Here is a 56323-nt window from a genome sequence, read left to right as displayed (position 1 = left end):
GTCCCCCAACGCCCGGCCCGCCTCGGTCCCGGCCCCTGCCGCGATGGCCGTCAGTACTTGTACGGCCGATAACGCCATGCTTCCCGCCGCGTCCACACGCGCCCCCCTACCTCTGCGGACCCCGAGACAACCACGGCGGCCGCCGGCCACGCCAGGAGTCGGGGGCAAGTCGCGCAGGCCCCGCACGTACTTCGCTCGGTCAGCGACGAGGGCCCGCGAAAAGCCGTTGGCGGGCCCCGGCGGCCGTTGCTACCTTTCCGGCAGGCCGTGCGTAAGGACGAGGAGGTGGTACCCGTGAGCGATGTATCGACATGGGTGCTCCCCTCCGGGGTCACGGTCGGGCGGTAGGTCGTCCGGGAGCGCCGTTCACGAGCACTCCCGAAAGGCACGACCATGCGCTTCACTTCCGAACAGCGCCTTGACGACGGCACCGTCGAACGCGAGTTCACCCTCGGCGAGACCCCCGGCACCCTGTGGACCCCCGCCTCCCCGGAACCGGCCCCGCTGATCCTGATGGCCCACAACAACGGCCTGCCCAAGGGGGACCCCCGGCTGGTGGCCCGTGCCCGGCGGTCCGCCGCGTACGGCTACGCCGTGGCCACCATCGACGCCCCCGGATGCGGCGACCGGCCCCGTACCGCCGCCGACGAACAGGCCCGCGCCGAGCTGCGCCGGGCGATGCGGGCCGGTGAGCCGGTCGACGAGATCCTCGAGTCCTTCATCGGCCCGCTGGTAGAAATGGCGGCCCCGGAGTGGCGGGCCACCCTGGACGCACTCCTGGCGCTGCCCGGGATCGGCGGCCCGGTCGGCTACTCGGGCTGGACCGCCCTCGGCATCCGGCTCGCGGTGTCCGAGCCGCGTATCGCCGCCGCCGGCTTCTTCGCCGGGGGCTACGTGCCCCGTGCCCAGCGGGCGCAGGCCCGGCAGGTCACCGTCCCGCTGCTGTTCCTGCTGCAGTGGGACGACGAGGGCAACCCCCGGCAGCCGGCACTGGACCTGTTCGACGCCTTCGGCACCAAGGAGAAGACGCTCCACGCCAACCTGGGCGGACACACCGGTACCCCGTGGTTCGAGGTGGAGGACGGGAACCGGTTCTTCGACCGGCACCTGAAGTGAGGCCCGTCCACCAGACCGCCGCCAGGCGGTAGGCGGTAGGCGGTGCCCGCGGCGGCGGACCGCGGGCACCCACGCCCGGCAACCCGGCCACCCGGCAGCCCGGCTCACCCGCTACTTGGTGGCCCCCTGGGCGAAGCCGTTGTAGATGTAACGCTGCAGGAAGAGGAAGACGAGCAGCGTCGGCACGATGACGAGGATCGCTCCCGCCGAGATGTTCTCCCAGTGCGCGCCGAAAGGGCCCTTGAAGCGGAACAGCGCCGTGGAGATGGTCCCCTTGTCCTCGGAGGGCATGTAGAGGAACGGGATGTAGAAGTCGTTGTACGTCGTGATGCCCTTGACGATGACGACCGTGGCGATGGCCGGCTTGAGCAACGGCAGAATGATCTTGCGGTAGATGGTGAAGGTGTTCGCGCCGTCGAGCCGGGCCGCCTCGTCCAGCGAGGTCGGGATGCCGCGGATGAACTGCACGAAGATGTAGATCGACACGATGTCGGTGCCCATGTAGAGCAGGATCGGCGCCCACCGGGTGTCCACCAGGCCGAAGCTGTTGACCACTTGGAAGGTGGCCACCTGCGTCGTCACACCGGGGACCAGGGTGGCGATCAGGAACAGCGCCAGCACGGTCTTCTTCAGGCGGAACTCGAAGCGGTCGATCGCGTACGCCGTCATCGAGCCGATGAGTACGGTGCCGGTGATCGAGAACACCAGGATGAACGCGGTGTTCCCGAAGGCGGCGAGCATGTGCCCGTCGCGGAACGCGGTCGCGTAGTTGGAGAAGTTCAGCCAGTCGCGCGGCAGGGCGAGGGCCCCGCCGTCGCTCACCTCGCGGGAGGACTTCAGCGAGGTGAGGAAGACGACGACGAGCGGGATCAGGACCACCAGCGCGGCGACGACCAACGACAGGTAGGTCAGCGCTGTTCCGATACGGGGCCGCCTGTTCCGGGGCGAGGTCCGCTCGGCGGAGGTGAGCGTGGTCATACGAGGTCCACCTTGTCGTCGGGCACGAGCCGCCGCTGTATCCAGGTGATCACCAGGATGATCAGGAGCAGCACGACGGCGCAGGCCGATGCCAGCCCCGTCTTGTTGAACTGGAAGGCGAGCTTCACCGTCTGGATGACGAACGTCGAGGTGCCGGTGGCCCCGCCGGTCATGATGTACGGGATCTCGAAGACGGCCAGCGAGCCGGAGATGGCCAGGATGACGCTGAGGCTCAGCACGGGACGGATGCTCGGCGCGATGATGTGCCGGAACTGCTGCCAGCGGCTCGCGCCGTCCAGCTGCGCCGCCTCGTACAGCTCGCCCGGGACGGACTGGATCGCGCCGAGGAAGAGGACGAAGTTCAACCCGGTGAAGCGCCAGACCGAGACACCGGCGAGCGAGGTGTTGGCGGACTCGGGATCGCCGAGCCAGGCGTGGTCGCCACCGGCCCCGAACCAGGCCAGGAGCGCGTCGAGGGTGCCGCCGTCCTGGAAGAAGTAGAGGAAGACGAAGCCGATGGCGACGCCGTTGACCAGGTAGGGGAAGAAGAGGATCCCCTTGAACAGATTGCGGAAGCGCAGGTCGAAGCTGAGGACCGTGGCGAAGTACAGGGCGATGACGATCTGCACGGCCGAGGCGGCCAGATAGTAGAAGCTGACGAAGAACACCCGGAACAGTTCGGGCCGGGTGAACAACTGCCGGTAGTTGTCCAGGCCGGTGTAGTTCCGTTCGGGGCTGACGCCGTCCCAGTCCGTGAAGCTGTAATAGATCATGTTGCCCACGGGGACGTAGGTGAACGTGATCAGCAGCGCCAGCGGCGTGAGCAGGAACAGCCACGGGGTGATCCTGCGCAACGGGTGCTCGCGCCAGGAGCGGGCGGGCGCCACCGCGCGCGGGGAGCGGCGGACGGCCGGCGCGGCCCGCCGGGTGGGCGGCGGCGCTTTGGTGGTGTCGGTGTCGGTCATGTCGAGGGGGCCTTTCGTGATCCGCGGCGAGCGTGGTGCGGACGCGGGGCCCCGCGCCGTGAACGGTGCGAGGCCCCGGCCCGGGTCCGGGTCAGCCGCCGGCGGTCGCGGACGCTTCGGCCCAGCGCTTGTCGAGATCGTCGAAGTAGCCCCGCAGGGTCCCCTGCTGGGCGCCCCGGGCGATGTCGATCAGCTTCTGGCGGTAGTCGGGCTTGGCCAGACCGATCTCGGAGGCGTTGTCGATGGCGTTGACCCGCTCCGTCTTCGCCTCGGACCGTTCGATCAGCTTGACATCGTTGTCCTGGTACGGCTTGAGGACGTCGGGGAAGCTCATCGAGGTCAGGGCCGGGACCCCGCCCTCCTTCGCGGCGAAGCCGGACTCCTCGGTGAACCAGTCGATCCAGGCGCGGGCGGCGCTCTTGTTGTCCGAGTGCGCGTTCACCGCCAGCTGGTAGTCGGAGAGCATCGTGGCGCAGAACTTCCCGTCCTTCTGGGCCGGGAAGGGCATGAAGCCGATGTCGTCGGGGTTCCGGCCGGCCTTGGTCGCCGCGTCACGCATCTGGTGCACGGCCCAGGAGCCCAGCAGCATGCTGCCGATCTTCCCCTTGGCGAGGTCCGTCTTGGACGTCTCCCAGTTGGTCGTGGAGGGGTCCTTCTCGGACAACCCGTCGTGCACGATGTCGTGGAGCAGGGTGTCGATGACGTTCAGCTCACTGCCCTTGGCCCACGGCTTGTCGGACGTGGCGAGCGCGTCGGACGCCTTCGCGTCACAGCTGACCGAGCCGACGCTGTTGGTCCATGGGCTGCTCAGCGGCCAACCGTCCTTGAAGTTGGTGTAGTACGGCGTCGCACCGGTCTTTTCCTTGATCCGCTTCAGGTCGGCGAGGAACTCGTCGGGGGTGGTGGGCCAGTCGGTGACGCCGGCCCGCTTCCACACCGCCTTGTTGTAGACGAGCCCGTTCACGGTGCCGAGGTTGGCGATGCCGTACGTCTTTCCGCGCACGTCGCTCTTGCCGGTGAAGCGGTAGCGGCGGGCCATGTCCTTCGTGTCGCCCAGCGGGGCGAAGAACTTCGGGTAGTTGCCCTTGGCGATCACCGCGGGGATCAGCAGCACGTCACCGTAGTTCTCGGTGTTCATGCGGATCTTCACCTCCCCCTCGTAGTCGGTGATGCCCTGGAACTTCACCGAGACCTCGGGGTAGGTCTTCTTGAACTCGGCGGCGTACTTCTTCATCGTGCCGTCCTGCACGAGGTCGGTGCGGTGGGTCAGCACCGTGATCGTGCCCTCCACCTTCGCGGGATCGGACGGCTTGGTGGCCGCTTCCCCCGTGGCCGACCCCCCTCCGCCACACCCCGCGACGGTCAGCAGCGCGGTGGCAAGCAGCGCGGCGCTCAGCGGCTTCCTTCTCATGTGCCCAACTCCTTTCAAGGGTTACGGCTCGGGCCCCAGCGGCTGACCCGCACTATGTCAGCCCGTCGTGAACCGGTAAAGCTCCGATTTCCGCCGTGATACCCAATCGTTACCCGTGTCGGAGCCGGACCTCCGCCCGAGCTTCTCGGGCAAGGGGCGAACGGCGCCGCCCTGATCGACTCCGGCTACTGGACCGGTTAACCACCGGCGGGCTAGGTTGAGGCGCGTTGCACACGATCAGGGCGTGAGCCCGTCCGATGGGAGCCGCTGATGAAGGACGTCGTCCAGCTGACAGAAGGCTGGAGCCTCAGCCACGAGGGAGCACTCCTCAAAGCCCGGGTCCCGGGCTGTGTCCACACCGATCTCCTCGCCGCGGGCCTCATCCCCGACCCCTTCCTCGGCACGAACGAACTGGACGTGGCCTGGGTGGGCCGGCGCTCCTGGACCTACACGCGCTCCCTGGCCGCCCTCCAAGAGGGCCCGGCACCGCACGAACGCGCCGACCTGGTCTTCGACGGCCTGGACACCGCCGCCCACATCACCCTGGACGGTACGGAGCTGGGGCGCACGCGCAACATGCACCGCTCCCACCGGTTCGACGTCACCGGCCGCGCCGGCGAGCTGCGCGTCACGTTCGCCTCCGCCTACGAGGAGGCCGCCGCCGTCCGCGAAACGACCGGGAAGCGGCCGAACGTCTACCCGGAGCCGTTCCAGTACATCCGCAAGATGGCCTGCTCCTTCGGCTGGGACTGGGGGCCGACCGTGGTGACGGCCGGCATGTGGCGCCCAGTGCGGATCGAGCGGTGGTCGACGGCGCGCATCGCCCGGGTACGGCCGCTGGTCACCGTGGCGGGAACCCGCGGACGCGTGGAGTTGCGCGTCGACCTCGAACGCACCGCCACGGGCACGGGGCGGCCGCTCGTCGCGCACGCCGCGGTCGCCGGGGTCCAGGCGCGCGCCGAGACCACCGGCGATCACCTCACGCTGGTGCTCGACGTACCGGACGTCCGGCTCTGGTGGCCCCGCGGGCACGGCGAACAACCGCTCTACGACGTCGAGTTGACGCTGGAGGACGAGGGCGCCGCCTTGGACGCCTGGCGGCGGCGGATCGGCTTTCGCACCGTCGAGATCGACCGGAGCCCCGACGAGCACGGCACCGGCTTCACGTTCGTCGTCAACGGCGAGCGGATCTTCGTACGCGGTGTGAACTGGATCCCCGACGACGTACTGCCCTCCCGCATCACCCCCGAGCGCTACCGCACCCGCCTGCGGCAGACCGCCGACGCCAATGCCGACCTCGTACGCGTCTGGGGCGGCGGCATCTACGAGGACGACGCCTTCTACGACGCCTGCGACGAACTCGGCCTCATGGTCTGGCAGGACTTCCTGTTCGCCTGCGCCGCCTACCCGGAGGAGCAGCCGCTGCGCGGCGAGGTCGAGGCCGAGGCCCGCGAGAACGTCGTACGCCTCATGCCGCACCCCTCCCTGGTCCTCTGGAACGGCAACAACGAGAACCTGTGGGGCTTTCGCGACTGGCAGTGGGAGGAACCCCTCGCGGGAGACTCCTGGGGGGAGGGCTACTACCTGGGCCTCCTGCCGCGCGTGGTCGCGGAGCTGGACCCCACCCGGGCCTACAGCGCGGGCAGCCCCTGGTCCGGCTCCTGGGAGCACCACCCCAACGACCCCGACCACGGCACGTACCACTCCTGGGAGGTGTGGAACAGACAGGACTACACCGAGTACCTGGCGAACGTGCCGCGCTTTGTCTCCGAGTTCGGCTGGCAGGCACCCCCCGCGCTGGCCACGCTGCGCCGCGCCCTGCCCGGCGAAAGCCTCGCCCCCGATTCCCCGGGGATGCTCCACCACCAAAAGGCCGAGGACGGCAACGCCAAACTGCGGCGCGGCCTCGAACGCCATTTCGCCCCGCCCGAGGGCGACTTCGACCGCTGGCACTACCTGACCCAGGTCGTCCAGGCCCGCGCCGTCGCCACCGGCATCGAACACTGGCGCGCGAACTGGCCGCGCTGCGCCGGCACGATCGTCTGGCAGATCAACGACTGCTGGCCGGTCAGCTCCTGGTCCGCGATCGACGGCGACGGCCGCCTCAAACCCCTCCACCACGAACTGCGCCGCGTCTACGCCGACCGGCTCCTCACCCTCCAGCCGGGCACCGACGGCCCCGACGTCGTCCTCGCCAACCAGAGCGCCGAACCGTGGACGACCGAGGTCACCCTGCGGCTGATGCGGGCCGACGGCACCCTCACCGCCCGCACCTCGCTGCGAGTCACCGCGCCCGCCCGGACCGTGCTGCGGCTGCCCGCCCCGTCCGAGGTGACGCCCGCGCCCGGCAGCACCAAGGAGTACCTGGTCGCCGACGCCGACGGCCTGCGCGCCCTCCATCTGCCCGTACGCGACAAGGAGTTCGACTACCCGACGCCGCGACTCGACATCGCCGTGGAGACCGTCGGCCAGGACCAGAACACCGTCGACGTGGTGGTGAGCGCCCACACCCTCGTCCGCGACCTGCTGCTCCAGCCCGACCGCGTCGCCCCCCACGCGAGCGCCGACCGCGGCCTGATCACCCTCCTGCCGGGGGAGCGCACGCGCATCCGCGTCCATGGCGCGGACGGCGCGGGCGCCAACACCTTCCGCAAGGCACTCTTCTGCGTGGAACCGGCGTGAGTGCCCCCACCCAACGCGTCACCATCAAGGACGTCGCGGCCGCCGCCGGCGTGTCCAAAGGGGCGGTGTCGATCGCCTTCAACCACCGACCTGGCCTTGCCGAAAGCACCCGGGAACGCATCTTCGCCGCCGCCCGGGAGTTGGGCTGGGCGCCCAACTCCTCCGCCCGCAGCCTGTCGACCCAGCGCATCGACACGATCGGCCTCGCCCTGTGCCGGCCGGCCAGGCTGCTCGGCCTCGAACCCTTCTACATGGAGTTCATCTCCGGCATCGAGAGCGTCCTCGCCGAACGGTCCTGCTCCCTGCTGCTCCGACTGGTCAGCGGCCTGAACGAGGAGATCGCCCTCCAGGAGGCCTGGTGGCGCGAACGGCAGATCGGCGGGTCCGTCCTGGTGGACTTCCACCGGGACGACCCGCGGGTCGAACCGCTCCGGCGGCTCGGCATCCCCGCGGTGGCGGTCGGACACCCGGACCTGACCGGCGGCATTCCGTCGCTGTGGACGGACGACGCCACCGCGATGGCCGAGGCGGTGCGCTACCTCGCCGCCCTCGGCCACCGGCACATCGCCCGCGTCGGCGGCCCGCCCGGCCTGGGACACAGCGCCATCCGGGAACGGGCCTTCCAGGACACCCTGCACCAGCTCGGCCTGGGCCCCGGCACACAGATGACGACGGGCTTCGCCGGCGAGGACGGAGCCCGTGCGACACGCTCGCTGCTGCTGCGGCCCGAGCGGCCCACCGCCATCGTCTACGACAACGACATCATGGCGGTGGCCGGGCTCGGCGTCGCCGCCGAGATGGGCGTCGCGGTTCCGGCCGACCTGTCCCTGCTCGCCTGGGACGACTCCCAACTGTGCCGCCTGACCCACCCGACGCTGTCGGCGATGAGCCACGACGTGCACGGCTTCGGCGCCGAGGTCGCCCGCGAACTGTTCGCGGTCATCGCCGGCCGCGAGGTGCGGCCGCACCCCGTGCGGACCCCGTCCCTCACCCCCCGGGCGTCGACGAGCGCGCCCCGCGCCCCGCGGAGCTGAACCCTCGGCCCACCACCGGCGCGCCTCAGCGGGAGCGGGGCGGGCCGGTGCTCGCGCGGGGCACCAGCCGGGCGGCGGGCACCTGTTGGTCCCGGACCGGCTCCTGGGCGACGGCGGCGAGCAAGGTCCGCGCGGCGCAGGCCCCGTACTCCGCGATGTCCCGGGTCAGCGCGGTGAGCTGCGGGCGAACCGCCCGGGTGAACGGCGAGTCGTCCCACGCCACCAGGGACAGGTCGCCCGGCACGTCCAGACTCAGCTCCTGCGCCACGGACAGACCGGCGACCGCCATGATGTCGTTGTCGTAGACGATCGCGGTGGGCCGCTCCCGGCCGATGAGCAGCCCGCGGGTCGCCCGCGCCCCGCCCTCGCCGGAGTAGTCGGTGTGCACCACGACGGGCTCGGGCAAGCCCGCCTCGCGGCAGCTCGCCGCGAACGCGGCGTCCCGCACGGCGGTGTGCGCGAGCCCGGCGGACCCCGCCACCCGCGCGATGCCGCGGTGCCCCAGCGCCGCCAGATACGCGACCGTCTCCCGGACGCTGGCTCCGTCGTCGGACCAAACGACGGGCACGCCCCCGGCCGCCCCCGGCGGGCCCAGCGCCACCGCGGGCAGGTCCATCGCCGTGAGAGCGGGGCCGCGGGCGTCGTCGCCGTACAGGTCCACCAGGAGCGCGCCGTCCACGCGGCCCTCGCCCCACCAGCGCCGGTACAGCTCGATCTCGTCGTCGTGGCTGGTGACGGTCTGGAGCATCAACGCGATGGAGCGGGGCGCGAGTTCGGCCTCGATGCCGCCGATCAGCTCCATGAAGAACGGTTCGACGCTGAGGGTGCGAGGGGGTCGGCACAGGGCCAGGCCCACGGCGCGGGCCCGGGCGCCGTTCAGGGCGCGGGCGGCGCTGCTGGGCCGCCAGCCGACCTCCTGGGCGATCGCCTTGATGCGGGCGCGGGTCTGCGCGGAGACGCCCGGCTGGTCGTTGAGCGCGTAGGAGACCGCGACTTTGGAGACTCCCGCCCGGCGCGCGATGTCCGTGATCGTCGGCCGTTTCATGCGCCCTCCCGCTGTACCGGTTCCGTGCCTCGGCGGCCGACCTTACCGGTCCGCCGCCGAGGTGCGCTCATCCGGCCGGGGGGCCGGTTCAGGCCGTGGTGCAGGCCTTGCCGTCGAGGGTGAAGGCCTTCGGCGGCGTGTTCGCGCCCGTGGAGGAGCCGTTGAACCCGAAGCTCACCGTGCCGTTCGCGGGGATGGAGTGCGTCCAGGGCTCGGGGGTGGCCCGGACGTCGGCGCCGCTCTGGACGGCCTTCGCGTTCCACACGGAGTTGATCTTCTGCTGTCCGGAGAAGGCGAAGGCGAGCTGCCAGCCGTCGATCCTCTGGCCGGAGGTGTTGCGGATGGTGATGTCGGCGTTGAACGTGCTGCCCCAGTCGCTCAGCCGGTAGGAGACCGCGCAGGAGCCCTGCCCGGGGCCCGTCCCGCCGAAGACGCCGGCCTCCTTGGCGGTGGCCCTGATGCCGTCGGCCCCCTCGAACAGGCGCCTGCCCCAGGCCGTCGGCCGGCTCGGGTCGAAGTCCTGCACCAAGTCGAGGTACTCCACCCCGCTGCCGTTGCCGCTCCAGGACCATCCCAGGTAGCCGATGCCGAGGGACTGGGCGCTCGCCATGATGGCGTCCTCGTCGGGGTTCCCGTCGGAGTGCATGTCGCCGAACTCGCCGACCACGAGGGGCAGTTTGGCGGCGGCGAACCGGTTGAGGTAGGAGCTGACCTCGGCCGGGGTGTCGAAGACGCCGTACATGTGGATGTCGAACAGGATGTTGTGGTCGGGATCGGCTGCCAGCACGCCGGCGGCGTTGTCACGCATGGTGAAGGCCCAGTCCTGGCCCCAGTTGGGGGCGTCGACCATCAGGGTGTGGTCCAGACCCGCGGCCCGCAGCCGGCCGACGGCCTTCTTGGTGTCGTCGGTCCAGGCGGCGTAGCCGGTGTTGCCGTACGGCTCGTTGCCTATGTTGACCAGGACGTACTTCTCCTGGCCCACGAGGGCGTCCTTGACGCCGAGCCAGTAGTCGACGGCCCTGGACAGGGGCACCGCGGCACCCGCCTCGCCGTACCCGGTCGTGTCATGGGCCTCCAGGACGCAGATCAGCCGGTTCTTCTTGCACTCGGACACGACCCGGGCGACGTCGGCGGTGTCGTTCCTGGCCCACTGGTCCCCGGTGCCGAGCACCACACGCACCGTGTTGGCACCCTTGGCCTTGATGTCCTTCAGCGCCTTGTCGGTCGTGTCCGGATACCAGGTGTGCGCGTGGTTGACGCCGCGCATCACGAAGTCCCGGCCGGTGGCGTCGAGGAGCCGCCCGTCCCGGATCCGGAAGCCCGGCGAGTCGGCGGCCGGCGCCGGCGGGGCGGCGCCGAGGAGTGCGGCACAGGCGGCGAGGAGGGCCCCTGTCGCGACGGCGGCTCGTATACGTCTCATCTGCTGCTCCTGCCTCGATGGGGCACGCCGACTTCCGGGCAGCCCGCTTCCGCAGCACAATTTCGTGTACGGAACCGGTTAAGTCAATGTGAACGCCAAGAACCGTTTCCACGCGTTCCCCGTGACCGGGCCGACTTCCCGGGCAGTAGGCACTCCGGTGGGGCCCGGATACTGGAGGACCTGCGCAGCTGAACGCGAGGAGAGGTGCCCGATGACGAGGGAAGTCATGAAGAGAACAAGCCACCGACCGGACCCGTCCGTGCCCTCGGCGCCGACGGATCCGTCGGTGACCGAACGCAAGCAGCGGATGCGACGGCGTCTGGAACGGTTGATCGGCATCGCCGCGACCGAGGGCAATGCCCTGGTCCCGCTGCGCAACGGCGACGAGATCTTCGCCTCGATGCTGGCGGCCATTCGCGGGGCCGAGTACACCGTGGACCTGATGACGTTCGTCTACTGGCGCGGGGAGATAGCCCGCCAGTTCGCCCACGCGTTGGCCGACCGGGCCCGCGCCGGAGTGCGGGTGCGGCTGCTCCTGGACGGTTTCGGCAGTCGTCTCATCGAGAAGGACCTGCTGGACCTGATGGAGTCCGCCGGGGCCGAGGTGTCGTGGTTCCGCAAGCCTTTGTACCTGTCGCCGCTGAAGCAGAACCACCGCTGCCACCGCAAGGTGCTGGTCGTCGACGAGCACACGGCGTACACCGGCGGGGTGGGCATCGCCGAGGAGTGGTGCGGCGACGCGCGCAACGAGAACGAGTGGCGCGACACCCACGTCCAGGTCCGCGGCCCCGCGGTGGACGGGATCGCCGCCGCCTTCGCCCAGAACTGGGCCGAGTGCCACGACGTCCTGTTCGACGACCGGGACCGCTTCACCGGCCACCAGCCGCACGGCGACGCGATCGTGCAGGTCGTGCGGGGTTCGGCCAGCTTCGGCTGGCAGGACATGCAGACCCTCGTCCGCGTCATGCTGGAAACGGCGCAGCAGCGCTTCCGCCTGGCCACCGCCTATTTCGCGCCCGACGCCTACTTCATCGAGCTGCTCTGCGCGGTGGCCCGGCGGGGCGTCGAGGTGGAGATCCTGCTTCCCGGCCCCCACACCGACAAGCGGGTCTGCCAGCTGGCCGGCCAGCGCCACTACGAGGATCTGCTCACCAGCGGCGTGAAGATCTACCAGTATCAGCCGACGATGATGCACGCCAAGGTCATCACCGTCGACCAGGTCGCCTCATTGATCGGCTCGACCAACTTCAACCGCCGCTCCCTCGACCACGACGAAGAGGTCATGCTCGCCGTGCTCGACGAGAACTTCACCGCCACCCTGGACCAGCACTTCGACGAGGACCTCCAGGTCAGCGAGCGGATCGAGAAGGCCCGTTGGCAGCACCGCCCGGCCACGCAACGGCTGCGCGAGGTGGCCGTGGCACCCATACGCCGATTCCTGTGACCCGCGAGCCGCCCGCGTCACTCCGTGGCGGCTCAGGACAGGGTGCGCACGAAGACGTCACCGATCAGGTTGGTGTCCTCGGGGACCAGACCGGGGTGGTAGGAGTCGAAGACGGCCGTCGACTCGTCCGTGCTGAGTGCGGCCCGGCCCACCGTGACGGGCTTGCCGTCCTGTCCCGGCGAGAGCAGCTCCTCCTGGCCGGTACGCGGATCGCGCAGGATCAGCCCCAGCGTCCTGTGCTCGGCGTCGGCCGTGTTGAGGAGCACCTTGGAGCCGTTCGCCGACAGGTCCGACAGCAGGGTGACATCGGTGGGGGAGTGGCCGTCGTAGCGCTGGAGCGCGCCGGTACGCAGGTCGCGGACGAAGGCGTTCCAGGACGTACCGGTGTCTCCGTTCGGATCGGTGCCCGGGACCAGGTTCGTGGCCACCGAGCTGAAGCCGACCTTGGAGCCGTCGGCGCTCAGCACCGGAGAGAGCGCCGACCTGTCGGCCGGTGACCCGTCGTACGTGACATCGGCCTGTTCGGTCCGCCCGGTCACGCGGTCGTACACCAGGATGTCCGCCTGGTCGTCGTCGGAGGCCCCGGAGTAGCCGACCCGGTAGGCCACTTTGCGGCCGTCGGCGCTCAGGGAGACGTCCTGGCAGTCGCGTTTCGTGGCCGGCCCGGCCCGCCACAGGCGCTGGGTCCCGCGGTCCATGAGCATGATCCGGCAGCGGGACACCCCGTTCTCGTCGGCGGCGGTCTTGGCCACGAAGGCGACGTACCGTCCGTCCGCGCTGAGCGGGGCGGCGCCGTGGTCCGCGCGGAAGCCGCCCGGCAGCTCGGGCGCCACGGGTTCGACGCGCCCGGAGCGCAGGTCCATCACGTGGACGGAGTACTTCTGCGTCGTGGCCGAGTACGAGGTGAACGTCAGGTGGTGGCCCGCATCGGAGAGGCGTGGTGCCATCGTCGACTCGCCCGGCACCACGACGCGCTTGAGGGGCGCACCGGGAGCCGTCCGGTAGAAGACGTTGTTGGGCATAACCGTTCCCGGCAGCAGGTTGGTCGCCGACGACATGAAGGCGACGACCCGACCGTCCGCGCTGACGGACGGATCCACCGAGTGATAGTTGCCGCCGGAGCCGTCGGGCGCCACGCTGATGCGTTCGGTGCGCGGGGTCCGCTCGTCGCTCGCCGCTCCCGCGGGCCAGGTCAGGCAGGTGAGGGCGGCCGCGAGGGCGGCGGTCGTCGAGATGCGTAAGGCAGGTCTCATCGGGCGGTTCCCCTTCGGGAGAGTGTGGGGTCGAGGACTCGGGTGAGGGCGCGCTGTGGTGCGCGGGGCTGACGCGATCAAAGCGCGGAGCACGCGCGGGGTCAACGCATGCGTGGACGAATTTCGGCGCGGGCGCCGAAGGCGAAAGCTCCCCCCTCCTTTCCGTCTGCCGAAACTCTTGTTCCACAATCCGGGCTCGTTTATGGTCGGCGTCCCCGGCTCGGCCGCCCCGCGTGGCCGGGCCTTCCCTGTGCGAACACGAAGGAGTGTGCGGTGGCGCAGCAGACGTGGCAGGACGGGTCGTCGCCCGACGAGGACGGCGAGATGCCCGGCGTGGATCGTCGCGGGTTCGTCGTCGGGGCCGGACTGGTCGGAGCCGGGAGCCTGTGGGGAGCCGCCGGAGCTGCACCGGCGGCGGCCGCCGGGCGCGAGGGCGCCCACGGCACCGAGGACGGTCACCGCCGGCACGACACCTTCGGTCCCGAGGACCTCCGTGCCAAGCGGCTGCTGCTCGTACCGGACGTCGTCCTGCTGCCCGGAGGACCGGTCAAGGACCGCGCGGTCCTGGTCCAGGACGGAACGTTCCGGGCCGTCGGACCGGTCCGCGAACTCGCCGACGCGCACCGGAACGCCCGTACGGTACGGCTCAAGGGCCATCTGCTGATGCCGGGTTTCGTGGACGCCCACCACCACCTGACGCAGAGCTTCGGCAAGGCGCAGGCGTTCGGGCAGCCGTCGGAGATCTTCAAGACCGTCTGGGAGCCGCTGGAACACGCCCTGGACGAGGAGAGCGCCCACCTGTCGGCGAAGCTCGCCGCCCTGGAGGCGCTGCGCGGCGGGTTCACGACCGCCGCCGACGCCGGCACCCGCGCACCCGTCGACGTGGGCGTCGTCGCGAAGGCCGCCGAGGAGGCGGGGCTGCGCTGCGTGTTGGCCAAGGTCGTCTCCGACGGCAAGGGCGGCAAGGAACACCTGGAGCGCTTCCAGGGCTCGCGGCTCATCCACCCCTCCCTGGCGATACCCGTCCCCGAGGACGCCACCGCGGAGGTGCTGAAGAGGACGGCGGAGCTGTGCGCGGACGCCGGCGCGGTCTTCCAGGTCCACGTCAACGAACACCTGGCCGCGGTGGAACGCTCGCTCAAGAGCGTGGGGCGCCGCCCGGTGTCGTACCTGCACCACATCGGCGCCCTCAACTCCCATACCCTGGGCGCCCACGCCACCTTGCTCACCCCCGACGAGATGCGCATGCTCGCCGACACCGGTGCCGCCGTCAGCTACAACCCGGTGGCCAGCGCCTGGAAGGGCAACGCCGTCGCGCACGCCCTGATGTGGCAGAGCATGGGCATCCGTTTCGGCACCGGCACCGACGGCACCCGCGGTGACGGCTTCCGCCTCGTGGATGCCGCCGAGAGCGCCCAGCGCCTGACGTACGGTCTGATGTCCGGCGACTCCTCGTGCGGCGCCGGCCGTGTGTGGCTCGCCCATGCCACCGCCCTGAGCGCGGATGCCCTCGGGCTGGGCAAGGTGACCGGCGAGATCGCCGTCGGCAAGGCCGCCGACTTCCTCCTCGTCGACCTCCGGGTGCCCGAACTCACCCCGTCCTACGACCTGTCGTGGGAGCTGGTCCGCCTCTCGGGCCGGGACCAGATCACCGCGGTCGTCGTGGACGGCAAGCTGCGGCTGTGGCACGGCTGGCCCACCGACTGGGACGGTCCCGCGCTGGTCCGCGAGGCCGCGGAGGTGGGGCCGAAGGTCGTACGGCGCGCCCGCATCCGACGGGTGGACCCGGACCCGGACGGCGCGGCCCGCCACCCGCGGCGAGCCCGCAACTGACCTGCCGGCCATGGTTCCCGGACCACCCTTTTCCGGGCCACCCCTTGTACGGGCCGTCTCCGGAGAGACGTGTCGCCTCCGCGCGGCGGGCGCGCGGAGGCGGACTCGACGGGGGTCGGGAGCGCTGCCCCCGGAGGATCTGTCAGACGCCCGCGATGCTCTGGATCCAGGAGCGGTACGCGGTCACGTTCGTGTACGCGGTCGTGGTCTGGCGGTCACTGGTGGAGGCGACGCCGACCTGCGCGCCGTTGGCCATCATCGGGCCGCCGGAGTCGCCGCCCGCGGTGATGCCGTCGCCGCGACGGGCGCAGATCGCCTGCCCCTGGTAGGCGTCGCGGCAACCGCCGGTCACGACGACGTTGGCGACCTTCAGGAGCCGGGACTGGCAGTTGATCTCCGAACCGCACTGGGACGTCGCTCCCCAGCCGTACACCTGCACGGTCTGGTTCACCGAGACGGAGCCCGGGGTGCCGAGACGGGCGTAGGTGCCCGCCACGGAGCGGTCGAGCTTGACCAGGGACAGGTCCGCCCCCGAGTGGGTGTAGACGCTGACGCCGTTGGCCACGGTGCCGCCGGACGTCTGGTCGAGGCTGCCGATGCGGAACGAGAGGCCGCCGCCGCTGACGCAGTGCTTGGCGGTGAGGATCCAGGTGGGGGCGATGATCGAGGCGCTGCAGGTCTGCTGGCCGTTGGAGAAGAGCCGGGCCGCCCAGGGGGCGTTGCCGGCGTAGCCACCGCCGATGATCGGCTGCCGGCCCTCGGCGGACGCGGCGACGGGCGCGGCGGCGGGGGCGTTGGCCGGGGTCTGGGCCGCGGCCGTGGGGGCCAGTCCCAGAACGGCGAGCGCGGTGGCCGCGAGCGCGGGGACCAGTCTGGATATACGCATGTTCGTCTCCATCGTGTGGGGGTGAGACGTCCTGGATGAGGACAGCGCTGCATACCTATGCAGACGCGGCGCGCGCGGCAGAGGCGGGGTTGCTCATGACGCGTGCATGCCATCGCTGGCATGGGTGAATGTGGCAGAGGAGTTGCCGGTGGCGCAAGAGGTTGGCACGGCAATTACCGCCGAGGGTTGCGGAAGCGGCGCATGCGTAGGCTTGCGATCACCCACATGATCAAGCAGCGACAGTCGCGGCGAGGCCCCGGGGCGGATGGCGTACGACGCGGTGCGGGCGCTCGCCATGCTCCGGTGGTAGGAGTGAAAGCACAGGTCCCGGGCACTCGCGGAGAAGGAAACGACGCAGTGCCCAGGGCCCGACGCAGAAGGACCCTGAGCGAGTTCCACGAGTTCCCCAAGGAAAGGTGTCATCCGTGTCGCAGGTCGAGGAATCCATCGAAGTCGACGTTCCGGTCCGTACGGCGTACAACCAGTGGACCCAGTTCGAGACCTTCCCCGAGTTCATGGACGGTGTGGAGCGCATCGAGCAGCGCTCCGACAAGCTGACCCACTGGGTGACGAAGATCGGCGGTGTGGAGCGGGAGTTCGACGCCACGATCACGGAGCAGATCCCGGACGAGCGCGTGGCCTGGACCACGGTCGACGGGCAGGCCAAGCAGGCGGGCGTCGTCACCTTCCACCGCCTGGACGAAGCGCGCACCAAGGTCATGTTGCAGATGGACTACGACCCCGAAGGGCTCGCCGAGACGGTGGGCGACAAGCTCGGCTTCGTGAAGCGGCAGGTCACCGGTGACCTGAAGCGGTTCAAGAAGTTCATCGAGGAGCGCGGCGGCGCCGAGACGGGCGCCTGGCGCGGCCAGGTCTGACCGCCCGCCCCCTCCGGGTACGCCCACGCGAAGGGCCCGTCCGCGCTGTACGCGGACGGGCCCTTCGTGGAGCGCCGGGCAGGCCTTGCACCTGCATTTCCCCGCAGGAAGCGGGGCGTCTTTCCTTGGACCACCGACGCGTGAGTGCTCACCGCGACCGCGGCGACCAGTTCAAGATCTACTATAGCGCATCGTGGTAACCCGTCCGGACCACGGCCTGTGCTCCCGGCCCGCCCCCGGCACCACCCCGACCGATGGGCGATTTGCCGGTCTTTCCGGTTAGGCCTAATTTTGCGTGGATACAGCTTTTTCTCGGGCGACAAGAGGAGAAAAGCTCCATGGTGAAAGGCCTTCCGCGGGGACTTCCGCGGGGAAAGGCCCGCCATTCCCGTGGGCCGGAGGCGGACACCGCGCGCTCGTCGCGTTCGGCGACGGACCGGATGGCGCGCACCTTGCTGCGCCGCCGGAAGAAGGCGCTCAGTGCCGAGGACGTGATGGTCTCCGACCGCCCCAAGGTGCGACGCGCGGTGACGGCCGCCGCGCTCGGCAACACCATGGAGTGGTTCGACTTCGGTGTCTACGCCTATCTGGCGGGCACGATCGGCAAGGTCTTCTTCCCGTCCAGCTCGCCCGGTGCCCAGGTCGTCGCCACCTTCGCCACCTTCGCCGCCGCCTTCCTCGTCCGTCCGCTGGGCGGCCTCGTGTTCGGCCCGCTCGGTGACCGCATCGGCAGACAGCGGGTGCTCGCCGCGACCATGATCATGATGGCCGTGAGCACCTTCGCGGTCGGCCTGCTGCCCTCGTACGCCTCGATCGGATTTGCCGCCCCGCTGCTGCTCCTCCTGTGCCGGCTGGTCCAGGGCTTCTCCACGGGCGGCGAATACGCCGGCGCGACCACCTACATCGCCGAGTACGCGCCCGACCAGCGGCGTGGATTCCTCGGGAGCTGGCTCGACTTCGGCACCTTCATCGGCTACTCCCTGGGCTCCGGCCTGGTCACCGTCCTCACCCTGACGCTCGGGACCGACGGCCTGGAGAGCTGGGGCTGGCGCATCCCCTTCTTCGTCGCGGGACCGCTCGGACTCATCGGCCTGTACATGCGCGTGAAGCTGGAGGAGACGCCCGCCTTCCAGCAGGAGGCGGCCTCCGCCGCGGCCGAACGGGAAGTCAGCCACCGGCGGGGCGAGAGCGACCCCGTCGAGCAGGCCCGCCAGTCCGGCAAGGGCCGCCTCAAGGAGATCTTCACCCGGCACTGGCAGGCGGTGCTGATCTGCATGGGACTGGTGCTGCTCTACAACGTCACGAACTACATGGTGACGTCGTACCTCCCCACGTTCATGACGGTGACACTGGGGGAGAGCGACACCACCGCGCAACTGCTGGTGCTCGCCACCATGCTGCTGGTGGCGCTCGCCATCACCACCGTGGGCCGCAGTTCGGACCGGTGGGGCAGGCGCCCCATGTTCATGGCCGGCAGCATCGCCCTGATCGTGCTCGCCGTCCCGGCGTTCCTCCTCATCCGCGAAGGCGGCATCCTCATGCCCGCCTTCGGCTGCGCGATCCTCGGCCTGCTCCTCGTCTGCTTCGCCGGCACGGCGGCGGCCACCCTGCCCGCCCTGTTCCCCACACGTCTGCGCTACGGCGCCCTGTCCATCTCGTACAACATCTCCGTCTCCCTCTTCGGCGGCACCACCCCGCTGCTCGCCTCCTACCTGGTCGACACCACCGGTAACACGCTGGTGCCCGCCTTCTACCTGATGGTGGCCGGTGCGATCGGGCTGGCGTCGACGTTCTTCCTGCACGAGACCGCCGGACGGCCGCTGCGCGGGTCGGGGCCCATGGTGGAGACGCCGGACGAGGCCCGCGAGATGGTGGCGCGCAGCCGCGCGGAGGCGGGGCGCCACGCGCGGGACGTCTGGCTGCGCCTGTGGCACCCGCGTGGCGGGCGGGGCCGCGGCAGCGGGCCGGGCGGGCGCGAGAAATGACGCGGGGTCCGATCTCGTAGGGCTCGGATCTCGTAGGGCTCGAATCTCCTAGGGCTCGGACGGAACGCTTAGCCTCCGAGGGCTCTCTGACTGTCCGTACGGCCTGACTACCTGTACGGCTGTGGCCCTCCACGAGGAGTTGTTCTGCGTAATGCGTCGCTTTCATGCCCTGTTGCTGACCGCCTTAGCGCTGGTCGCGGGCCAGGTGCTGTCCTCCGCCCCGGCCTTCGCCGTCATCGGCGGGACCAAGAGCACCTACGGCCCGTGGGCGGTACGGATGCTCGTTGACGGCAAACCGGCGTGCACCGGGACCGCGGTCTCCCGGCAGTGGATCCTTACCGCCTCGCACTGCTTCTACGAGCAGGCGCGGCCGGTCCCCGACCGGCGGATCTCCTTCCGGGTGGGCAATCTGGACATGCGCAGGGGCACCACGGTCCGGCCCCTGCCCGGCAAGCGCGTGGGCAGCGCGCACGCCGACATGATGCTCGTCAAGGTGCCGCCGATGAACGTCCCCACGGCGCGGCTGTCCACGGTCGGCGTCCGCCGCGGCCAGGTCGTGCGGCAGTACGGGTGGGGCGCCACCTGCACGACGGACGAGAGCGCCTGCCAGTCGCCCGTCCTCAAGCAGTCGGACCTGAAGGTCGTACGGGCGGACGACCCCATGTGCGCGGGCCACACCGCGCCGGGCGGCCCCGACTTCTGCATGAAGAAGGTGAAGGGGATCCCCGCCGGGGGCGACTCCGGCGGCCCGGTGATGACGGTCGGCCCGCGCGGCGCCGAAACCCTCGTCGGTGTCTTCAACGGCTCCGACCGGGAGAAGAGCGCCGAGGCGGGAGAGGTCTCCCAGCAGCTCTCCTGGATCCGCTCGGTCATCCGCCGCTGACGCCCCCGCGGCCGCGGGCCGCGGTGCGCCGGGCCGGGTTCACCCGCCCGGCCGCACCGCGGTGGCGCACCGTTTCCGCCTCTCGGGTCAAGGGCAACCGCACCCTATGGACCACTCGAAAGCGCCGGTACTCGAAGCTCTGGCCGCCTACCACGCCGAGGGGCAGACCCCCTTCACCCCGCCGGGCCACAAGCAGGGGCGCGGCGCCGATCCACGGGTCCGTGAGGTCCTCGGGGACGCGGTGTTCCGCTCGGACGTCCTGGCGACCAGCGGCCTGGACGACCGGACGTCCTCCCGAGGCGTCCTCGAAAAGGCGCAGGCCCTCATGGCGGACGCCGTCGGCGCGGAGCACACCTTCTTCTCGACCTGCGGCAGCTCCCTGTCGGTCAAGTCGGCCATGCTGTCCGTGGCGGGACCGCACGAGAAGCTGCTCGTCGGGCGCGACGCCCACAAGGCCGTGGTCTCCGGGCTGATCCTCTCCGGCATCCGGCCCATCTGGGTCGCCCCGCAGTGGGACCCCGAACGGCATCTGGCACACCCCCCGTCCGCGGAGGCGTTCGAGGCGGCCTTCGCCGAGCACCCGGACGCCAGGGGCGCCCTCGTGACGACGCCCACGCCGTACGGCACCTGCTCGGATCTGGCCGCCATCGCGCAGGTCTGCCACCAGCGGGGCAAGCCGCTCATCGTGGACGAGGCCTGGGGCGCCCACCTGCCCTTCCACCCCGACCTGCCGACCTGGGCCATGGACGCCGGAGCCGACGTCTGCGTCACCTCCGTGCACAAGATGGGCTCCGGCCTGGAACAGGGTTCGGTCTTCCACCTCCAGGGCGACCTGATCGACCCCGAGGTGCTCAAGAGCCGCGAGGACCTCCTCGGCACCACCAGCCCCTCCGTCCTGCTGTACGCCGCCCTCGACGGCTGGCGGCGCCAGATGGTGGAGCACGGCCGCGCCCTCTACGACGACGCGCTCGCCCTCGCCGCCTCCCTGCGGACCCGGATCGCCCGCATCGACGGGATGCACGTACACGGCCGGGACGACTTCTGCGGGCCCGGCCGCGCGGCCGACATGGACCCGCTCCAGATCATCGTCGACATCACCGCGCTGGGTACGACCGGCTATCGGGCGGCCGACTGGCTGCGCGAGCACCACCAGATCAACCTGCACCTGTGCGATCACCGCCGCATCAGCGCCCAGCTGACCCACGCCGACGACGAGGACTCCGCCCAGACCCTCCTCGCGGGGCTGCGTGACGTCGCCGCGCACGCGGACGAGCTGAGGCCCGCGGAGCAGGTCGAGGTCCCGGACCCCGAACAGCTGCGGCTCGAACAGGTCCAGCTCCCGCGCGACGCGTACTTCGGGCCGACGGAGCAGGTGTCGTGGCAGAAGGCCATCGGCCGGATCACCGCGGAGATGCTCACCCCGTACCCGCCCGGCATCCCCGCCGCGCTGCCCGGGGAACGTCTCAACGCCGAGGTCGTCCGCTACCTGCGTACCGGCGTCGACGCCGGCATGGTCGTGCCGGACGCCGCCGACACCGAGGTCAAGAGCGTGCGGGTGGCCGTCGAGGACTGAACCGCGGCGGCGGCCCGGCGCCGTGCCGCGACGACCGGCGGCACCTGCGGGGACGCCGGTCCTCCCTCACCGTCCTGCCGCCGCCTTCCGGCGGTGGCAGGACCAGGCCCGCTCGGGCACATCCGTACGGAGCAGGACGTCGGCCGCCGTGCTCGCCAGCGCGTACGCCGCCGCCAGCATGACCTCGCGACCACGCGGCCCGGCGGCCGCCGCGGCGAACTCAGGCGTATGGTCCGAGCCGTCGGGCCCCATGATGGCCACGAACGGATGGATCGCGGGTACCCGGGTGCTGACGTTGCCGATGTCGGAGGACCCCAGATAGACCCCCGCCTCGGGTTCCGTCAGCCGGATGCCGGCCCTCTCCAGGTGCCCCGCGAACAGCCCGGAGAGCACGTCGTTGTCGCGGAAGTGCTCGTAGCGGGCGGCCACTTCGGCGACCTCCGCCTTCGTCCCGGTGGCCAGCGCGACGCCCTGGGCGCATGAGCGCAGCTCCTCCACCAGGTCCGCCAGCGCGGAGGCGGTCGCACCGCGCAGACCGAACAGCCCTTCCGCGTACTCGGGCACGATGTTCGTCGCCCGGCCCCCCTCCGTGACGATGCCCTGGACGTGCGAGCCCGCGGGCAGCCGCCGGTCAAGGACGCCGAGCGTGTTGAACAGCTGGATCAGCGCCCCCAACGCGTCGATGCCTTCCGTGGGGTTGCCCGTCGGGTGCGCGGCCCTGCCGTGGAAGCCGATCCGTACCTGCGCGCTCGCCGTCAGGGGCGCCCACGACCAGTCGTACACGCCCGGGTGGAACATCAGCGCCGCGTCCACCCCGTCGAACAGGCCCGCCGCCACCTCCGCGACCTTGCCGCCGCCACGCTCCTCCGCCGGTGTCCCGACCGCCAGCAGGGTCCCCCCGGCCTCACCGAGCGCGGCCCGCGCGGCGAGGGCCGCCCCGAGGCCCGCCGCCGCGATCAGATTGTGCCCGCAGGCGTGCCCCAGCTCCGGCAGCGCGTCGTACTCCATCAGCAGGGCGACACGCGGGCGCCCTTCGGCGGTGGCCGCCGTGCCCGTACGGGCGACGAAGGCGGTCGGCAGCCCCGCGGCGCCCCGCTCCACCCGGAACCCCTCCCGTTCCAGCTCGTCCGCCAGGAGCCGGGCGGCGCGATGCTCCTCGTAGGCGGTCTCCGGTTCGCCGTGCAGCGCGAGACTCACCTCCCAGAGCCGGTCGGCACGGGCGGCGACCTCCCGCTCGACGCGGGCGTAGACGGAATCCATGTCCATATCCATGTGCGGGGGGTGTGACACACGACCTCCTCGAACCGAACCTGCGCGGTTCCCGGGCAACGACACGGGACGTGTTCCACGGATGCCCGGAGCCCACACGGGAACGGGATCAGGCTCTCGGCGGCACTGCGCGGCGGGCGGTGCGGGCAGGCGTCCGGGGCGTTCCAGGTGCCGAAGCGCGGTGAAGCGATCATGATCGGGCACGTGAAGGAGATGCCGGATGTATCAGCACCCGTGATCAAACTGGTGCGGCGGACCACCGAACCCGTCGCGGCGCAGACGCTGCGGTCCACGGCCGCCGCCGTCATCTCCTTCGGTGTCGCGCTGAAGTTCCTGCCCGCGCAACCCGCTCCGCTGACCGCCCCACTGACCGCTCTCCTCGTCGTCCAGGTCACCCTCTACGCGACGCTCACCACCGGAGTCCGGCGGGTGAACTCCGTCGTCGTCGGGGTCCTCATCGCCATCGGGTTCACCGCCCTGGTCGGGCTGACCTGGTGGAGCCTCGGTCTGACGATCTTCACCTCGCTGATCATCGGCCGTTTCGTGCGGGTGAACGAGTTCGTGCCCGAGGTGGCGATCAGCGCGATGCTGGTCCTCGGCGTCTCCCAGGCCGCGTCGGCGGCCTGGCACCGGGTCCTGGAGACGCTGATCGGGGCCGGCGTGGGCCTGCTGTTCAATCTGCTGTTCGCGCCCCCGGTGTGGACGCAGTCGGCGGGGACGTCCATCGACGGGCTGGCGCGCGGGATGGGCCAGATGCTCCGCACCATGGGCACGGAGATCGCCGGGGGCCACCTGCCCTTCCCGCACGCGGCCGCCCGGCTGCACGAGGCGCGGCAGCTGGACCACGACATCGTGGAGGTCGACGCCTCGCTGCGGCAGGCGGAGGAGAGCCTGCGGATGAACCCGCGCGTACGGGAGGGGCTGCTGTCCCGGGTGGTGCTGCGGACGGGGTTGGACACCCTGGAGATCTGCGCGGTGGTGCTGCGGGTGCTGACGCGAAGCCTGACCGACCTGGCGAAGTTCCGTACGGAGGAGTCACTGTTCCCACCGGACGTGTCGGCCGACCTCCAGAAGCTGTTCGAGCAGATGGCCGAGGCCCTCGAGAGCTTCGCCCGGCTGATCACCACCCAGGTGGCGGCCAACGCGGAGGAGGCCGAGGAACGGCTGACCGCCGCCCTGGCCGCGAGCCGGGCCACCCGGGACCGGGTCGCCGACCTGCTGCTGGAGGACGTGCAGGAGCACCCCCGGCAGTGGCAGCTGCACGGCGCGCTGCTCGCCGAGATCGACCGGATCCTCGACGAGCTGGACCTCGACAAGCGCACCGAGCGCCTCATGCAGGAGCTGGACCGCCGCTCGGCGGAGCTCAGCGAGCGCCATCCGCGGCTCGCGGCACTGCGCCGGCGACTGCGCGGCGAGAGCGGCGCGGAGCGACGACCGGCCGTGGAACCCTGAGTCGGCTGACGGGCCGGCGCTTCCTCTGTGTGGCGGCGGGGCTTCCCGCGCCGGACGCTCGCCGAGCCGTTCTCCCGGCTGGCCGTCCGCAAGCACGGTTCACCACTCCACGAGATGATCCTCCGTCAGTAACCCACCGTGCTCGGGCCGCAGTTGTTGTGTCTGTGGCGCGGCTTCAGCTATGGATCATCGACATCAGCAGCTGGTGGCTTTCGCCGTCGGCGGCCACCACAAGTCCGCGGCCTGTCTGTCCGATCGGGGCGCCGTCGATCCCGGTGACCACGCAGCCGGCCGCCTGGCACAGAGCGATGCCGGCAGCGAAATGCACGCTCCCTGACAGGTCGGCGCCATCCGTTACGTATGCGGCGCGCTTGCCGGCGGCGACCCAGGCCAACGCCAGAGTCGTCGACACGACCCGGGGCCGGAACCGTGCCACGAACTGGTGCTGGGCCAGCAGGTCCACAGCCCGGAAGCCGGGCGCGCTGGGGAACGGCGGATCCAGGTTCATGTCCACGAGTCGGGTGGCGGACGAGGGCACCAGCCGGGCATCGGCACCATGGTGTCGCACCCAGGCGGTCACCCCGTCGGTGAAGAAGACCTCGCCACTGAACGGATCGGCCACTGCGGCCGCACCGCCGCGCAGCGCCACGTTGACGGCCACGAGCATGTTGCCGACGGCGTAGTTGAGCGTGCCGCACAAGGGATCCACCAACCACTGGCGCGCCGCCCCGGCGGCACCCCGCTGTCCGCCTTCTTCACCGAGGACACCGTCGTCGGGCCGGGCAGCGTGGATGATGCCGAGGATCCTCTCCTCCGCGCGGACATCGGCTGCGGTGGCGAAGTCCCCGGCACCCTTCTCCGTGCGGGCGAGCCGCTGGCCGTACAGGTCGCGCACCACGTCCGCACCGGCACGTGCCGCAGCTATCGCTACTCCGACGTCGTCGAGGCCCGCATACGAGTTGATCACGCTACGCAGGATATCGGCAGCCGAGGCTCAGATCTCTGTCTGCTGGCCCAAGGCCTGTGCCAGGACCGGTGGTTGACGCCACTTGCAGGTCGGTTCTGACTCCACCCGGTGCGGGGGAGACCCGACGAGGCGCCATGGAGATCGGCCCGCTCAGACGCAGATCACGATCTTTCCTCGGGTGCGTCCGCGCTCGGCGTGCGCGTGGGCGTCGGCGATCCGCTCCAGGGGGTAGACCCGTTCGATACGGGGTGTGTAGCGGCCTTGTCCGCCCAGTTCCGCCGCCGCGGTCAGGAGAGTGGAATCGTTCTCCGCGTTGACCACATGCGTGCCCAGGCGCTGCCCGCCCGCGTGGTCGGCGACCGTCGCGACGCGCTTCGGGTCGCCCGCGATCGCGACGAGGTCGTCCAGGGAGCCGGAGGCCGCGGTGTCGAGCACGATGTCGACGCCGTGCGGAGCGAGGGTGGTGAGGCGCTGTGCGAGGCCGGGACCGTAGGTGGTGGGAACGGCGCCGAGAGAGGTCAGGAACTCGTGGTTGCGTTCACTGGCTGTCCCGATCACCGTGGCACCTCGCGCCACCGCGATCTCGACCGCCGCGCTGCCCACGCCTCCGGCGGCGCCCTCGACGAGAAGGGTGCGCCCCGCGAGGGAGCCGAGCGCGTTCAGTCCCCCCATCGCGGTCACGGAGGCGAGACCGGCACCAGCGGCCTGCTCGTCGTTCCACGTGGTGGGGGTGTGCGCCCAGGCCGAGAGGACGAGCAGCTCCGCGGTCGCGCCGGTGACACCGCCCAGCCCGAAGACCCGGTCGCCGATGCTCACCCCGCGCACCCCGTCGCCGATCTCGTCGACCACACCGGCGCCGTCGCGCCCGGGAATGGCGGGCAGCTGAAGGGGAATCAACTGGTGCAGGGCGCCGGCGCGCAGCTTCCAGTCGATGGGATTGACGCCGGCCGCCACGACCCGGACACGGATCTCACCGGGCCCGGGGTGGGGGTCGGGGGCCTGCTCGATCACCAGAGTCTCCGCTCCGCCGTATTCGTGGAACCGGGCTGCGCGCATACGGATCTGCCTCACTTCGACGGGCCGGAATGACGTCTTCGTCCGACGCTCGTCACTCTAAAACCTGACGTTGACGTGAGGTGCAAGTCCCAACTGCCGCCCGGCTGGAGGAGGGGGGCACGGGCGGGTGGGGTCGCCGAGCGGGCGGGGGCGAGCATGGAGCCGGTATTGCTAGCCTGAACCTGACGTCGACGTGAGGTACGAGCGGGAAGGGAGCGACCTGCGTCATGCGCATCGGACAGCTCGCCAGACGGTCAGGGGTCAGCGTGCGGGCCCTGCGCTACTACGAGGAACAGCGGCTCCTGGAATCGGCGCGGACGCCCGGTGGGCAGCGGGACTATCCCGACGAAGCCCTGGAGCGGGTCCAGCTCATCCAGGACCTCTTCGCGGCCGGCCTCTCCAGCCGTACGGTCGTCGAACTCCTGCCGTGCGTGAGCACCGGCGTCGCGACCCCCGCCATGCTCGACCAGCTCATCACCGAACGCGACCGCATCGCCGCACGCATCCAGGACCTGACCCGGGCCAAGACCAAACTCGGCCGCGTGATCGAGAACGTGACCGCGGCGAAGGTGGCGCAGGACTGACCAACTCGCCGCGAGGGGTAAGGCTCCGTACATCGCTTCAACCCGTTTGCAGGAAGAGGCGTGCGTACCGCAGCGGCTTCAGGCCGCGGAGGCCGCGAGTGGGCAGAATCGTTCACGTGGAAGCACATCAGTCACCGGAGAAAACCCCCGACGGCCACTTCGTCGTCATCAAGGGTAGGAAATGGCGGGCGACCGACCCGCTGATCCCCGAGGAGACCGCCGCTCGCCTTCGCCACCACCTCATGGCGGCTCGCCGCGCGGTGCGCTCCGCGACGACGGCGGGCGACACCCACGCGGAGCGGGCCGCGCGCGCACGCGTGAACCAGGCCAAAGTCGCTCTGGGCGAACGGGCCACCCCCTGGTGGGAGCAGTCGCAAGACGAACGCCGACAACGCTGGGAACAGGGGCTGGCACGCCTCGACGCAGAGGAGCAGGGCTGATCGGGCGCAGCACGTACACCAAACGAGCCGCCCGGCGGCTTAATGGCTGGGTTGGTCGCATCCGTCCCGTGGGGCGAAGGCGGCGAGGGCGTCGGCGTCGGACGCGCGAGCGTGCAGAAAGTAGTCTGCCCACTCGGTGATTCCTGGATAGGACGACTCCCGGCTGAGCTGGGCGGCTGCGGCCCGAAGGTCGAAGTGCGTTGTGCGCAGCTCTACGCCCGGGCCCAGAAGGGCCCAGTGTGCTCCAGTTCGTCCGTAGGGCATGCCGATGCTGCCGGGGTTGATCACGAGCCGGCCGTGGGCGAGGCGGACGAACGGCATATGGGTGTGGCCGCAGACCACGGTGCGGATGTCAGTGTCGAGTCCGCTGAAGACTTCCTGCCAACGGTCGAGGCGGGAGTCGACCAGGACGACCTCCTCGTCGTCGCGAGGGGTGGCATGGCAGAACAGCACCCTTCCCAGGCCGTGCACGGGGAGCGTGAGTGAGCGTGGAAGCGAGTCGAGAAGGTCGAGATGCTCCTCGCGGAGTTGCTCGGCTGCCCAGGGGGAGATCGGGTCGGGGATCGTGTCACGTTGTCCCCGGCGCAATTCGAGGAGTTCACGGTCGGCGTTGCCGCTGATCCAGCTGACGCGGTCACCGAGGCCGACCAACCGATCGAGAACCTGAGTCGGTTGCGGACCGGCGGTGATGTCACCGGTGAGCACGATGCGATCGGCGGTACTGACGTCGGGTTCGGCGAGCACGGTCTCCAGGGCCGGCAGGACTCCGTGAATGTCGGACAGGACGGCTACTCGGTTCAGCATGCTCACCACTGTGGGGTGTGGACAGCCGAGTGGTGTGATCGTTCGCCCGGGGCGTACTCCAAGACAGGGGCGGGCGGCGCCGGCGAAGAGGTCGGCCGTTCGGGCCGTCCGTTCCTCTCACCCGTCACGCGAATCGCCCCTGGTAACGTACGCTCTGCGTTTGCGTCGTAACAGAAAGTTGCCAACTGCTACTGCCTTTCCGTCCCTTCGGCATCGCGGCGCGCGTTCTCTCCTGTGACGGAGTGGCCTTGTGGAGGAGAAGATCGTGGAAGCCCAGCACGCTCTGCCGGTCAACGACCCGGTCAACGACCCGGCCGTCGGCGCGGCCGCATGACGGCGGCCTCGCGCCCTCGCCCGGCCCATGTACACATCCAGAGCCGGGAGTGCGACCCGGAGATCCTGAAACGGCTGGCCGGTGCCGCGTACTTTCCGGAGCGGCTGCTCGGTTCGGCGATCATCGACACGGTGTGCCGGTCCGACGGCGACCTCCTGTACGTCGCCGCCCCGCGAGTGCTGGACGCCGACGAACAGGTGGGCTACTACCTGGGACTGCTGGGCGCCGACTGCGGTGAGGCGCGGGGCCGGGTGCGCATCGTGAGCCTGGACGACGCGGGTTCCCGATGGCTGAGCGAGAAGGTCCTCGACGCGGAGAACCCCCAGGCCGCACAGGTCCGTGCGGCCATCCGCGCTTTCGTGAACGACCGTCAGCGCGCCGGTGCCGACGTCCGGCTGTGTTACTTCGAACCCTCGGCACCGCTGGAGCGCTACGCCCGCGAGCTGGGAGTCCCGGGCGACCAGCCGCATTCGTCCCACATCCCGCTGGGCTCCAAACACACCGGCCGCAGGATCTTCGCCGAGGTCGGCGTGCCCGTCCCCGACGGTTCCCCCGCCCCCTGCGACACCCTGCACGGCCTCGCCGAGGAAGTGGCGCGGATGGTACGGGCGGGGCACCGTACGGTAGTCGTCAAACTCGACGACCCCGCCTCCGGAGCCGGCCTCGGCAACGCGCTCCTCGACCTCGACGACGTGGAACCCTCACTCGGCGCCGCTACGGACGATGCCACGCTGGTCCGACGCCTGCTCGACGTACTGCCCCGGGCCACCCTGGTGGACACCAACATCACCTGGGACGACTACGTACGCACCCTGGAGCGGACCGGCGCCGTCGTGGAGGAGTGGATCCAGGACGACACCCTGCGTAGCCCCAGCTTCCAGGGCAGGATCACCGACGCGGCCGAGGCCGAGGCGGTCTCCACGCACGACCAGGTGCTCGCCAACCACGGCCAGAGTTACGTCGGTTGCCGGTTCCCGGCGAGCGCCGAGTACCGGCACACGCTCATCGACTACGGGTTGCGCATCGGCCGGGCGTTGCGGGAGCGGGGAGTGGAAAGGGGCGACTACGGGGTCGACTTCCTGGCCAGGCGGACCGGCGACTCCTGGCAGCTCCTCGGATGCGAGATCAACCTGAGGTCCACCGGCACCAAACACGCCTTCGGCATGGTCACGGGACTCCTCGGGACACGCGCCACGCCGGACGGCCGACTGGTCGTCAGCGGCCCCGCGCCCCACGGCGGGCCCGGGGAACAGGAGCGGGTGTACGAGGCATCGGACAGCATCATGGACCCCCGTTACAAAGGGCTGCGGCCGGCCCAGCTCATCCGAGCCGTCACGCGCTCGCCCCTGGCCTGGGACCCCGAGCGCGCGACGGGTGTGGTGCTGCACATGATGAGTCCCACCGCCGAGGTGGGGAAGTTCGGCGCCGTGTGCATCGGGGCCGACCAGACCGAGGCCGCGTCCCTCATGCGGAAGCTGCGCGAACTGGCGGACTCCCTCGCCGCAGAACCGCGCCAGGGGCTGCCGGTCGGACGTTCCCGCCGGTAGCGGCTGCCGGACGGGGGCGGGAAACGTCCCCCGGACGGGGCCCCGGGACACAGCCCACCCGCCCGCACGGGCCGCTCCCGAGCCCCCCGCCCCCTCAAGCGTCGAGCCGAATCCGCACCCTACGGTTCTGGCGGCCCTTGCTCTCCACCTTGGTGACGGTCACGTGCCCCACCTGACGGGTGGACGCCACATGGGTGCCGCCGTCGGCCTGGACGTCCAGGCCGACCACGTCGACCACGCGGACCTCCGGCAGGTCCGGCGGCGCCACGAACTGGGTGCGGACCAGATCCGGGATCACCTGCGCCTCATCCCTGGACAGGACCCGGACCACGATCTGCCGGTCCGCCTCGATCTCCGCGTTCACCGCGTCCTCCAGGCTCTGCTTGAAGCCGGGCGGCACCTCGGGCAGGTTGAAGTCCATCCGGGCCTCGCCCGGCTGCATGTTGCCGCCGGTCACCAGCGCTCCGAAGTCCCGGAACACGGTGCCGCAGAGCACATGGAGGCCCGAGTGCGTCCGCATGAGAGAGCTCCTGCGCCCGTCGTCGAGCGCGCCGGTGACCTGGGTGCCCGCCGGGGGCACGGGATCTCCGGGGGCGGGCAGCAGGTAGAGGTCGTCGCCCTTGCGGGTGCCGACGACACGGGTCTGGACGCCCTGCCAGATCAGTACGCCGTGGTCCGGCGGCTGACCCCCGCCGCCCGGGTAGAACGCGGAGCGGTCCAGGACGACCCCCGCTTCCGGATCGGCCGGGTCGGACCACAGGACGGTGCACTCCCATTCCCTGAGTGTGGCGTCCTCCCAGTCCAGACGATGTGTGCGGCCGTGATGACTGATCCCCATCGATGCTCGGAGGCGCGGCGCCCGTCGAGCGGGCCCGCCCCCCTCTCCTTTCCGTGTTCCTGTGCTGATCCGCCGGTGCGAGATGCGCACGCTGCATACCGAGAAGGCCCCGCCGTGGTTACGCCTCGCAGGTCACCACCAGAGCCTGACGAGCGCGGCGCTCCCCGCACCCAACGCCACCACCAGCAGGAAAGGGGCCCGCAACAGGGCCGCGACGAAAGCGACACCGAAGCCGAGCGCACGGGCGTCCAGCACGAGACGCTGGTCGGTGGTGAAGGTCTGCACCGCGACGAGAGCGGCGAGCAGCCCCACGGGAAGCAGCGCGGAGATCGTCTGCACCTGCCGCCGCTCCAGGACCGAAGCCGGTACGTACAGCCCGGCGAGCTTGAGGAGGTACACCCCCGCCACCCCGAGGACGATCGCGGTCCACATCAGTTCTCACGCCCCTGTTCGCCGGCCCCGCTCTCCGCCGCGTCCGCGCGGCGCCGCCTCATCAACAGCCCGGTGACGCACGCGACAAGACCCGCCACCAGCACCGGCACCCCGGCGGGCAGGACGAGCGTGGTGGCGACGGCCGTCACCGCCGCGCCCACGGCCACCGCCCACAGGCGCGGCCCCCGCAGCCGGGGCATCAGGAGCGCGATGAACGCGGCCGGCGACGCCACGTCGAGGCCGAGGACCGCCGGGTCGGGCAGGGCCTCGGCACCGATCGCCCCGGCGAGCGTGGCCAGGTTCCAGAAGACGAAGACCGCCACGCCCGTGCCGTAGAAGGCCAGCCGCGACGCGCGCTCCGTCGGCCGGCCCATCGCCATGCCGGCGCTCTCGTCGAGGACCAGGTGCGCGGCGAGCACCCGTCGCGCGCCGCGCACCCGCAGCAGCCGGGACAGCGACAGGCCGTACAGACTGTTGCGCACCCCGAGCAGCGTCGCCGTGGCGGCGCCGGTGAGCGCGCTGCCTCCCGCCCCCAGGACCCCGATCACCGCGAACTGCGACGCTCCGGAGAACATCAGCAGCGACAGTACGCAGGACTGCGCGACGGTGAACCCGGCCGTCACCGCCAGCGCGCCGAACGAGAGCCCGAGGGCGCCGACGGCCAGCCCGACGCCGACCGAGTCACGCAGCAGCGCGCTCCGCTGCCGGGGCCAGTCCGCCTCGGTCTCCCCGGGGGTCTCGACCTCGGTGTTGCTCACCAGCATCACGTATCCCTGTCCTGCACCGCTCTCGGAGCCTCCACCACCACTTCGAGTTCGGTCCGCGCCTTCGCACAGGCCGCCACGGCTTCCTCGGCGGTCTGTGCCCGGGCGATCACGAACCCAAGCCGATGGTAGGCGTTGCGCGCGGGCCCCACCCGCTGTTCCGGCGAGGCGGTCACCGTCACCTGCTGGACGCCCTCGACCGCGCGTGCCGCCTCGACCCCGTCCACCCGGGCCAGGATGCCGGACCTGTCCGTGACAAGGAACTGGATCGCCGCGACGCCGTCCGGTTCGGGCACGGGGTGCGGCTCACGCCCGAGTGCGATCCGCAGTTGCTGCTCCTGCATCCGCAGCCCGGTCGTCAGCCGGACCAGTTCGGGGATCATGCCGCCGGCGGGACGTGCGTTGATCTCGATCACCACGGGCCCCTCGGCGGTGAGCCGTATCTCGGTGTGCGCGGCGCCGTCGGTGAGACCCACGGCCTCCAGGGCGCGCAGGGCGGCACCGGTCAGGTGCTCCGCCGTGGCCCGGGGGAGCGGGGCGGGGAAGACATGGCCGCGTTCGACGAAGTACGGGGGCCCGGCGAGGTGCTTCTCCACGATGCCCAGGCAGTCGGTCTCACCGTGCCGGCTGATGGTCTCGACACTGAACTCGGGCCCGTCGAGGTACTCCTCCACCAGGACGGCGCCCGCGGTGCGCTGACCGCGTACGTTCCTCTCCTCGGCCAGAACGACCCGGGCCTGGGCAAGGGCCTGCGACACCTGAGTACAGAGCAGCACATGGTTCGAACCGCTGTCGTCGACGGGCTTCACGACGCAGGGCAGGCCGGTGCGGGCCACGGCCTCGGTGACCGCCTTCTCCAGGTGTTCGCCGGCGGTCACCACGGCGAAGCGGGGCTGCCGGATGCCCGCGTCGGCCAGCCGCCGCCTGCTGCGGGACTTGTCCCGGCAGACGGCCACCGCGTCGGCCGGACTGCCCGGCAGGCCCAGCCAGTCGGCGATCTCGGCGGTGGGGGAGAGGTAGAAGTCGCTCGTGGTGGTGATCCCGGCGATCTGCTCCCGGCGGAACTCCCGCAGGATCGTGCGCCGCAGCTCGGGCAGGGAATTGGTGTCGCAGGTGATCACCTCGGCGCCGGTGTCCGGCAGGCCCCGGTACCGCGCGGGGTCGTTGGTGAGCAGGGTGGGGCGCAGGGCGAACTCCTGGGTGAGTTCGAGGGCGAGCATCCCGGTGCCGGTGGTGTTGGACTCGATGAACAGCAGCCGCTGCCCGTCGTCCGAGCGGTCGATGTCCGCGGCGCGGGACCAGGTCTCGCTGACGTCCCCGGCCCGCGCCGAGATCGGTGCGGGGGACGACGACCTGGGCAGCGCGTCGAGCTCCTGGGCGGCCCAGTACGCGTCGTCGTAGATGGTGTCGACGTACCGGTCGCCGCGGTCCGGGAGGATGCCCACGATCCGGGTGCCGGGCTCGGCGTGCGCGGCGACGTGCCGCACGATGTGGTAGACGGAGCCCGAGGTGTTGCCCGCGAAGATCTGCTGCTCCCGGGCGAGTTCACGGGTGGCGGTGAGCGCCTCCCGGTCGTTGAGCCAGTGCACCTCGTGGATGAGCCGTCGGTCGAGATTGCCGGGCAGCAGGCTGTTGCCGAGCCCGCTCTGCCGCCGTCCCGGCCGGTCGGGCTGGCCGAACAGGACGCTCCCGACGCTGTCCACGCCGACCACCTTGAGATCGGGCATCGTCCTGGACAGTGCGCGTGCCGTGCCGCAGAGCGACCCGCCGCTGCCCACGGACCCGACGAGGACGTCGAAGTCACCCAGGTCGTGGCGTAGTTCGGCGGCCAGCGCGCGGTACGCGGCGGGGTTGTCGGGGTTCTCGTACTGTTCGGGCCAGAACGCGCCCGGAAGGTCGGCGCGCAGCTGGTGCAGGAGTTCGAGTCGGGCGCTCTGCCAGCCGCCGCCCGTCATCGCCTCCACGATGTGCACCTCGCAGCCGAGGGCGCGGAGCTTGGCCAAGGTGATCCGGTCGATCCGGGGGTCGGTGACGATGTGGACGTGGTGCCCCAGCGACGCGCCGACCAGGGCTACGCCGAGGGCCATGGTGCCGGAGGAACTCTCGATGATGGGCGCGCCCTCGGCGAGGACGCCGCGCTCGCGGGCCCGCAGGATGATGTTGCGGGCGACGCGGTCCTTCATCCCGTACAGGTTCTGGAACTCCAGCTTGAAGTACACCTCCACGCCGTCCGCCGCGTCGACGGCGGCCCGAACCAGCGGGGTGTGACCTATGGCGTCCGTGACGCTCTCAAAGAGCATGTTCGTCTCCAGCGTGGCCGGCGGGGTGCGTGGCGGGTGAGGGTGCGGACGCGTCCGCGCCCAGCGAGCGGAAGACGCTGACGGTGCCCGGCAGTTCGGCGCACCAGGCGCGGGCCCGCTCGATGCGCGCCGGGTCCTCGTCGCGGGCCTCGCCGAGCAGGATGCCGAGGTAGGTGCCGCTGTGCGCGATCACCAGGCCGAGGCCGCCGACCTCGCGGCAGATCTTCCTCATGCGGTCGAAGCGGAAGTCGGGCTGGGGTCCCAGGTGGAGTTTGGCGCCGAGGGTCGTGATACGTCCTACGGTGGCCAGGTCGCCGGAGCGGATCGCCGCGGACAGGCCGTCGAGCAGGGACGCGTACCTGTGCCGTGTACGCCGGTCGGGGGTCGGCGCCGCGCGGTTGAAGCGGACCGTGTCGACCATGCCGCCCGCGTCGTGGGCGATCACGGTCAGCGGCGGGAGGAAGCCGAGGCGCTCCCGCAGGCGCACCTCACGGTGGTGGTAGCTGACGATCCCGGAGTACATGACACCGTCGGAGGGTTCGATGCCGCGCAGGAACTCCTCCGTCGTCTCCTCGTCCAGGTCCTCGCCGAGGGCGTCGGCGACGGCCCGCGCCGTGGCGACCAGGTCCGCCGAGGAACTGGCGAGGCCCTTGCCCTCCGCGAGGCCGCCGCTCAGTTCCAGGGTGCCGCCGACCTCATGCCCGTAGGCGCGCAGCATGCGGGTGGCCAGCAGCCGCGACTTGGCCTTGCCCGGCGGGTGCACCGAGACGCCGCCGCCTCCCGCGGCCGGCCTGAAGACGGCGGTCGACCAGGTGTCGAGGGGAAAGGTCACCAGGAAGCGCTGCGCGTCCGGCAGCATCCCCTGGAGCAGCTCGCCGAAGGTTCCGTTGGCGGCGCCGAAGCCCGCGTCTTTCAACACTGCTGTGCCCTCCCCCCGTCCGCCGTGCTCAGGCGATGCCCAGCCGGCGGTCCGTCTCGGTCATGGAGTCCTGTACGCGCCCTTGCCTCGTGTCCCATGCCGTCGCCGTGTCCCGCCAGCAGTCCGCCTGCGCCGCGAGCAGTTCGCGGACCTCGGCGGGCCGGGTCGAACCGGAGGAGCGCTTCTGCCGGATGCTCGCGGAGACGTCGAACGCCTGCGCGAGCGCCTGTTCGGGTGCGCCCAGTTCGTGGCCGTGCTCCTTGGCGACCCGCTGGAGCAGGTCGGGGCGGAGGTCCTGGGGCGCCGCCCCCTGTTCGAGCGCGGCGAGGATGTACGCGCCCGCCACCACCTGTGCCGTGCGCCAGGGCACCCCCTCGTCGAGCGTCAGCCGGTTGGCCAGGGTGAAGCCGCCGTAGTAGTCGCGGGCGCAGGCCGCGGACATCCGGTCGGTGCGGAAGCGCAGCTGCTCCATGACGGCGGTGGCCAGGGCCAGGGTGGAGCGTGCCGTCAGGAAGGCGGGCAGGATGTGGGCGCCCGCCTCCTTGGACACCTCGACCGAGTTCGAATACGCCGTGTTCCGCTGCCCGGTGAGGGCGTCGACGTGGAACGCCGCCAGGTGCCCGGTCCTGCCCCGGATGCGTTCGAGGAGGGGGAAGTTCTTCTTCTGCGGCATCGCCGAGGAGATGCCCGCGTAGGCGTCGGGCAGGTCGATGAAGCCGTACTCGCTGCCGCCCCAGGCGATGAGGTCGGTGGTGAAGCGGCTCAACACCGTGCCGAACTGCGCGAGTTCACCGGTGATCCGCAAGGCCCAGCCCCGTGAGGCCACCGAGACCAGGGCGTGCGGCTGCGGCCCCGCGAATCCGAGCAGTTCGGCGGCGCCCTCCCGGTCCCAGTCCAGCTCCTGGCCCGCCATCGCGCCGGCGCCCAGCGGGCAGCGGTTGATCTCGTCGTAGGTCGCCAGCAGCCGCCGGGAGGCTGCCACCACCTCTTCGGACAGGGCCGCCAGGTAGTAGCCGACGGTGATGATCTGGGCCGCCTGGCCGTGGGTGTACCCGGGCATCACCGTCTCGGTGTGCTTCGCGGCCACCCGGTGCACGGCCTGGCCGAAGGCCAGCAGGGACCGTGCGGTCATAGCCAGTTGGTGGCGGGCGAACATGACCTGCGCGCAGGCCTGGAGGTCGTTGCGGCTGCGGTCCACGTGCCAGGCGGGGACCGGGGAGGCCAGGTGGGAGTCCACCTGGCGCTCGATTGCGAAGGCGATGTCGGACATGTTGCGCTCGGGGTCGGCGGTGAGCGTGTCGGCGGTGACCCCCTGGAGGGCCAGGCCGATGCGGCGGGCCTGGTCCGGCGTGAGGATGCCCATGCGCCGGTACTCGACGGCGAGGACCTTCTCGATGGCCACGTACCACGGCAGGAGGTGTTCGACCTCGAAGGCGAACTGCGGGGCGAGCACCTCGTCGTGGAGCAGCCGGTGGGGCCCGGAAGCGATCCGTCCGGTCAGTGGTGTGTCCAAGGGGCTACCGGCTCCTCTTGCGGAGGGTGAAGGCGAGGCTCTCGTGCTCGTGGAAGTAGGGGCGGTACCCGGCGTGCGGGGGCTCCATCCAGCGCAGTTGCTCCACCGCGCTCACCTCGTCGCTCAGCCCGCACGCGGCGAGGTAGGCGTCCAGGTCGGGGCGGTCGTAGAACTTGCAGTAGAAGTCGGCGTGGTCGCGGTACTCCTTGGGGCCGATGGCGACCATGCCGGGGTCGGCGACCTGGCAGTCCCCCATGGTCCACATGTTGGCCACGATGTGGCCGCCGGGCCGGCAGACGCGGTGCAGCTCCTGAAGCGCCTTCTCCGGTTCGGTGAGGTGACCCAGCAGGTCCCAGCAGAAGATGCCGTCGACGGAGTCGTCGGGCAGCCCGGTGGCGAAGACGTCGGTCTCGTGGAAGACGACGTTGTCGGCGGCGGCCTTGGCGACGACCGTACGGGCGATGCCCATGGCGTTGAGGGAGGTGTCGCCGGCGAGCACCACCGTGGCGGCCTGCGCCAGCGGCGGCAGGTTGCGCCCGTCGCCGCAGGGCAGGTCGAGGACGACGAAGGCCGAGTGGTCGGCGAAGAGCTTGGCGGCGTTCACCACGTAGGGCACCGGCGGGTCGCCCCAGAGGTTGGCGTGCCCGTCGAGGCGGTAGGCGTCGTTCCACTGCCCCTTGGCGAGCTCGTCGGCGGCGGACACGGAATTCACAGGCACGATGTCTCCTTGGGCGCGGGGCGTACGGGGTCATCCGCACGCTGTTCTCGGGTGAACTGGCCGAACATGTCCGTGACGCAGCGATGGGCGTCGACGAAGGCCCGGGAGTAACCCGGGGTGGGGATGAGGTGGTTGTAGAACGTGGCCCCCTCGGTCAGCGGGCCGATCAGCCAGAGCCGCCGGTGGCTTGTGCCGTCCGGGCCGACGGGGTGCAGTGCCTCGTCGACGTCGGCGGTGGCGACCCGGTCGCTGCCGGGCAGGAGCGGGCTGAGCACCCGGCGCCGGTGCAGCGAGCGCACCAGCGGGCTCGCCGATGCCGCCAGGGCGGGCCAGGGCGCGTTGCCCGCGCACAGCCAGTCCACGCTCTCGTGGTGCGGCTCTTCCAGGCGGGTCGAGGCGAGCGTCCAGCGGCCGGCGTCCTCGCCCTGTCCCGGGGCCACGAGAGGGGCGGGCCCCAGGGGGAAGCGGACGATGCCGGCGTCGGCGAGCGCGAGGAGCTCGGCGTAACGTTCCTTCTGGGGGCCGACCACGGCGCGGTTCATCAACGGCACCGTGCGGCACAGGAACTCTTCGAGTGAAGAGCCGGTCAGGCCGCGGAAGTTGACCGCGTCGCGCAGGATGTCGCGCACCTCGCGGACGGCTTCCAGGGCCGCCTTGACCGGACTGAGGGTCAGACCCTTGTCGGCCTCGGCGAGATCGTCGCGCACGGTGTCGGTGAGCCAGCGCTGGTACGAGGCGCTGTCCCGCCGGTCCATGGTCGCGGAGGGGTCCCACAGGGCGGTCGGATCGAAGACGCCGTGCACCTGGTCGAGCAGGTCGAGCGCCGCGGTCAGTTTGCCCGAGGCGGTCGCCTGGACGAGGTCGGCGGCCACCGCCTCCTCGGCGGCCGGCCCCTCCTCGACCAGGGTCCGGCAGCGGTGGTAGGCGATCCGCATCTCGCTCATCAGCAGCGGCAGGAGCCGCTCGTCGAAGTCCAGCGGGCCGGCCGAGCGCAGCGAGGCCACGACCTCACGGGTGAGGGCGACGGGCTGGAAGCGGCTGGTCATCTCCGGGCGCCTGGGCCGCACCCGGAAAGGCATGCCGGACCGGGAGTACAGCACAATGCGCGGCTCGGCCCCACCGGCCAGATAGCGGACCCGGCCGGATTCCCGCGAGAATGTTCCGCCTCGCCCGACCGTCAACGCGGCGACCGTGTCCATGGCCGAAAGGCCGAATCCGCCGACGGCCACCGAACTGCCCGGTTCCACGGCCGCCACGCTCTCCGGCAGCGGATAAGGATCGGTCACGCGACGCAGTACCGTCCCCGGATTTCCCCGCAGTTTTCCCGGCCGTTCATTGCCGACGTGCCCGAGGGTGAGAAAGGCGAAGTCCGTCTCGATGAGCGTTCCGTCCGCGAGAGTGATTCTCGTGGTGTCGGTCTCCTCGTCCGGTGCCAGGTCGACCGCCGCGGAACGGTGCAGTCGTATGCGTACGTGGTCAGGGGCCAGGCGGCAGGTCCGCTCGAAGAACCACCGCAGGTACTCGCCGAGCACCCGGCGGGGCAGGAAGTCGTCCGGCGCGATGGCGCGGCCCGTCGTGCTCACCGTACGGCCGTCCGGGCCCAGTCTCAGGCCGCGCTCCGTGACCCACTCGTACAGCCCCGGGCCTTCCTGGGCGCTCTCCGCGCCCACGGACTCCTTCCCCGGGAACATGGATATCTCGCCGCAGAGAGTATTGAGGAGGAGATAGTCGGGCTGATCGGTCGCGTGCAGCCCTTGCCCCGAGGAGAGGGGATCGATGACGTCCACCCGCACGGCGGAGAGGGAGGCGGAATTGCGCGCCAGAGCGACGATCCGTTCCAAGACACTGCACCCTCGGGACCCCAATCCGACAATGCACACCCTTAACTCGGCCGCCACTCAAACCCCCGTAATCTGGAATACCGAGAAGTAACCGAATATCGAGAACCTGGCCGCCCCACCGTACACACCGGACTCGTCGGCGTTCAATGACGCGATCGAAATTAGGCGCATTCGACGCCCTCGACCGGGAGATGATCTATGTCGTCACCGTAAAGCCGACACAGTCAGCGGATACTTCCGGTCCTGCGCGCCGAAAGCAAGTACTCGGATTCGGCCAGAGTGGCTTCCCGCCCCTCTTCGGCAGGGCCCAGCGGTCTCTTTCGCGAGGTCATAGCGGAATGCACGGGTCTTCCCGGAGTCGCCCGCCCGCAGGCGAATCCGGCCATACCCGGGCCGAGGGGGGCCGGGGGCGGCGCGCGGGTTCCGCCGTTCGTGGCGCGCCCCCTACCCTCCCGACTTGTCCCCGCGCCAGTGGGCAGTAACGCACCACACGAGACTCCGGGAGCAACGTTGCCATCGATGCCACGCAGACATTTCCTCCAGAGCGCCGCGGGCACGGCGATCGCGGGAGTGGCGGTGCCCGCCGTCCCGGCGGCCGTCGCGGCCGCCGCCCCCCAGGACGCCGCGGAGCGGACCGTCCGACTGCGCTTCACCGCCACCACCAACGGCGCCGCCACCCCGGCCCGCCAGCGGTTCCTCGCCGAGGTGCAGAACGTCCTGTGGTCGTTCGCCGACGACGGCCGGCCCGCCATCGCCCTCACCCCGCCCGACCTCGAACCCACCCGCCCCGCCGTCTCGCCCGACGGCCGCCAGGTGGCCATGGCCTGCTTCAAGGGCGGCCAGTTCCACATCTGGGTCATGGCCGTGGACGGGACGGGACTGCGGCGGCTGACCGAAGGGCCCTGGGACGACCGGGGCCCCGCCTGGTCCCCGGACGGCTCGAAGATCGTGTTCTCCTCCGAGCGCGGCGGAGACCCCGTCAAGGGCAGCCCGTACCGCATCTGGACCGTCGATCCACACGGCGGAAAACTGACCCAACTCACCGGCCTGAAAGGGCAGTCGGGGCCCGGGCAGGATGTTCCGTACGAGGACTTCGACCCCACCTGGTCCGCCGACGGCAGCCGGATCGTCTTCGTGCGGGGGAGCCTCGACCAGACGGTGCTCAGGTCCAGGACGCTGGCGGCCGTGCCCGCGGTCGGCGGGCCCGTCACCGTCTGGCACGCCGAGAGTGAGCCGGGCAACCTCCAGGTCCCGGTCTTCTCGCCCGCCGGGCGCAGCGCCTGGCTGCGCACGGTGCAGCTGGTCGGGAAGTTCGAGCAGGTCATCCTGGTCGTGGACGGGAAGCCGGTCCCCGTCGACGGGGAGATCGCCGTCGCCCCGCCCCGCTGGCTCGACGAGGAGCGGCTCCTGCTCACCGTCGACGGACAGTTCCAGATCGTGCGCGCCCGAACGGGCGGCAGCGGACACGTGCTGCCGTTCGACGCGACGCTTCCCGTCGAGCGGCCCTCCTACCGCGTCAAGAAGTACGATTTCGAGCCGCGCGGCACGCGGAAGGTGCGCGGCATCCAGCAGCCGGCTCTCGCCCCCGACGGACGCTCCTTCGCCTTCGTGTCGCTGAACACCCTCTGGGTCCAGCCGATGTCGAGCAGCGGAAAGCCTCGGAAGGTCGTCAGGGCGCCGGCTGGTTCCTATGTGCAAGGGCCCACCTGGAGCCGGGACGGGCGTTCGCTGCTGTACGTGGACGACCGCGACGGGCTCAATGCCGTGCGCCGCCATGACCTCGCCACCGGCAAGGACACCGTCCTCGCGCCCGGCGGCCGCGTCCACGGCGCGCTCTCCCCGGACGGGACCCGGCTCGCCTGCCTCGACATGGCCGGCAATCTGCTCGTACGCGACCTCGGCAGCGGCACGGAGAAGGTGCTCGCCGCACCGATGGGCGGCGGCGGGCTGCCGGGGCCGCCCAGCTGGTCCCCCGACGGGCGGTACGTGGCGTACTGCGACCGCAACCGCCTCAACCTCCGCTTCCGCGAGGGCTACAACCTCATCAGGGTCGTCGACGTCACGACCGGAGCCTCCCGGCTCCACCCGCTGGCCCCCTTCGCCTCGCTCTCCGACCGGTACGCGTCGGGGCCCGCCTGGTCACCGGACGGCAAGTGGTTCGCCTGCGTCAGCGAGTCCGCGCTCTGGGTGCTGCCCGTGCGCCCCGACGGCACCCCGCACGGCGAACCCCGCCGCCTCGGCGACGAGGGCGCCGACCACCCCTCATGGTCCGCCGACTCCACATCCGTGCTCCATCTCGCGGACGGCGAAGTGAAGTTGACCCCGATCGACGGGGGCGGCGGACGCACCGTGCCCGTGCGAGTCAGCTATCGGCGCTCCACGCCCGTCGACACCCTCGTCCACGCCGGACAGCTCTGGGACGGCACCGGGTCCAGGCCCCGCGACGACATCGACATCCTCATCCGTGACGGCCGCGTCGCCGCCGTCGAACCGCACCGCGCCGGGCGCCGCGCCACCCGCTTCATCGACGCGTCGGACCGTACGGTGCTGCCCGGGCTCTGGGACGCGCACACCCACCCCTGGCAGTACACCTACGGGGCCCGCCAGTCCGCGCTGGAACTCGCGTACGGCGTCACCACCACCGTCTCGCTCGCCGGATTCTCCTACGAACAGGCCCGGTTGAGGGAGGACGTCATCGCCGGCAGGCTCGCCGGGCCGCGCCTGCTCACCACCGGCGAACTGCTCGACGGGCCGCGCGTCGCGTACTCCATGGGCCGCGCGCACCGCACCCCCGAAGGTCTGCGCCGCTCCTTCGCCCGCGGGGCCGCGCTGGACTGGGACTTCGTGAAGACGTACGTCCGGGCGCCGTTCGCGTACATGGCGGCCGCGGCCCGCTTCGGCCATGGGCTCGGGGTGCGCTCCGGCTCCCACCTGTGCTCCCAAGGGGCGCAGAGCGGCCAGGATCTGACGACGCATCTGTCCGCCACGGAACGGACCGAGTACGGGCACGGCGCCACCTCGGGGAACCGCACCCACCAGGACACCCGGGAGAACTACACCCACGGCCGCTTCAACCTGGTGGCGACGCCGTTCAGCGCCCTGCCGGCGATCCACGACCACCCGGACCTCGTCGACGACCCCCGCGTGACCGAGATGATGCCGCCCTGGGACCTGGCCACCGTCCGCGCGCAGGCGGCCAAGGTCCCCACGGACGCGGAACGGCTCATCCTGCGACGGGAGGTAGCCTCCTACCGGACGGTCGTGAAGGAGGGCGGCCTGATGGCGATCGGCACGGACACCCCGCTGACCCCGGTCGGCCTCCATCTGCATCTGTCCCTCCGTGAGCTGGTGGCCCACGGTTTCAGCCCGACCGAAGCCCTGCTGAGCGTGACCGCGGCGCCCGCGCGGGTCTTCGGCGCCGAGCGTGACCTGGGCTCGGTGACGGCGGGGAAGCTGGGAGACCTCACGATCGTCGACGGCGACCCCTTCACCGACTTCGCCGCACTCGTACGGGTCACCCAGGTCCTGGTCGGCGGCCGGCTCCATGAGCGCGCCGAGTTGGCGGCGCCCTACAAGAAGACGAAGGCGCCGAGGGATCGGGCGCCGGGCGCCCCGGACTGGAGGGCGGTGGGGGAGCAGATGCGCAGAGACGGGTGCTGCGAGTGACGGGGACGCCCCCGAGCCGAGCCCTGAGGGGAGGTGGCCGGAGCTCCTACCGGATCAGGTCCAGTTTGGTTTCGCGCAAGTAGGCGCGCACCAGAGCAGTGCCGGCAGCGCAGCGTACGTTGCGGTGGCAGTGCGGACAGTGCCGCACGTGCTGGGTGTAGGCCTCGTAACTGCGCTTGACTGCCGGCGTGCTGAACATCTGTCTCCTGTACCGTCCCTCGTCGGCGCTGTCGCCGTGGCTGGTGTGGGTCCATCCGTCGGACCGAGCTGCGTATCGGGGGCCCGCCGGCGGACGGGCGGGCTACCCGGCGGCTTCGGCGGCGCGGCCGAGGTGCGCCGGAAGGTGGTCCAGGCGCTCGTAGAGGGCGCGTACGAGGCGGGCGAGGTTCTGCGCCCCGGCCACCGTGGTCCGGTGCCGTGGGGACAGGCGCCGCTCGGCTTCGCCGAGCAGGGTCTCGGTCAGGGTCCGCGGGGCGCCGCTCTTCGGCAGGCGCGTGCAGCGCTGCCGCAAGTCCTGGACAAGGGCGCGGGCATGGTCCGCCAGCAGCAGCGTGATCTGTTCGCAGTCACGGGGCGCGGGCGCCGCCTGGGGTGCGGACCAGGCGAGTACGGCCTGGACGAGTGACAAGTACGGCTCCCGGTCGAGTGGCGATGCTTCATGGAAGACGTCGGGCACGGTCGGTGCCGAGTGTGGGGTCATCGCAATCTTCCCGCAGGCATTTCGGGGTCTGGGCCGCGCAGTTCGGAAGAGCTAATATGCCGTCGGCCCCCTTCTGCTGCAAGTACATCTGCAATTGCATCGGCAATAACGGTCGCGCGGCGGCCGATTCGCGCCACGGCGAGGCAGGGGGACGTTCCGGGCCGAGGCCGATCACCCAGCAAGGAGAAGATCAGGTGAACGCACCGTCCAACGGCATACGCGCCAGCGCCATCGAAGGCGCGGTATGGCGTAAGAGCCGCCGCAGCAACCCCAACGGAAACTGCGTTGAACTGGCCGTTCTCGCCGACGGCGAGGTGGCGGTCCGCAACTCCCGGCACACGGACGGGCCGGCGTTGCTCTACACCCGCGCGGAGATCGCGGCCTTCGTCCAAGGCGCGAAGGACGGCGACTTCGACGACCTGGCCGGGCTCGCTTGACGCATATGTCGGCCGGATAGTCACCATCACTGTACGGACGGTGGCGGCGGTGCGAAACTGAGTGCTCATCCGACCAACACGGGAGCCAGCATGGCAGCCGCGCAGCCGGGGCGTGTCCCGCCCCCGCGCCGTCACATCGAGCATCCCCGGGGCGGCCCGACAGTTCTGCGGATCGTTCTCGGCACCCAGCTCCGCCGGCTGAGGGAGGCCGCCGGCATCAGCCGGGAAGCCGCGGCGGACGCCATCCGGGGCTCACACGCCAAGATCTGCCGTCTGGAACTCGGCCGCGTCGGCTGCAAGGAACGCGACGTGGCCGACCTCCTGACGCTCTACCGCGTCACGGACGAGAAGCAGCGCGCCGAGTTCCTGGCGTTGGCCCGCGGGACCAGCACGCCCGGCTGGTGGCATCGCTACAACGACGTACTGCCCGGCTGGTTCGAGACACTCATCGGGCTGGAGGAAGCGGCCTCCGTCATCCGCACCTACGAGGTGCAGTTCATCCCGGGCCTGTTGCAGACCGCGGAGTACGCGCGTGCCGTGTGCCGGCTCGGCAACCCGCAGGCGTCGGAGGCGGAGATCGAACTGCGGGTGGAGTTGCGGATGCGGCGACAGGCGCTGCTCACCGCACCCCATCCGCCCCGGCTGTGGGCGGTGCTGGACGAGGCGTGCCTGCGGCGTCCGCTCGGCGGGTCCGACGCCATGGCGGCCCAGCTGCGGCATCTGCTGGAGATGGCGCGGCTGCCCAACGTCACCGTGCAGATAGCCCCGTTCAGCCTCGGCGGACACGCGGCGGCGGGCGGGCCGATCACGATCCTGCGCTTCCTGGAGCCGGACCTGCCCGACATCGTCTACCTGGAACAGCTCACCAGCGCGCTCTACTTGGACAAGCGCGACGACGTCGACCACTATCTCGCCGTCACCGACCAGCTCAGCGCGCAGGCCGCGTCCCCGCGCGCCTCCCAGGCCATGCTGGAAGACCTGATCAAGGCGGCGGAGAACGCGTGAAGGACGCGGCAACAGGCGTGTGAGGGACGCGGCGGGGGCGGGGGAGCGTCCCGTCGAGCAGATCCGGCTACTGCTTGCGGGCGATCCCGCCGTACTCGATCCACTCCATGGTGAGCTGCTTGGGCCCGACATCTCCGTCGGGCTTCCACGTCGAGACCTCCACCAGGCCGGGCTCCAGAACCTCCAAGCCCTCCAGGATCGCGCCGAGTTCGGCCGCCGTGCGCACCCGCCCCCACTGGCCCTGGGTGCTGACCCGCATGAAGTCGGTGACGAAGTCGCGGGTCTTCTGGTCCTCGCTCACCAGCTGGCACACGACCAGGAAGCTGCCGGGGGCCAGACGGTCCGCGACCCGCCGGATCAGCCCGGCGGGGTCGTCCTCGTCCGGAATGCAGTGGAGCACGGACACGAAGAGCGCGGCGACCGGCTGAGTGAAGTCGATCAGGCGCTCGACCTCGGGGTGGCTCATGATTCCGTCGGTGTCGCGCATGTCGGCCTGGATGACCGCGGTGTTCTCGTTCTCCTCCAGCAGCGCGCGGCCATGGGCCAGCACGATGGGATCGTTGTCGACGTACACCACGCGGGAGTCCGGGGCGACCCGCTGGGCGACCTGGTGGACGTTGTCCTGCGTCGGCAGCCCCGAGCCGTGATCGAGGAACTGCCGTATGCCCTGCTCCTGCGCCAGCCAGCGCACCGCCCGCTGCAGGAAGCGGCGATTGTTGATCGCCAGGACCCGCGTGCTCGGCACGACCTTGTTCAGTTCCTCGCACGCCGCACGGTCCACGGCGTAGTTGTCCTTGCCGCCGAGGTAGTAGTCGTACATACGCGCCACGCTCGGGATGCTGACGTCGACGGTGCCGGCCTCTGGTCGTATGTCCTGGCCCAATTTCCGCTCTCCCGTCATTCGTTCACTCCATGCCCGGCCCCAAGGGGGGTGCCGCGACCGGCCGTTCACGCCATCTGGCCGGACCGGGTGGGCAGGCAGGGCCTCAACATACCTACTCACCGCACCAGTTGCAGCCCGCACCCCATAAGTCGGTACGCGCGGTGGGGCGCGGGCGCCGTGACCGGCTCGCCTTGCGGTACTTGCGGTACTTGCGGTACTTGGGATGCGCGTCGCCGGGGATACGTGCTCGCTCAGTGCGGCGTGGCCCTGTCCGGCGTGCGCGAGGCTGCTCAGCCCATCCGCTCGGCCAGAAACGCTTCCCAGGTGCGGGTGCCCGACATGCCGTCGTCAGCCGCCAGGTTCTCCCCGGCGCGGTACGCCCGGCCGACCTTCCCGGGCAGGGGGACCGGCAGCAGCGGGCGCCGTTTGCCTGCCGCCTTCAGGTAGTCACGGACCAGGTCGCCCAGCCCGTACACCTGGGGACCCGAGAGGTCGGCCACCCTGCCCGCCGGCCGGTCCAGCGCCAACTCGGCAAGGCGGGCCGCGACATCGCGGGCGTCCACCGGCTGCCAGCGCATCTCGCTCGGCGCCGGGACGACGGGCAGCTTCCCCATCTTCTCCGCCACCGTCAGCGCCAGGTCGTGGAACTGCGCCGCCCGCAGCGTCGTCCAGGGGATGCCCGACTCGGTGACGGCCCGCTCCGCGCCCAGCTTCGCGCGGAAGTAGGCCAGCGGGATCCGGTCCGCGCCGACCACCGAGATGTACACCAGATGCCGCACCCCGGCCGTGCGCGCGGCGCGCACCAGATTTCCGGTGGCCTCGTCGTCGCCCTTGGGGCCGCCCGCGAGGTGCAGCACCGTCTCGACGCCTTTCAGCGCGTCGTCCAGTCCGGTCCCCCGCAGCAGGTCGCAGCTGCGGTACTCGATGCCGGGCGTTGACGCGCGGCTGCTGCGGGCGAGGACGCGGACGGGGTGGCCCGCCGCGCGCAGCAACGGTACGACGTGGCTGCCGAGTGTGCCCGTACCTCCGGTGACGAGGATGGGGGAAGGCGTGGCGTTCATCGTTGTCTCCCAGGTGAGCGACCTTGTGTCGTACTGCCATGACGGACGGGGCGGCCAGAATGTGACGGGCCGGATGAAGTCCGTGGGAGACATGCCTGGGAGAGACCCCGCGAACCACCGGGCCTACGCGCGCCGCGGGGCCGCCGCCCGCACGGGTCGCGCTCACGCTCGCCGCTGTTCGGCGGCGACCTACGTGGACCCCTCACCCACTTCGTGTGCCTCGTCGTCCGGAAGTTCCACCGTCGTGACCACGCGGGTCAGGGACGGCCGCCGAGGGGCCGAGCCGAAACCGAAACGGACCGGGGGGTGCACGGCTTGCAGCCCGCCGAGGTCTTCACCGTTCCACTCCGCTCGCGCCGACATGATGGTGCGCAGGTCCCGCGCGGCGTACCACTCGCGGCGCCCCGCCCCCGCGCTGCCGCGTGTCCGGACCCCCGGCATCAGCAGGCGCGCCGGGAGATCGCAGAGCGCGGCCCAGCCGGGGCGGGTCGCCAGACGGCCCGGGACCAGTCTCAGCACGCGGCCCAGCGCGGTGGAGCGCCCGGGCGTGAACGTGGCCCGCAGCGGTCCGGCTGTCACGGTCCACTGATCATGCCCTGGTTCCACCGCGACCGGGCACACGATGACCTCGTCGAACCGGTAGGTGGCGGCAACGAACCGCGCCACGCGCTCGGACGGCGCCAGCAGCAGGCGCCGGCCGTCGGCCCTCTCCACCATGACGTCGGCAAACGGGCCCATGGGGGACAGCGGCCAGTACCCGACGACCAGGCGTACGCCCGAGGCCGTGCCGAGACCGGCGATCCACCCGTCGAACCGCATGCGCCGTGCCGTGCTCATCGGCCCCGCCCTCACTCTCCCGGTGTCACGCCGGATGCCCGCGGGCCACGCTTCCACGCTTCCAAATCGCATCGTGCCACTGGAGGACGGTGGCCGCCGTCACACGGCGGCAGCGGGAGTATCCGGGGCTCCCTGGTCGCCGCTGTAGAGGCACAGTCCGGTCAGTGGGTGGGGCAGAGCCACGATGTCGCGAGGCTCCTGCCCGGTGGCAGGTCCGTCGGGCAGGGGGACGGCCCGGATGTGGCCGTGGAGGTCGGAGACGTAGGCGATGCCCGCCTCGGCGTCGACGGCGAGGCCGATCGCCTCCTCGAACCCGTCGGCGAGGATCTCCGGAGCTTCCCCCGGGCTCCGGGGTGCCGGCACGCGGGCGCGGTTGAGGGTGTTGCCGGCGGGGGCGGCCCCGCGGTCGGTCCAGTAGAGCCGGTCGCCGGCCAGGTGCAGGTCGATCGGCTCGGGCAGGTCGTCCCACAGCACCTCGATGTCGGTCCGGCTCGCCGCGCTCTGCCCGGCGGGGATCTCCAGTCCGGCGCGGAGGATGCGTCCCTTGCCGCCCTTGGCCGGGCCCTTCTGCGTCCAGTACAGGTGCCCTCGCGCGGGGTCCACCGCCACGCCGACGCATTCCCCCATGATCCCGTCCTCGGCGGGGTTGACCACGAGGTCGGTCAGGCCGGTGCCGTCGCCCCGGACGCGGCTGACCCGGTGCCCTTCACGGTCGCTCCAGTACAGCGTGCCGGCACCGTCGGACGTCAGCTGCTTGCCGGTGGTCAGCGCCCCCGGCGGGACGACGTCACGTCGCAACCCGCCGGTGAGGTCCATCGCGTGGACACCGCCGTTGGGGCGGGAGAAGTCCTGACCGGCTTCGCCGGGGACGTCGGGATCGCTCAGGGGCGCGCCCATGGTGGTCCAGTAGACGGTGGCCGCGTCCACGACGATGCCGTCCGGAGCCGGGCCGGCATCCTCGCAGAGGGTGTGCACCCGGCCGTCCGGAACAGTCACACGGAGCACCTTCCCGGGGACGATCTGCAGTGCGAGCAGTGCTTTGGTCATGATGGTCGTCCTTGTTCCGTCGTTCGTGTCCGGCCCTCGCTCCAGGGGCGACTTCATCGCCCCTGCGTGTCCTGGGAGGGGAGGTGCGGCCAGCCCAGCGGCTCCAGGACGGCACGAGTGCGGTCGTCCCGCCGGGCCGCGAGGTGTGCGTAGGCGGTCTCGCCGGTGCCGTAGGCCTGTTCGACGGCGTCGAGGACCTCGCCGGTCCGGGCCGGGTCAGGGCGGCCGGCCTCGAAGGTCAGCTGCGAACCGACGTGCTCCACGAGGTGGCGCATGCCCGCCGGCCCGCCGCCCAGGACGCCGCTCTCGAACGGGCCCGTCACGGCCCAGCGCAGACCGAGTGAGGCGCGGACCAGGTGGTCGAGGTCCGGCACGTCGATCACGCCCTGCTGCACCAGGTAGGCCGCCTGCTCGTTGAAGACCTTCTGCAGTCGATTCCCGACGAAGCCGGGGATCTCCTTCTTCAGGCGGATCGGTGACTTGCCGAGGCCGCGGTAGACCTCCAGTGCCCGGTCGACGGTCGTCGCGGCCGTCCGCGGTCCGGGGACCACCTCCACCAGCGGCATCAGCTCCGGCGGGTTGAACGGGTGCCCGACGACGATCCGGTCGGCCGCCGGATTGCCCCGGGCGATGACCGAGGGCAGCAGGGACGAGGACGAGGAGGCCAGCACCACGTCGTCACGCGTGTGCGCGGCGAGCGTCGCGAAGATCTCCCTCTTGACCTCCTCCCGCTCCGGGCCGGCCTCCTGCACGAAGTCCGCGCCGCTCACCGCGGCCACCAGGTCGGCGGTCGCCGTCACCGGCCTGCCGGCCAGCTCGCGCTCCACCAGCTCGCCCAGGTCGGGCCGGGGATCGCTGACACGTACCTCCCAGCCGGCCGCGTCGAACAGACGGGCCCAGGAGATACCGATGACACCAGCGCCGACGATCGTCACGACCGACATGCACATCACCCCAGAGGGACGGCGGAGAAGAGAGGGCTCGGATCCCGCCCCACGCATTCCGGTGGGTGGTTTCCGCTGTCCAGTGGACACCTCGCCGCGAAGGTCTGTCCAATATATGATCTGGTGGTGAGTGATATCCCTGGCAATATCAGCCTGTCCCGCCGACTGCTCGAACAGTTCTTGGTGGTCGTACAGGAGAAGCACTTCGGCAGGGCCGCCGAACGGCTCGGCATGAGCCAACCGCCTCTCAGTCAGTCCATCCAGCGCCTGGAACGGACCGTGGGAGCGCGCCTGCTCGACCGCGGTCCCGGCGGGGTGCGGCTGACGTCGGCCGGCGAGGGTTTCGCCGTCGACGCGCAGCGGCTGCTCGACCTGCAGACCGCCGCGGTCGCCAGGGCCCGGCGGGTGGCGTCAGGCCTCGGGGGAGAGGTGCGGGTCGGGTACGTGAGCCTCCTGAGCTACCTCTACCTCCCCGCGATGTTGCGAGCCGCGGCGGCGCAACTGCCCGACCTGCGCATCCATCTGCAGCACGATTCCTCGGCGGGCGTCGTCGACCAAGTACGGGGCGGGACACTCGACCTCGGATTCGTCCGCGACCCGGCCCGGCTTGCCGACGACCTGGTCAGCACCGTCATCGCCACCGAGCGGATCGCCGCCGCCGTGCCCCGCGGCCACCGCCTCGCCGGGGCGGACGGGATCGACCTCGCCGAACTCGCGGACGACGACTTCGTCCTGCCCGACCCGACCGCTCTTCCCGCACTGGCCGAGCAGGTCCATGTCGCCTGCCGCGAGGCGGGGTTCACCCCACGCGGCGTGGCGGTCGCCGACGACCTCAGCGGCCTGTTCAGCTACGTCGGCGCAGGCCTGTGCGTCAGCCTCGCCCCCGAAGGCCTGCGTCACCTCACGTTCGCCGGGGTACATCTCGTGCCCCTCCGCGGACGGTCCGGTCACCTCGACACCGTCGTCCACGCCATCCACCGGGCCGACGTCGACCCGGCGGTGACCCGCCTCCTGAACGTGGCCCAACGGGCCCATCCCGAAGGGCAGTGATCCGTCCTCGTCTTCACCGGTGCGAGGGACCGTGCTGATGCCGGTTCACTGCTGACGAGGGGTCAGAAGTAGCTGGGTCACTCGGCGCACCATGGCCACCGCCTCGCCGCCCCTTCCTTCGGCGTCCAGCCGCAACTCCGTATTCGACGCCAGGAGAACCGCGTTGATCTGGAACGCGGCGAGTTCCGCGTCGGGTTCTGTGATCTCCCCTGAATCAGAGGCGTGGCGCAGTTCGTCGGCGAGCAGGGACCGCCAGTCGCGTTGGCTGCGGAACAACGCGTCACGTACCGGTCCTGGCCGGCTGTCGAAGTCCGCCAGGTTGGCGGCCCAAAAACAGCCTCCTGGGAACAGGGGAGCCGTTGCGTACTCGATCCATGACTCGATCAACGCCTGGAACCGCGCCGCGCCGCGGGGCACGCTCCTCGTCGGGCGCACCACCGCGTCGTCGAACACGAGTCGTGCGCACTCCACCGCCGCGACCTGCAAATTCTCTTTCGTGCCGAAGAGGGTCTGTACACCGCTCTTGCTGGCACCGAGGTCACCGGCCAGCCGACCGAAGCTGAGCCCGGCCAGCCCCTCCAGCGAGGCCAGGTCCACGGCATGGCGCAACACCGCCTGCCGGGACCTCGCGCCTTTGAGCAGCCGCCGGTCCGACGTCATGGCGTCGGCCGCCCGAGGCGCGGTACCGGGAGGGGCAAGTCGCTGTTCACCTTCGTCCATCGCGCCATCTTGGCAGACGCCTTGCACTTTACGTACGTACGACCGTACGTTGACGTTTCACGCACTGAGAGAGGGGTCCTCTTGGACGGCCGTCGCATGTTCGAACTGGCGAAGGCGCTCGCAGACACGAAGAGCCGACAGGACATACCGGCATCCATGAAGCTCTTGCACCGTGAAATGACGTTGTCCGCACCGGCGTTGGGGGCCACTGCCCACGGTCCGGCCGCGAACGAGAGGGCGCTTGGGCGGTTCTTTGCCGCCTTCCCCGATTACGCGGTGGTCCTCGACGGGCACGCCGACGACGGCTCGTCCCTGGTGTGCTGGGGCACGGTGAAGATGACCATGACGGGAAACCGGTTCGGTGTGACCCCCAACGGCAGACGCGCCGAGCTGCCGGTGTTCATCCGGTTCTCCTTCAGGGACGACCTGATCGCGAGCGAGCACTTCTTCTTCGATCTGTCGGAACTCTGTGCTCAGTCCGGTGTTTCCACGGACACCGTCCGGCGGACCCTGTTCCCGCCGACCCGCCACACCTGAAAGGGCATTGCGACATGGCCACAGACCCAAGAGTGAAGGACGTCGGAGAGATCGAAACGACTCACCTCTTCGACATGGTCGTCGATCTCCACCCGAGGCAGGACATGGGTGAGGGCCCACGCGGGCGGAGGGTCCACTTCGGTTCGGCCGGCGGCACCTTCGAAGGGCCGAGGCTGAGGGGTGACGTACTGCCCGGGGGCGGCGACTGGGCGGTCTTCCGTCCGGACGGAGTGATGGTGCTCGACGTCCGGCTGACACTGCGCACACACGACGGCCAACTGCTGTACATGACCTACGGCGGCAGATGGGTCACCCCGCCCCACCTGCGCGCCGATCTGGCCGAGCCCGCCAAACGGCATCAGGTCGACCCGGAGAGCTACTACTTCCACACCAATCCGCTCTTCGAGACAGGAGCGCATCAGTACATGTGGCTCAATGACATCGTCTGCGTGGGGACGGGTTACGTGGTCGAGGGTGGTGTCGCCTACAAGGTCTCGGCGATCGTCTGAGGCCTGGGCCGCGAACCCGGCCGCCTCGCTCAGGGCCGTCCGCTGGGCCGAGGGCGCGTCCACTGACCTGACGGCACATCCAACTGGTTGGGCGGACCGCTCGACGATGTGTGTATCCCACCCGGCGTGGCGCGGATCTGAGAGGGCGTACATCTTCAACGCCCTTGTGAGGAGAGCTCCGTGACGACTGCTGAATTTCCGGACCAGGACGACGAGCAGGCGGCCCCCCGAGGCCGCAGGCGCAAGCTGATGCTGCTGGGCGCCGTGCTGTCCCTCGTGGCCCTGACGGCGGCCCGGCGCAGGCGCTGAAACCCGGGGGCCAGGATGGCTCTGGCTCCGGATCATGACTCTGGCTCCGGACCGCCCTCAGTCGGCCGGAGCTTCGTCGGCATGGGCGATGAGCCCCGCCGCCACCACTGATGCGACGACGTCCAACTGGGCGCCGTCCATCGGGCTGGGCAGGACCAGCAGGGCGAGGAAGAGCGGGCCGCCCAGCAGCATGTGTGCCAGCGCGGGATCCGGTGCCCGGTGCAGTTCGCCGCGCTGCAGGGCGCGCTCGATGATCGCGGCGAGGTCCCTGCGCTCCCGGGCGACGAAGGTGTTCCGCAGCCGGGCGGCGAGTTCGGCGTCGCGGGACATCTCGGCCAGGAGCGCGGGGATCACCTCGCGGGCGGCGGGGCTGGAGAGACGTTCGTGGATGACGCGGGCCATCGCGCGGAGATCGTCGCGCAGCGAGCCGGAATCCGGCGGGGGCTCGATGTCCATGCCGTGCACGGCGGCCGCGAAGAGCAGTTCGGCCTTGGAGCCGAACCTGCGGTAGATGGCGGCCTTGCCCACCCCCGCGCGGGCGGCGGTCGCGTCCATGGTGACGCGGGTGTAGCCGGTCTCGGTGAGGAGTTCGCGCGCGGCCAGGAGGACGGCCTGGTCGATCTGGCTGTCCCTGGGGCGTCCCATGCGTGGTGCTTGGCTCGGCATGACCTCAGTATACGATACCGGAGTTCCGAAACTGCGGTACTGTAAGTCGTGAGGGCCTGGATCGCCCGTCCCGGCCACGCAGTCGAGGAGGAACCATGCTGAAGCGTGCGCAGGCCACGGATGGCGCGGGAGCTGAGGGGCCATGACCGGGCGTCTGGACGCGTGGCTCCCCGTGAGCCACTGGAGCACTCGACACGACCGTTTCGTCGCCGCGCCGCCCGCCACGGTCTCCCGGGCCGTCCGCGAGGTGCGGGGGCATGAGATGCGGCTCGTGCGCCCGCTGGTCGCGGCGCGCAGTCTGCCCTCCCGACTGCTGCGCCGGGGTGCCGGGCAGCGGGCGGCGGCGGACGCCGACACGCTGAGCGCCATGCGGCAGTTGGGCTTCATCGTCCTGGACGACGTGCCGGACGCGGACCTCGTCCTGGGCTTCGCCGGCCAGCCGTGGAATCCCATCGTGTCCAAGGCAGTGGTCCCCGGCCTCACCCCGGCCGACTACGAGACGTTCGCACGGCCCCACTTCGTCAAGGGCGCCTACGCGCTGTGGACCGAGCCCGAAGGCACCGGAACGCGGCTGATCACCGAGACCCGGGTCTACGCCATCGACGAGGGGGCGGCGCGCCGCTTCCGCCCGTACTGGCTGATCATCGAACCGTTCAGCGCCCTGATCCGCCGCGACTGGCTCGCCGCCATCGGCCGCCGTGCCGAGCGCGCGGCCCGCACGGACTGCTCCCGCGCCACCTGACCACGGCGCCGGCGCGCTCCGGTGCACGCCGGACTCCGCGGCCCCGCGCTGTATCCAGCTCCCCGCCCCGCGGATCTCCATGAACGACAGGCAACTGTCGCTCCCTGTCCGGGCGCGGTACCCGCACCACGAAAGAGAGATGACCGTGGACCGTTCAACCGTTCACCGGCACCGCTGGAAGATCCTGGCCGTGCTGTGCATGAGCCTGGTGCTGATCGGCCTGGACAACCTGATCCTCAATCTGGCGCTGCCCAAGATCCAGACGGATCTCGGGTCGAGCAGCACCGAGATGCAGTGGATCGTCGACTCGTACACGCTGGCCTTCGGCGGTCTGCTGCTGCTCTGCGGCAGCCTGGCCGACCGGTTCGGGCGCCGCCGCCTGCTGATGGCGGGCATGGTGCTGTTCCTGACGTTCTCGTTGGCGGCCGCCTTCTCCACCGACTCCACCACGCTGATCGCGGTGCGCGCGGCCATGGGGGCGGGCGCGGCGATGATCATGCCCGCCACCCTCGCCATCATCAAGGACGTTTTCCCGGCCGAGGAGCAGGCCAAGGCCATCGGCATCTGGGCCGGCACGGCAGCGCTCGGCGTGCCGCTCGGCCCCGTGGTGGGCGGCCTGCTGCTCGACCACTTCTGGTGGGGCTCGGTGTTCCTCATCAACGCGCCGGTCGTGGTCGTGGCCCTGGTCGGCGGCGCCCTCCTGATCCCCGAGTCGCGCAACCGCGACCGCTCCGGCTCGCTGGACCTGCTCGGCGCGCTGCTGTCGGCCGCCGGACTCGCGGCCCTCGTCTACGGCCTGGTGGAAGCCTCCAGGAACGGCTGGACGGACGGGATCACCCTGGTCTCGCTCGCCGTCAGCGTGACGCTGCTATTCGGCTTCGCGCTCTGGGAGCGGCACACCCCCTTCCCGATGCTCTCCCCGGAACTCCTGCGCGACAAGCGGTTCAGCGGCTCGGCGCTGGCCATCACCGCGATCTCCTTCGGCATGTTCGGCGCGCTGTTCGTGCTCACCCAGTACCTGCAGTTCGTGCTGGCCCATGAACCGCTGGAGGCGGGGCTGCGCCTGCTGCCCATCGCCACGATGATCGTCGGCGCCCCCCTCAGCCCGCGGCTCGTGGAGCGGATCGGCCTGAAGGCCGTGGTGGCCCTGGGACTCTCGCTGATCACCGCTGCTCTCCTGCTGACGGCGGGGGCAGGGACCGACTCCGAGCCCCGCATCCTGTGGAGCCTGGCGTTCTTCGGCCTCGGAATGGGGCTGGCCATGCCGGCCGCGGCCGACGCCATGCTGGCCGCCGCCCCGTCCGGACAGTCCGGCGCCGGCTCCGCGGTGACCGACGCCTCCATGCAGGTCGGCGGCGCCCTGGGCATCGCCGTCATCGGCAGCGTGCTCTCCACCTCCTACCGCGACGCGCTGCCCGCGCTCGACAAGATGCCCGCCGAGGCCGCCGACGCCGCGTCGGACTCGGTGGGCGCCGCCGGGGGAGTGGCCGCCGAGATCGGCGGCGAACGGGGCAGTCAGTTGCTGACCGCCGCCCATGAGGCCTTCGTCGAAGGCCTGGGCGACGCCATGCTGATCGGCGCCGGGGCCACCGCACTCGGCGTGGTCGCCGCCCTGCTCGTCCTTCCACGCAAGGCAGCCAGGAAACCGCCCGCCGTCGGCACAGACACCACGCCGGACGGGGCGGACACGGGCACCGGCCTGACGGCGAGCGGAGCGGCGCGCCGGGAGGCGGCCCGCCCCACCTGATTCGGCGGAGCGCCTTGGCCGACCTATCTGAATCGGAGTAGAACCTGATGTCTGTCCGGAAAGCGATCATCACGGGCGGTGGCATAGGCGGGCTCACGCTCGCGGGCGCCCTCACGCGCCGCGGCATCGACGTGACGGTGCTGGAGCGGGCGGACGCGGTGCGCGCCCGCGGCCTCGGCTTCACGGTGTGGCCCAACGCCACCGCGGCACTGCACAGCGCGGGGCTCCTCGACGCGGTGCGGAAAGTGGCCGAGCCCATCACCTCCGCGACGCTGCGGGTCAACAGCGGACGGAAGCTC

General features: G+C 71.0%; 52 protein-coding genes (2 of these 52 cut by a window edge). 23 read left to right on the top strand and 29 right to left on the bottom strand.

All coding sequences use genetic code 11. From position 1 onward, the window contains the following. On the bottom strand, window positions 1-96 hold the beginning of the coding sequence (locus tag ACZ516_RS06790; RefSeq protein ID WP_469008894.1) for a hypothetical protein. The gene continues 1068 nt to the left of window position 1, outside the view; the window shows 96 of its 1164 coding nt (coding positions 1-96); the start codon lies at window positions 94-96; its stop codon lies off the left edge, out of view. Window positions 97-393: 297 nt separating this feature from the next. On the opposite strand from ACZ516_RS06790, the gene ACZ516_RS06785 reads away from it, so the two are divergent. Beyond that, the gene (locus ACZ516_RS06785; protein ID WP_469008891.1) at window positions 394-1116 is read left to right on the top strand and encodes a dienelactone hydrolase family protein; all 723 of its coding nucleotides are present in this window, start codon (window positions 394-396) and stop codon (window positions 1114-1116) included. A gap of 111 nt (window positions 1117-1227) precedes the next feature. On the opposite strand, the gene ACZ516_RS06780 is transcribed toward ACZ516_RS06785, so the two are convergent. From ACZ516_RS06780 to ACZ516_RS06770, 3 genes are all read right to left on the bottom strand, one after another. Next, complete coding sequence (locus ACZ516_RS06780) at window positions 1228-2094, bottom strand: carbohydrate ABC transporter permease (protein ID WP_358578427.1); 867 nt, start codon at window positions 2092-2094, stop codon at window positions 1228-1230. Continuing rightward, the gene (locus ACZ516_RS06775; protein WP_358578424.1) at window positions 2091-3059 is read right to left on the bottom strand and encodes a carbohydrate ABC transporter permease; all 969 of its coding nucleotides are present in this window, start codon (window positions 3057-3059) and stop codon (window positions 2091-2093) included. Before ACZ516_RS06775 ends, ACZ516_RS06780 begins: the two co-directional genes overlap by 4 nt. 91 nt (window positions 3060-3150) lie before the next feature. Continuing rightward, entirely contained in the window at window positions 3151-4470 is a 1320-nt protein-coding gene (locus ACZ516_RS06770; RefSeq protein WP_469008889.1) for an ABC transporter substrate-binding protein, read from the bottom strand. Window positions 4471-4740: 270 nt separating this feature from the next. On the opposite strand from ACZ516_RS06770, the gene ACZ516_RS06765 reads away from it, so the two are divergent. Continuing rightward, complete coding sequence (locus ACZ516_RS06765; protein WP_469008888.1) at window positions 4741-7152, top strand: glycoside hydrolase family 2 protein; 2412 nt, start codon at window positions 4741-4743, stop codon at window positions 7150-7152. Then, window positions 7149-8186: a LacI family DNA-binding transcriptional regulator gene (locus tag ACZ516_RS06760; RefSeq protein ID WP_469008887.1), complete on the top strand. Its 1038-nt coding sequence runs from the start codon at window positions 7149-7151 to the stop codon at window positions 8184-8186. The genes ACZ516_RS06765 and ACZ516_RS06760 overlap by 4 nt, the downstream gene beginning before the upstream one ends. A 25-nt stretch (window positions 8187-8211) precedes the next feature. Here the strand turns inward: ACZ516_RS06760 and ACZ516_RS06755 are convergent, their stop codons facing one another. Next, window positions 8212-9231 (bottom strand): LacI family DNA-binding transcriptional regulator, encoded by a 1020-nt coding sequence (locus tag ACZ516_RS06755; protein WP_469008885.1) that lies wholly within the window; start codon window positions 9229-9231, stop codon window positions 8212-8214. A gap of 88 nt (window positions 9232-9319) precedes the next feature. After that, complete coding sequence (locus ACZ516_RS06750; RefSeq protein WP_469008883.1) at window positions 9320-10651, bottom strand: cellulase family glycosylhydrolase; 1332 nt, start codon at window positions 10649-10651, stop codon at window positions 9320-9322. Between the two features lie 226 nt (window positions 10652-10877). On the opposite strand from ACZ516_RS06750, the gene ACZ516_RS06745 reads away from it, so the two are divergent. Further along, complete coding sequence (locus tag ACZ516_RS06745) at window positions 10878-12095, top strand: phospholipase D-like domain-containing protein (protein WP_467466083.1); 1218 nt, start codon at window positions 10878-10880, stop codon at window positions 12093-12095. Between the two features lie 32 nt (window positions 12096-12127). On the opposite strand, the gene ACZ516_RS06740 is transcribed toward ACZ516_RS06745, so the two are convergent. Beyond that, complete coding sequence (locus tag ACZ516_RS06740; protein ID WP_469008881.1) at window positions 12128-13348, bottom strand: hypothetical protein; 1221 nt, start codon at window positions 13346-13348, stop codon at window positions 12128-12130. A gap of 273 nt (window positions 13349-13621) precedes the next feature. Between ACZ516_RS06740 and ACZ516_RS06735 the strand changes: the two genes are divergently transcribed. Further along, entirely contained in the window at window positions 13622-15181 is a 1560-nt protein-coding gene (locus ACZ516_RS06735; protein ID WP_469008879.1) for an amidohydrolase family protein, read from the top strand. Between the two features lie 142 nt (window positions 15182-15323). On the opposite strand, the gene ACZ516_RS06730 is transcribed toward ACZ516_RS06735, so the two are convergent. After that, window positions 15324-16067 (bottom strand): S1 family peptidase, encoded by a 744-nt coding sequence (locus ACZ516_RS06730; RefSeq protein ID WP_361083117.1) that lies wholly within the window; start codon window positions 16065-16067, stop codon window positions 15324-15326. Window positions 16068-16492: 425 nt separating this feature from the next. Here ACZ516_RS06730 and ACZ516_RS06725 point away from each other — a divergent pair, with 425 nt between their 5' ends. The 4 genes from ACZ516_RS06725 (at window position 16493) to ACZ516_RS06710 (ending at window position 21386) form a co-directional block, all read left to right on the top strand. Continuing rightward, entirely contained in the window at window positions 16493-16945 is a 453-nt protein-coding gene (locus ACZ516_RS06725) for an SRPBCC family protein (protein ID WP_358578405.1), read from the top strand. A 440-nt stretch (window positions 16946-17385) separates the two neighbouring features. Then, window positions 17386-18930, top strand: coding sequence for a glycine betaine/L-proline transporter ProP (gene proP / locus ACZ516_RS06720; protein WP_361083115.1), 1545 nt, complete (start codon window positions 17386-17388; stop codon window positions 18928-18930). Window positions 18931-19081: 151 nt separating this feature from the next. Then, a complete protein-coding gene (locus tag ACZ516_RS06715; RefSeq protein WP_361083113.1) occupies window positions 19082-19813 on the top strand; it encodes a S1 family peptidase in 732 nt (243 codons plus the stop codon). Window positions 19814-19919: 106 nt separating this feature from the next. Then, window positions 19920-21386: an aminotransferase class I/II-fold pyridoxal phosphate-dependent enzyme gene (locus ACZ516_RS06710; RefSeq protein ID WP_361083111.1), complete on the top strand. Its 1467-nt coding sequence runs from the start codon at window positions 19920-19922 to the stop codon at window positions 21384-21386. 66 nt (window positions 21387-21452) lie between these two features. On the opposite strand, the gene ACZ516_RS06705 is transcribed toward ACZ516_RS06710, so the two are convergent. Continuing rightward, window positions 21453-22646 carry an amidohydrolase gene (locus ACZ516_RS06705; protein WP_361083109.1) on the bottom strand — a complete coding sequence of 398 codons (1194 nt, stop codon included), beginning with the start codon at window positions 22644-22646 and terminating at the stop codon, window positions 21453-21455. Window positions 22647-22868: 222 nt separating this feature from the next. Between ACZ516_RS06705 and ACZ516_RS06700 the strand changes: the two genes are divergently transcribed. Next, window positions 22869-24107 carry an FUSC family protein gene (locus ACZ516_RS06700; protein ID WP_469009607.1) on the top strand — a complete coding sequence of 413 codons (1239 nt, stop codon included), beginning with the start codon at window positions 22869-22871 and terminating at the stop codon, window positions 24105-24107. A gap of 175 nt (window positions 24108-24282) precedes the next feature. On the opposite strand, the gene ACZ516_RS06695 is transcribed toward ACZ516_RS06700, so the two are convergent. Together ACZ516_RS06695 and ACZ516_RS06690 are read right to left on the bottom strand one after the other, a co-directional pair. Further along, entirely contained in the window at window positions 24283-25074 is a 792-nt protein-coding gene (locus ACZ516_RS06695) for an inositol monophosphatase family protein (protein ID WP_469008876.1), read from the bottom strand. A 150-nt stretch (window positions 25075-25224) separates the two neighbouring features. After that, complete coding sequence (locus ACZ516_RS06690; protein ID WP_469008875.1) at window positions 25225-26130, bottom strand: NADP-dependent oxidoreductase; 906 nt, start codon at window positions 26128-26130, stop codon at window positions 25225-25227. Window positions 26131-26357: 227 nt separating this feature from the next. Between ACZ516_RS06690 and ACZ516_RS06685 the strand changes: the two genes are divergently transcribed. After that, window positions 26358-26714, top strand: a complete 357-nt coding sequence (locus ACZ516_RS06685; RefSeq protein WP_358911906.1) for a MerR family transcriptional regulator — start codon at window positions 26358-26360, stop codon at window positions 26712-26714. A 116-nt stretch (window positions 26715-26830) separates the two neighbouring features. Beyond that, complete coding sequence (locus ACZ516_RS06680; protein WP_469008872.1) at window positions 26831-27154, top strand: hypothetical protein; 324 nt, start codon at window positions 26831-26833, stop codon at window positions 27152-27154. A 39-nt stretch (window positions 27155-27193) separates the two neighbouring features. Here the strand turns inward: ACZ516_RS06680 and ACZ516_RS06675 are convergent, their stop codons facing one another. Beyond that, on the bottom strand, window positions 27194-27958 hold the full coding sequence (locus ACZ516_RS06675; protein ID WP_469008870.1) for a metallophosphoesterase family protein: 765 nt from the start codon (window positions 27956-27958) through the stop codon (window positions 27194-27196). Between the two features lie 330 nt (window positions 27959-28288). Here ACZ516_RS06675 and ACZ516_RS06670 point away from each other — a divergent pair, with 330 nt between their 5' ends. Next, window positions 28289-29839 (top strand): peptide ligase PGM1-related protein, encoded by a 1551-nt coding sequence (locus ACZ516_RS06670; RefSeq protein ID WP_469008869.1) that lies wholly within the window; start codon window positions 28289-28291, stop codon window positions 29837-29839. 94 nt (window positions 29840-29933) lie between these two features. On the opposite strand, the gene ACZ516_RS06665 is transcribed toward ACZ516_RS06670, so the two are convergent. The 8 genes from ACZ516_RS06665 to ACZ516_RS06630 all read right to left on the bottom strand — a co-directional run bounded on the left by ACZ516_RS06665 (window position 29934) and on the right by ACZ516_RS06630 (window position 39203). Continuing rightward, window positions 29934-30677 carry an alanyl-tRNA editing protein gene (locus ACZ516_RS06665; RefSeq protein WP_467466025.1) on the bottom strand — a complete coding sequence of 248 codons (744 nt, stop codon included), beginning with the start codon at window positions 30675-30677 and terminating at the stop codon, window positions 29934-29936. A 132-nt stretch (window positions 30678-30809) separates the two neighbouring features. After that, a complete protein-coding gene (locus ACZ516_RS06660) occupies window positions 30810-31109 on the bottom strand; it encodes an AzlD domain-containing protein (protein WP_358578378.1) in 300 nt (99 codons plus the stop codon). Then, window positions 31109-31873, bottom strand: a complete 765-nt coding sequence (locus ACZ516_RS06655; protein ID WP_358578376.1) for an AzlC family ABC transporter permease — start codon at window positions 31871-31873, stop codon at window positions 31109-31111. The genes ACZ516_RS06660 and ACZ516_RS06655 overlap by 1 nt, the downstream gene beginning before the upstream one ends. Continuing rightward, entirely contained in the window at window positions 31873-34173 is a 2301-nt protein-coding gene (locus tag ACZ516_RS06650) for a pyridoxal-phosphate dependent enzyme (protein WP_469008867.1), read from the bottom strand. Before ACZ516_RS06650 ends, ACZ516_RS06655 begins: the two co-directional genes overlap by 1 nt. Further along, complete coding sequence (locus tag ACZ516_RS06645; RefSeq protein WP_469008866.1) at window positions 34163-35092, bottom strand: GHMP family kinase ATP-binding protein; 930 nt, start codon at window positions 35090-35092, stop codon at window positions 34163-34165. The genes ACZ516_RS06650 and ACZ516_RS06645 overlap by 11 nt, the downstream gene beginning before the upstream one ends. Window positions 35093-35120: 28 nt before the next feature. Next, on the bottom strand, window positions 35121-36605 hold the full coding sequence (locus ACZ516_RS06640; RefSeq protein ID WP_469008865.1) for a lyase family protein: 1485 nt from the start codon (window positions 36603-36605) through the stop codon (window positions 35121-35123). 4 nt (window positions 36606-36609) lie between these two features. After that, window positions 36610-37323, bottom strand: a complete 714-nt coding sequence (locus tag ACZ516_RS06635) for a class I SAM-dependent methyltransferase (protein WP_358578366.1) — start codon at window positions 37321-37323, stop codon at window positions 36610-36612. Then, window positions 37314-39203, bottom strand: a complete 1890-nt coding sequence (locus tag ACZ516_RS06630; protein WP_469008862.1) for an FAD/NAD(P)-binding protein — start codon at window positions 39201-39203, stop codon at window positions 37314-37316. The genes ACZ516_RS06635 and ACZ516_RS06630 overlap by 10 nt, the downstream gene beginning before the upstream one ends. Window positions 39204-39683: 480 nt before the next feature. On the opposite strand from ACZ516_RS06630, the gene ACZ516_RS06625 reads away from it, so the two are divergent. After that, window positions 39684-42830 carry an amidohydrolase family protein gene (locus ACZ516_RS06625; protein ID WP_469008861.1) on the top strand — a complete coding sequence of 1049 codons (3147 nt, stop codon included), beginning with the start codon at window positions 39684-39686 and terminating at the stop codon, window positions 42828-42830. A gap of 46 nt (window positions 42831-42876) precedes the next feature. Here the strand turns inward: ACZ516_RS06625 and ACZ516_RS06620 are convergent, their stop codons facing one another. Further along, window positions 42877-43029 (bottom strand): hypothetical protein, encoded by a 153-nt coding sequence (locus tag ACZ516_RS06620; RefSeq protein ID WP_358578359.1) that lies wholly within the window; start codon window positions 43027-43029, stop codon window positions 42877-42879. Window positions 43030-43131: 102 nt separating this feature from the next. Further along, window positions 43132-43530 (bottom strand): DUF6415 family natural product biosynthesis protein, encoded by a 399-nt coding sequence (locus ACZ516_RS06615; RefSeq protein ID WP_469008860.1) that lies wholly within the window; start codon window positions 43528-43530, stop codon window positions 43132-43134. 194 nt (window positions 43531-43724) lie between these two features. Here ACZ516_RS06615 and ACZ516_RS06610 point away from each other — a divergent pair, with 194 nt between their 5' ends. Both ACZ516_RS06610 and ACZ516_RS06605 read left to right on the top strand, forming a co-directional pair. Beyond that, a complete protein-coding gene (locus tag ACZ516_RS06610) occupies window positions 43725-43967 on the top strand; it encodes a DUF397 domain-containing protein (RefSeq protein ID WP_358578354.1) in 243 nt (80 codons plus the stop codon). 90 nt (window positions 43968-44057) lie between these two features. Continuing rightward, window positions 44058-44972 carry a helix-turn-helix domain-containing protein gene (locus ACZ516_RS06605; protein WP_358578351.1) on the top strand — a complete coding sequence of 305 codons (915 nt, stop codon included), beginning with the start codon at window positions 44058-44060 and terminating at the stop codon, window positions 44970-44972. Between the two features lie 67 nt (window positions 44973-45039). On the opposite strand, the gene ACZ516_RS06600 is transcribed toward ACZ516_RS06605, so the two are convergent. The 5 genes from ACZ516_RS06600 to ACZ516_RS06580 form a co-directional block, all read right to left on the bottom strand. Continuing rightward, entirely contained in the window at window positions 45040-45873 is an 834-nt protein-coding gene (locus ACZ516_RS06600) for an SAM-dependent methyltransferase (RefSeq protein WP_469008858.1), read from the bottom strand. A gap of 272 nt (window positions 45874-46145) precedes the next feature. Continuing rightward, complete coding sequence (locus ACZ516_RS06595; RefSeq protein ID WP_469008857.1) at window positions 46146-46916, bottom strand: SDR family oxidoreductase; 771 nt, start codon at window positions 46914-46916, stop codon at window positions 46146-46148. A 189-nt stretch (window positions 46917-47105) separates the two neighbouring features. Further along, on the bottom strand, window positions 47106-47753 hold the full coding sequence (locus ACZ516_RS06590) for a hypothetical protein (protein ID WP_469008855.1): 648 nt from the start codon (window positions 47751-47753) through the stop codon (window positions 47106-47108). 99 nt (window positions 47754-47852) lie between these two features. Further along, the gene (locus ACZ516_RS06585; protein WP_469008854.1) at window positions 47853-48800 is read right to left on the bottom strand and encodes a hypothetical protein; all 948 of its coding nucleotides are present in this window, start codon (window positions 48798-48800) and stop codon (window positions 47853-47855) included. Window positions 48801-48853: 53 nt separating this feature from the next. Next, on the bottom strand, window positions 48854-49744 hold the full coding sequence (locus ACZ516_RS06580; protein ID WP_469008853.1) for a 3-hydroxyacyl-CoA dehydrogenase NAD-binding domain-containing protein: 891 nt from the start codon (window positions 49742-49744) through the stop codon (window positions 48854-48856). A 126-nt stretch (window positions 49745-49870) separates the two neighbouring features. Between ACZ516_RS06580 and ACZ516_RS06575 the strand changes: the two genes are divergently transcribed. After that, entirely contained in the window at window positions 49871-50794 is a 924-nt protein-coding gene (locus ACZ516_RS06575; protein WP_361083073.1) for a LysR family transcriptional regulator, read from the top strand. Between the two features lie 45 nt (window positions 50795-50839). Here the strand turns inward: ACZ516_RS06575 and ACZ516_RS06570 are convergent, their stop codons facing one another. After that, complete coding sequence (locus tag ACZ516_RS06570) at window positions 50840-51514, bottom strand: TetR/AcrR family transcriptional regulator (RefSeq protein WP_361083071.1); 675 nt, start codon at window positions 51512-51514, stop codon at window positions 50840-50842. Window positions 51515-51610: 96 nt separating this feature from the next. On the opposite strand from ACZ516_RS06570, the gene ACZ516_RS06565 reads away from it, so the two are divergent. From ACZ516_RS06565 to ACZ516_RS06555, 3 genes are all read left to right on the top strand, one after another. Continuing rightward, the gene (locus ACZ516_RS06565; RefSeq protein ID WP_469008851.1) at window positions 51611-52051 is read left to right on the top strand and encodes a nuclear transport factor 2 family protein; all 441 of its coding nucleotides are present in this window, start codon (window positions 51611-51613) and stop codon (window positions 52049-52051) included. Between the two features lie 32 nt (window positions 52052-52083). Further along, complete coding sequence (locus ACZ516_RS06560) at window positions 52084-52560, top strand: DUF3237 domain-containing protein (RefSeq protein WP_469008849.1); 477 nt, start codon at window positions 52084-52086, stop codon at window positions 52558-52560. Window positions 52561-52740: 180 nt separating this feature from the next. Next, on the top strand, window positions 52741-52869 hold the full coding sequence (locus ACZ516_RS06555) for a hypothetical protein (RefSeq protein ID WP_358911879.1): 129 nt from the start codon (window positions 52741-52743) through the stop codon (window positions 52867-52869). 57 nt (window positions 52870-52926) lie between these two features. On the opposite strand, the gene ACZ516_RS06550 is transcribed toward ACZ516_RS06555, so the two are convergent. Beyond that, a complete protein-coding gene (locus tag ACZ516_RS06550; protein WP_469008847.1) occupies window positions 52927-53535 on the bottom strand; it encodes a TetR/AcrR family transcriptional regulator in 609 nt (202 codons plus the stop codon). Between the two features lie 142 nt (window positions 53536-53677). Between ACZ516_RS06550 and ACZ516_RS06545 the strand changes: the two genes are divergently transcribed. The 3 genes from ACZ516_RS06545 to ACZ516_RS06535 all read left to right on the top strand — a co-directional run. Continuing rightward, on the top strand, window positions 53678-54277 hold the full coding sequence (locus ACZ516_RS06545; protein WP_469008845.1) for a hypothetical protein: 600 nt from the start codon (window positions 53678-53680) through the stop codon (window positions 54275-54277). 145 nt (window positions 54278-54422) lie between these two features. After that, window positions 54423-56024, top strand: a complete 1602-nt coding sequence (locus ACZ516_RS06540; RefSeq protein ID WP_469008843.1) for an MFS transporter — start codon at window positions 54423-54425, stop codon at window positions 56022-56024. Between the two features lie 47 nt (window positions 56025-56071). Continuing rightward, window positions 56072-56323 carry the 5' end (the start) of an NAD(P)/FAD-dependent oxidoreductase gene (locus ACZ516_RS06535; protein WP_358911873.1) on the top strand. The gene runs 861 nt beyond the window's last position, so only the first 252 of its 1113 coding nucleotides appear in the window; its start codon is at window positions 56072-56074; its stop codon lies off the right edge, out of view.

Source organism: Streptomyces sp. NPDC034037 (genome assembly GCF_055575715.1).
Note: the sequence above shows the minus strand (reverse complement) of the source record. Positions and strands in the feature narration are given on the sequence as shown.

What these genes read in the sequence shown, in the direction of transcription:
- ACZ516_RS06740 (WP_469008881.1), bottom strand. Translation starts at nt 13,348, where the DNA reads ATGAGACCTGCCTTACGCATCTCGACGACCGCCGCCCTCGCGGCCGCC.
- ACZ516_RS06615 (WP_469008860.1), bottom strand. Translation starts at nt 43,530, where the DNA reads ATGACCCCACACTCGGCACCGACCGTGCCCGACGTCTTCCATGAAGCA.
- ACZ516_RS06665 (WP_467466025.1), bottom strand. Translation starts at nt 30,677, where the DNA reads ATGGGGATCAGTCATCACGGCCGCACACATCGTCTGGACTGGGAGGAC.
- ACZ516_RS06620 (WP_358578359.1), bottom strand. Translation starts at nt 43,029, where the DNA reads ATGTTCAGCACGCCGGCAGTCAAGCGCAGTTACGAGGCCTACACCCAG.
- ACZ516_RS06705 (WP_361083109.1), bottom strand. Translation starts at nt 22,646, where the DNA reads ATGGATTCCGTCTACGCCCGCGTCGAGCGGGAGGTCGCCGCCCGTGCC.
- ACZ516_RS06715 (WP_361083113.1), top strand. Translation starts at nt 19,082, where the DNA reads ATGCGTCGCTTTCATGCCCTGTTGCTGACCGCCTTAGCGCTGGTCGCG.
- ACZ516_RS06585 (WP_469008854.1), bottom strand. Translation starts at nt 48,800, where the DNA reads ATGACCAAAGCACTGCTCGCACTGCAGATCGTCCCCGGGAAGGTGCTC.
- ACZ516_RS06745 (WP_467466083.1), top strand. Translation starts at nt 10,878, where the DNA reads ATGAAGAGAACAAGCCACCGACCGGACCCGTCCGTGCCCTCGGCGCCG.
- ACZ516_RS06785 (WP_469008891.1), top strand. Translation starts at nt 394, where the DNA reads ATGCGCTTCACTTCCGAACAGCGCCTTGACGACGGCACCGTCGAACGC.
- ACZ516_RS06660 (WP_358578378.1), bottom strand. Translation starts at nt 31,109, where the DNA reads ATGTGGACCGCGATCGTCCTCGGGGTGGCGGGGGTGTACCTCCTCAAG.
- ACZ516_RS06675 (WP_469008870.1), bottom strand. Translation starts at nt 27,958, where the DNA reads ATGCTGAACCGAGTAGCCGTCCTGTCCGACATTCACGGAGTCCTGCCG.
- ACZ516_RS06565 (WP_469008851.1), top strand. Translation starts at nt 51,611, where the DNA reads ATGTTCGAACTGGCGAAGGCGCTCGCAGACACGAAGAGCCGACAGGAC.
- ACZ516_RS06690 (WP_469008875.1), bottom strand. Translation starts at nt 26,130, where the DNA reads ATGCGCGCAGCCCGGTTCCACGAATACGGCGGAGCGGAGACTCTGGTG.
- ACZ516_RS06590 (WP_469008855.1), bottom strand. Translation starts at nt 47,753, where the DNA reads ATGAGCACGGCACGGCGCATGCGGTTCGACGGGTGGATCGCCGGTCTC.
- ACZ516_RS06580 (WP_469008853.1), bottom strand. Translation starts at nt 49,744, where the DNA reads ATGTCGGTCGTGACGATCGTCGGCGCTGGTGTCATCGGTATCTCCTGG.
- proP (WP_361083115.1), top strand. Translation starts at nt 17,386, where the DNA reads ATGGCGCGCACCTTGCTGCGCCGCCGGAAGAAGGCGCTCAGTGCCGAG.
- ACZ516_RS06710 (WP_361083111.1), top strand. Translation starts at nt 19,920, where the DNA reads ATGGACCACTCGAAAGCGCCGGTACTCGAAGCTCTGGCCGCCTACCAC.
- ACZ516_RS06595 (WP_469008857.1), bottom strand. Translation starts at nt 46,916, where the DNA reads ATGAACGCCACGCCTTCCCCCATCCTCGTCACCGGAGGTACGGGCACA.
- ACZ516_RS06775 (WP_358578424.1), bottom strand. Translation starts at nt 3,059, where the DNA reads ATGACCGACACCGACACCACCAAAGCGCCGCCGCCCACCCGGCGGGCC.
- ACZ516_RS06730 (WP_361083117.1), bottom strand. Translation starts at nt 16,067, where the DNA reads ATGCGTATATCCAGACTGGTCCCCGCGCTCGCGGCCACCGCGCTCGCC.
- ACZ516_RS06685 (WP_358911906.1), top strand. Translation starts at nt 26,358, where the DNA reads ATGCGCATCGGACAGCTCGCCAGACGGTCAGGGGTCAGCGTGCGGGCC.
- ACZ516_RS06625 (WP_469008861.1), top strand. Translation starts at nt 39,684, where the DNA reads ATGCCACGCAGACATTTCCTCCAGAGCGCCGCGGGCACGGCGATCGCG.
- ACZ516_RS06755 (WP_469008885.1), bottom strand. Translation starts at nt 9,231, where the DNA reads ATGAAACGGCCGACGATCACGGACATCGCGCGCCGGGCGGGAGTCTCC.
- ACZ516_RS06670 (WP_469008869.1), top strand. Translation starts at nt 28,289, where the DNA reads ATGACGGCGGCCTCGCGCCCTCGCCCGGCCCATGTACACATCCAGAGC.
- ACZ516_RS06570 (WP_361083071.1), bottom strand. Translation starts at nt 51,514, where the DNA reads ATGGACGAAGGTGAACAGCGACTTGCCCCTCCCGGTACCGCGCCTCGG.
- ACZ516_RS06650 (WP_469008867.1), bottom strand. Translation starts at nt 34,173, where the DNA reads ATGCTCTTTGAGAGCGTCACGGACGCCATAGGTCACACCCCGCTGGTT.
- ACZ516_RS06700 (WP_469009607.1), top strand. Translation starts at nt 22,869, where the DNA reads ATGCCGGATGTATCAGCACCCGTGATCAAACTGGTGCGGCGGACCACC.
- ACZ516_RS06605 (WP_358578351.1), top strand. Translation starts at nt 44,058, where the DNA reads ATGGCAGCCGCGCAGCCGGGGCGTGTCCCGCCCCCGCGCCGTCACATC.
- ACZ516_RS06770 (WP_469008889.1), bottom strand. Translation starts at nt 4,470, where the DNA reads ATGAGAAGGAAGCCGCTGAGCGCCGCGCTGCTTGCCACCGCGCTGCTG.
- ACZ516_RS06765 (WP_469008888.1), top strand. Translation starts at nt 4,741, where the DNA reads ATGAAGGACGTCGTCCAGCTGACAGAAGGCTGGAGCCTCAGCCACGAG.
- ACZ516_RS06655 (WP_358578376.1), bottom strand. Translation starts at nt 31,873, where the DNA reads ATGCTGGTGAGCAACACCGAGGTCGAGACCCCCGGGGAGACCGAGGCG.
- ACZ516_RS06545 (WP_469008845.1), top strand. Translation starts at nt 53,678, where the DNA reads ATGACCGGGCGTCTGGACGCGTGGCTCCCCGTGAGCCACTGGAGCACT.
- ACZ516_RS06780 (WP_358578427.1), bottom strand. Translation starts at nt 2,094, where the DNA reads ATGACCACGCTCACCTCCGCCGAGCGGACCTCGCCCCGGAACAGGCGG.
- ACZ516_RS06550 (WP_469008847.1), bottom strand. Translation starts at nt 53,535, where the DNA reads ATGCCGAGCCAAGCACCACGCATGGGACGCCCCAGGGACAGCCAGATC.
- ACZ516_RS06750 (WP_469008883.1), bottom strand. Translation starts at nt 10,651, where the DNA reads ATGAGACGTATACGAGCCGCCGTCGCGACAGGGGCCCTCCTCGCCGCC.
- ACZ516_RS06600 (WP_469008858.1), bottom strand. Translation starts at nt 45,873, where the DNA reads ATGACGGGAGAGCGGAAATTGGGCCAGGACATACGACCAGAGGCCGGC.